The organism is Lacinutrix chionoecetis, from assembly GCF_053604665.1.
Genome location: NZ_JBSHNQ010000086.1, coordinates 461,372 through 519,042, shown reverse-complemented (window position 1 = coordinate 519,042; position 57,671 = coordinate 461,372). Strand labels below are relative to the sequence as shown.

Below are 57,671 nucleotides of genomic sequence, written 5' to 3'. Positions count from 1 at the left end.
GAACATGATGTATGAATCTCTGCTACTGATGTTCCATCTGAAAGCTCAAAGTTCTTCTCTAATTTTGTTCCGTTATTAGAGATCGTATAAGTACCATCACCATTATCTACTACGGTTCCAGAATTTGATGTAAGTATTGCACCAGATCCGCCTGGATATGCTACAGTGATTTCATTTAAACCTCCATTACATTCGCAATCGTCTGTTGGTGGTGCTGAAGGACAGGTATCTATAGTACTTACACTACCTTGACTATCAACATAACCAATAACTTGAATACCTCCTGCAAAGGTTACTCCTAAAATCTCTTGTGAACATGAAGTATGAATTTGGGCAGTTGATGTTCCATCTGAAAGCTCAAAGTTCTTCTCTAATTTTGTTCCGTTATTAGAAATTGTATAAGTACCATCACCGTTATCTACTACTGTACCAGAATTTGATGTAAGTACAGCACCAGAACCTCCTGGATATGCTATGGTAATTTCATTTAAACCACCATTACATTCGCAATCGTCTGTTGGAGGCGGAATAACCTCACATGGATTACATAAAGTATCTTGACTCCATACAATCTCTTTATCGCCTTTCACTTTTTTCGCAATAAACAAACCAGTCATAATTGTAGGATTGTTAGAAGCTCCCTTAACTTCAATGTCATCATCTTTAACATATATGCGAGCTGTTATATCAGAGCCTTTATCAATTTTCACATCATCATCAGCATAAATCACGACCATATTTCCAAGTGCGTTAAATGTTGTGTTTTCATCAAAGTCAATTCCTTTTTGTAAAACTACATTTGTACAGCCACTAAAATTAATAGTTGCATTCTCTTTGGTTTTAATTTTTTTCAAATAAATATTTTCATTTGTAAAAATTAACGTTGCGCCATCTTTAACTTCAACTGTTCCATAAGTATCTCCATTCAAAGTCATCGTTTGTCCATTTTGAACAACGATATCTTGATTAGAATTATAGTTTATTGAATTATTCACGAATACTGGTAGTGTTAGTACCGCTGGTGATAATATTTCTGAACCTACAGAACTGCTATTATCAATAGTTGTCGTTTGAGATTTTACAAACCCAACAACCTGACTAGAATTACGAACTTTCACCTTTCCATTATTAGAAGTAGTTCCAACTGCTCCAGTTGACACTAAATTATCATGGCGTAAATCCACTTCATCTTTAGCTATTATAGTATAGGATGATACTAAACTTTCTACATCGTAATTTGTAACAATGTATTCTTCATATGCTGTACAGCCATCAGAAGTAGTAATAGTTACACCATACGTTCCATTATCTAAAACATCTATAGTTTGAGTCGTTTCATTAGTAGTCCACATATAACTTACCGCTTCAGCACTCTCAGCTGTTAGTGTTAAACTAACACCTTGACATAATTCAGGTAGACTCATTGGGTCTATAACTACTGAAGGAGGTGTTCCAGTAACTTCCCAAGCACAAGTCGTGTCGTTAAACGTTGCTGTTTCATAACATGCTGTGGTTGGTTCTGCTGGTTGTGTTCCGGTTACTTCCCACATACATGTTGTATCATTAAACGTCGCTGTTTCGTAACATGCTGTTGTTGGTTCTGCTGGTTGTGTACCTGAAACTTCCCAAGCACATGTTGTGTCATTAAACGTTGCTGTTTCATAACAAGCTGTGGTTGGTTCTGCTGGTTGTGTTCCGGTTACTTCCCAAGCACAAGTCGTGTCGTTGAACGTTGCTGTTTCGTAACAGGCAGTTGTTGGTTCTGCTGGTTGCGTACCAGAAACGTCCCACATACATGTGGTATCATTAAACGTTGCTGTTTCGTAGCATGCAGTTGTTGGTTCTGCTGGTTGTGTTCCGGTTACTTCCCAAGCACAAGTCGTGTCGTTAAACGTTGCTGTTTCATAACAGGCAGTTGTTGGTTCTGCTGGTTGTGTTCCGGTTACTTCCCAAGCACAAGTCGTGTCGTTAAACGTTGCTGTTTCGTAACATGCTGTGGTTGGTTCGGTTGGTTGTGTTCCGGTTACTTCCCAAGCACAAGTGGTGTCGTTGAACGTTGCTGTTTCATAACAGGCTGTTGTTGGTTCGGTTGGTTGTGTTCCGGTTACTTCCCAAGCACAAGTCGTATCGTTGAACGTTGCTGTTTCATAACATGCTGTGGTTGGTTCTGCTGGTTGTGTTCCGGTTACTTCCCAAGCACAAGTCGTGTCGTTAAATGTTGCTGTTTCATAACAGGCTGTGTTTGGTTCCATTGGTTGATCACCAGTCACTTCCCACATACATGTTGTATCGTTAAATGTTGCTGTTTCGTAACATGCTGTTGTTGGTTCTGCTGGTTGTGTACCAGTGACAATCCAAGTACAGTTTGAATCATCATAAGTTGCCGTTTCCCAGCACTCTGTTGGAGGTGGATTACCTGATGAATTCACAAAAACCGTAATACTCGTACAATTATTAGCAGTTGCCGGACCAGCACTCACATAATAAGTAGTGGTAACTGAAGGCGATATATTATAACTATTCCCTGAAGTAATACCAACGAAAGAGCCACCGCAACTCCCTTTATAAATATACCAAAATGTTTCTCCATTCAAATTTCCATCAATTAAAATTTTTGTCCCTTTACCTTTGCATATATAATTATGAGTTAAGGACAATGAAGGTGGTGGTTGATTTATAGTTGTAATACTAACTTCTGTATCATAAATAGGTAAGATACTTTCTTCGTTAGAGTTTTTTGACTCTATTTCAGATATAAAGCTCGATTTTTCATAAAATTCAGAAGCTTCAATGTTTGATGAAAACATTAATGTTAAAAGCAAAGGAATCCCGAAGATTAAAATTTTATTAAAATACAGAATCGAGTTAAAAAAAAGAGCGAATTTAGCACAAGAGCTTTTGAACAAAAGCTCAATGGAGTTTAAGTTTTTCATGATAATATAATTGATTAATAGCATCTTAAAGTTCGAAAAAACTAAATGATATAACTAACAATCATGTTATAAATCGATAAGGGCAACAAAAAATCTGTTAAAACGAATGGTTTTCAATAATTTACATATAAAAAGTGGGTTTTATACTACGAATAATTGTTTGTAAATCAAGTCCTTGCCACACGAAACCCTCATTTATTAGATAATATCAGCTATCTTAAGCTTTATAACATATTAACAGTTGATGTTTTTATAAAAATTCTGACTAAAACAAGTTTTATTAAAAAAAGAGGCCGAAATAGTAATTTCAGCCTCTTTTAGACAAAATTAGTCCGTATTAAATTACTTCTTTACAAAACGAATAACCTGAGATTTAGATTCTAAATTTAATTTAATAAAGTACAATCCAGAAGCTAATTGCGAAGCATTAATTGTTAAGTCTCTTTGAGATTGAATTTGCTTTCTAATAATTACCTGACCTAAAATACTATATATAGTATAGTTTTCTGGTGTTTGGTTGTCTTTCGTTGTAATACTTAAAACATCCTGTACTGGGTTAGGAAATATCGAGAAGCTTGTAATATGTTCTTCAACAACACTTAAATTAGATGTGTCTTGTGCGAATAAAAATTCGCCGTCAATACCACTAAAAGCACCTGTTAACGTTACAGCATCTCCTAAAGCTCCAACTGTAGCCGGAACAGATTCTGTTCCTCTATATATATACAAATCGTTTCTTGTAGCACTACCTCCAGCAGTTGTTACTGCTGTTTCCCAACCTGCAACTTCTGCTTCAGTAAAATAGAAAGTTATGGTATTATCACCACTATTATTAGCGTTGTCTGCAGCTATAGTATACGCCTTATCCATTGCTAAAATAGGTGCTACAAATGTTTGAAATGCCTGACCACTATTGCCTTCTCTGGTAACTGACACGTTTACACAACCATAATTAAAATCATCATTATTAGTGATGGTAGACATGATATGTCCCGAGGTATCATCAAAAGCACTAATTGTTCCAGATCCAGGTAAATTACTATTTACACCAGAATTAATGGTTGTTTGCGGAAGTGCATTTCCTAAACCTTGAACCGTTAGATTATCGATGGCTAAGCCATACGCCCAATTTCCAAGATCATTATAAAGAATAGATATCATTACACTTGGTTGCCCAGCATAAGCTGAGAGGTCCATACTTAAACTTTCCCATCCTGAAGTGCTTGTTAAAGCGATACCTTCATTTACCCATGTTGTACCATTGTCTGTTGAGATTTGAATATAAGTTTCACTATCATATTGGTTTTCAGAATCTATATGTGTTAAATCGAAATTTAAGTAAGCTTCGTTATATAGCGACAAGTCCACCGCATTTGTAATAGTTATACGTTCCTGGCTCATATCGCAATTACAAGCGTCATCGTTTACAAATACAAAGTTGGTACTGTTACCAGCGGTTGACCAACTCGTTGATGACGATCCGGCAGTATTACTAATTGCAAAGTTTGAAGCACCATTTCCTGTTACAGTAAAAGCACTTAAATCTGTTTCAAAATCATCAGAAAAAAGAATCTGGCTGTTACCTATGTTTGGATCATAATCATTATCTCTTACAATTATATTATAGGAATTTAAAGTACTTAATTGAGCATCGCCTCCATTTGCGTTTAAAGCCAATGAGATGATTATGTTCTCGTCGCCTTCAACAAATGCATCATTAAAGACTCTTAAAGTTGCAGTTTTATTTGAATCGTCTCCTGCAGGAAAAGATACGTTTGTAGTCAGCAACTCGAAATCAATGTTATTAGTTGCAGTGCCTCCATTGACACTTAGTGTTACATCTGCGTTTTGAGAAGCAGGTTGAGCGATTCTAACGGTTAAATCAATATCCTGAAAAGCACAATCTGAAGCCTCATCAATTGGTTGTAAATTACTACTACTGGCCGAAACATAGGGTGCTGATGGATTATTGTCATCTACACCGCAACTTGGCATATTTGCTCCAATAGCAGCAATTAAATGATCACTTCTTCCATTAGACCCATTTGGGCATCCTCCTGTATTATGTATTGCAACTACTAAGTGATCGTTAAATCTAATAACTGGCGAACCCGAACTCCCACCTTCGGTATCTGCTGAGTATTCTACACGATCTCCCGGAGTGCCATTACCTGAATCTGTAACAATGGCGAAACCATTAACATCTCCACCAGTATCTGTTGTTACTGCAATTTCCTTACGTGCTCCACCTGGATGTTGAGGAATGTATATACGCTCATTATTGGTAACAGCTACAGACGACAAGCTTAAATAACCGTAAGTAGCAGTAGGGTTTACTGGTAAAGTTACCAAGGTGAAATCTAAACTAGCATCTGTTGTTACAAATGTTGCTGAAGTTGCTTGCAAATCGGATGTAGCATCAATAGTCTCGGCACAATTATCGTATTGATAATTAAATAAAAAATCGGTATTGTTGGCATCGGCAGCACTACCAATGCAATGATTATTAGTCATTACACTACCATCGCAACCTAATAACCAACCTGTACATAAGCCACCACCACCGATTAGCAATCTACACACGGCTTCGGCTTTACGACTCATTTCCGTACCATCATAGCAAACTATAGGCTCTTTGTCATCTACACTACATATCGATTCATAATTATAACCGTCTAATTTTTCTACAGCGGCATTAATTTTTTCCGGAGTATGACCGTATGCCACTCGATCTATATTAAAACCATAATTTGAAGTGTTATTTGAAATGGCATGCAATTCTATAATTATAGTATCGCTCCAAATGGTACCAGTCCAGAACTCACTAATCATTTCTTTATTAACACCAACAATTTTTCCTTTTTCTGAATAAATATATTCTTCATTTGAAGTAGGACTATATACCTTTAAAAAATCACCAGTTTTTAAATCAAAAGCATTTATATGCAGTTTTATGTAAGCAGAACCTTTATTCTTAAAGGTTTTTTTATAAACAATTCCAGTTTTAGTATTATTAAAATAATTGGTTGAAGACGTTAAGTCAAGCGGAAATTCATCTGCTATTTGTAATGGTTTTCTATCTTGGGCAGATACCGATAAAAAGCTTAAGGTGCATAGCAAAAATAGAATAAGTAATTTAAATTTCATGAAGAGTAGTTTAGGAAAATAGTTAAAAATTTTAACGAATATAAAAAACGTAATTTACTTATTTAATATATAGCGTATCAATTTCTAAAATAGTAATTAAGATCTTGGCTTATTTAAACCTCTATCGTAGAGCACGATGCTTCCTGCTACAGATACATTTAAACTTAATTTGCTTTTAAACTTTACTAAATGATGGGATTTTTTAATAGCTGTTTTGGATAAACCATGATCTTCTGCGCCTAATAAATAAACACAGCGTCTTGGATGATGAAAGGTTTCGAGCGCTTCGGCTTCTTTAGTTAATTCTACACCAACCAATCTGGCACCTTTTGGTAAATGTTTGTAAAATGCTTCGAAATTATCGTAATGAAAATAAGGCATTGCTTTTACTGCATTATGCGTATCGCATGCTTGCTTGGCGTAACGATTTCCTATTGTAAAAATAAAGCTGGCTCCTAAATTTTGAGCCGAACGCCAAAGCACTCCTAAATTCTCTGGTGTCTTACCGTTTTGAATACCTATTCCAAAATATTCATTTTCAAAATTATCTAACATTTAACAAAAATAATAAAGTTAGATAAAGAAACTGATTTTGCTTTTTAGTTTGTTGTATCGGCAAAGAAGTGTCAATAGACTATTAGAAGAAGTTATTATAAAATCGTCTTGATTATTAAATTAGGAAAGTTAAAGGAAAAGGTGTTTCTTAACAATACAAAAACAGAGGTCTTACAAATGCCTTATCAGCTACGGTATAAAGGAAAAATGCTCAAATAATTTTAATATAGATTATAACAAAAGGATTATGGAACTTTTTAAAAAAATAAAACAGATCACACATTTAATGAAAGAAGTCGATTTTAAGGAATTGGCTAAAATTTCTGAAAAAATAGATTTACCTAAAATCATGAAATCTGTTGGTGAGTTAGACGATGCGCAACTTAAAGGACTTATGAAAATGCTTACTGAAAAAGCAAAAAAAGGACAGCACAAATTACCTCCTATTGATGGTGATTTCTACGATTACGACTTAAAACTCACACAAGAGCAGCGTGCCATCCAAATGAAAGTTCGCAACTTTATGGAAACCGAAATAGAGCCAATTGCAAACCGTTATTGGAACAAAGCTGAGTTTCCATTTGAAATTATCCCAAAGATGGCAGCATTAAATATTTGCGGTGTGGCTTACGAAGGCTATGAGTGCCCTTCTTTGCCATTTATTATGGAAGGTATTATTGCAGAAGAAATTGCACGTGTAGACGTCTCTATTTCAACATTTTTTGGCGTGCACAGTGGGCTTGCTATGGGCTCCATTTACCTTTGTGGAAGCGAAGAACAAAAACAAGAATGGTTACCAAAAATGCAAAAAATGGAAGCCATTGGCGCCTTTGGCTTAACCGAACCCAATGTTGGAAGTGCCGTCGCTGGTGGCATGGAAACAACTTGTAAAAAAGTTGGTGATGAATGGGTTTTAAACGGACAAAAAAAATGGATTGGTAATGCTACTTTTGCAGATGTTATTATTATCTGGGCAAGAAATGTTGAAGATAATCAAGCAAAAGGGTTTCTGGTGAGAAAGGGTAACCCAGGCTATAAGGCTGAAAAAATTGAAAATAAAATGGCATTACGAACGGTACAAAATGCCCTTATAACATTAACAGAATGTAAAGTTCCAGAGCATGACCGTTTGCAAAAAGCAAACTCATTTAGAGATACTGCTAAAGTGTTACGAATGACCAGAGCTGGAGTGGCCTGGCAAGCTTTAGGTTGCGCCAGAGGTGCTTATGAGAGTGCTTTAAAATACACCAAAAAGCGTGAGCAATTTGGCAAACCCATTGCAAAGTTTCAGCTTATTCAAAATCATTTGGTAGAAATGCTGGCTAATCTTACAGCTATGAAAGCGATGGTATATCGTTTATCGGAATTGCAAGATCAAGGCCTTTTAACCGATGAGCATGCCTCGCTCGCCAAAGTATTTTGCTCTATGCGAACGCGAGATGTTGTGAGTCGTGCTCGTGAAGTTATGGGTGGCAACGGTATTTTGTTAGAATATGATGTCGCAAGATTTGTTGCAGATGCTGAAGCAATTTATTCTTACGAAGGAACCAAAGAAATTAATACGTTAATTGTTGGCAGAGCCATTACTGGCTATAGTGCTTTTGTATAGAATAGCTAAAAAATGATAAATAAAATGCTTTATTAAAAATGCAATAAAAAAGCCTTTCAATTTCTTGAAAGGCTTTTAACTTAGTAGCGGGAACTGGACTCGAACCAGTGACCTTCGGGTTATGAGCCCGACGAGCTACCTACTGCTCTATCCCGCGATTTAAAATTTAAAATAATTACTTAGCTTTTAACTTTCGGTTCATAATGCCGACCAATTATTTTGGACTGCAAATATACAATCAATTTTACATATTACAAGCATTAATTACAAAAAATTATTGCTCAATATTTACAGCCTGAAAACCAACAAGTTCTGTCGCTTCAAAATGTGGAGATATTTGTATTGGGTTACAGCAAACCTCACAATCTTCTACATAAGTTTGAGTTGTTACACTGCTATCTAAGAGCATAGAAATAGTTTCCCAGCAGTAAGGACATTGAAAAAAATGCTCTATCATAATTAAACTTTTTGTAAAAATAAAAAAGAGCCAACTAAATCGCTGGCTCTTTAAACAATATTTTTAGCTTTAATCTAATCGCGCTCTACAACATAAGTATCGTTAAACGTTAAAAAAGCATTTCTAACACTTGCTCTATCCTCTACCACTGTAGCATATTCTACATCCATGTTGTTATCGCTAACCATTAATGTGTTTAGCTTCACTAATTTGCTGAATTGTAATGGTAAATTGCCAGTTAATTTATTATCTGAAAGGATAAGCTCTTCTAAGTTTTTTAAATCTGTTAACGTTAAAGGGATGCTTCCTTCTAACTTATTATCTATTAAACTTAATTTTTTAAGTTGCATTAAAGTTCCTAATTCTGCAGGAATTTTTCCTGTTAAAAAATTACTTCCTAATTGTAATTCTTTTAAGTTTTTTAAAGAAGCTAATTCTACTGGGATTTCTCCTGTAAACTTGTTACTGTACAGTGCTAACACTTCAAGATTTTTTAATTGTCCTAAAAATGAAGGAATGTTACCTTCTAACTGATTTAAAAACAGTTCCACCTTGGTTAAGGCTTTTAACTTTGAAAAACTAACAGGTAATGTTCCTGATAATTTATTAAAACCAAGATTGATTTCTCTCAAAGCCGTTAGGTTTCCAAGTTCCTTAGGAAGGGTTCCATTTAAATTATTGAAAGGCAGATTAAGTGCTACAATTTTGTTGTTTTCAACAGTAACGCCATACCAGGTATTAACATCTGCTTTTAAATCCCATTTTTTTGTCCACTGCTCTCCGTTGGTTGAAGTATGTAAGGCTATTAAAGCTTCTTTTGCAGTGTTCGAAATATTTGCAAAGCTAAATAGCGTTGCAAAAAGACAGATTAAAGTTAGGCTTAAATGTTTCATGGTTTAGTTTTTGGGGACTAATATGAATCAAATTTAAACCCAATGAAGTTGAAAAACAAATTTTTTCGACGAACAACACTATTGATTCAGGTAAAATCAACAAAAATTTAATTATTTGTCAATTTAATCGATGAAATGCAGTTTAAAATTGTGTGTTTAATAATTCTCCGCTTAATTGAAGTAGTTCTAATTCGGCTAATTTGGCAGAAAATTTAGCTTGATTTCGGCTAACTTCGGTATTTAAAAGGTTTAATTGGGCTTGCCTAAATTCGATAGAGTTTACCTGTCCAACTTTAAATTTTTCCTGAGTACGGTTAAAATTATTTTGCGCTGTTAAAATATTGTTTTCCTGAAGGTTATAAATCTCTAATTTATTTTGATAATTATCCCAAACATTATTAAAATCGCGTGTAATACTAACCAAAAGGTTCTCTTTTTCAAGCTTTTGCGTTTCTAAATTTACCTTTGCGTTTCTAACTCTGGTTAAGGTGTTACCACCATCAAAAATATTCCAGGTTAAATTTAAACCTGCAGATAAACCTGTATTTGTTGACACAGCAACAAACGAAGCGGCATTATTATTGTTTTTACTCCACCCATAAGTTCCAACAAGACCAACCGTTGGTAAATAAGCCGTTTTGCCAGTTTTAATATCTAATTCGCCAATGGCAATATTTTTTTCGGTTTGAAGTAATGCTATATTTCGCGTCTTTGCTTTTTGAAATAAACTATCTCTATGGTATTGCAGAGCAAAAAGCACTTCGGTTTCAACAGTAAAATTACCCTCTAATGCGTCGCTCAACACCACATTTAAATCGCGTTTGGCATTTTTTAAATCTTGCTTTGCGTTAATAATATTAATACTATCGTTAACGATATCAACTTCAGCATTTAAAACGCCTAACTTGGTGTTTTGCCCATAATCGAATTGGTATTGTGCTCGTAACAATCTGTCTTTAGAAATTTTTAATGTTTCTTCTAAAGCTGATAAATTTTCGGACAACTGTGCTACGTTATAATACACTGAAAATAATTGCAGTATGGTGTTTTCTATCGTTTCGCGGGCTTGTAATTCGGAAAGCTGATATTGTTCTTTTAAACTCTTGTAATTGTATCGTCTTCCTAAGCCATCAAATAGCGTGTAATTTAAACTTAATGAAGCATTATAACGATCGCTTTCTGCACCATTTAAAACGGTTGTTGTGCCATTTGAGAACTCTGCTTCAGTATTATCTAAATTATAAGTTGCTCCGGCATTACCTGTTAGCGTTGGTAAATAACCTGAGTTTAAAATACTTGCATTATTCTCTGCAATGGTAGTTGCATTATTTGCTATTTTAATGTCGTAATTATTTTCTAATGCTATTTTAACCGCTTCTTCTGGTGTTAATAAATCTTGTGCAATCAAGTTTGAAACACAAAACAATAATGCAATTATAAGGCTGTTTTTAATGCTCATTTTCTTCTTTCTGTTCTTTAATAGCACGTTCAACTTCTTCTTTTGTAATATCTTTTCCGGTAATTAGCCATTTTCCTTTTTGTTTTATTCTATTGTTAAAAGACAAAAATAATGGTAATACAAGTAATGTTAAAATGGTTGCGTATGCGATACCAAATGATATGGATATAGCCATTGGTTTTAAAAATTGTGCTTGTCTACTCTTCTCTAAAAGTAAAGGTGCTAATCCTGCAACCGTAGTTAAAGAGGTAAGAAAAATAGCTCTGAATCGCGATTTTCCAGCTTCGGAAAGCGCAACATCGAAAGTCATTCCCTCTTTTAAGTTTCCGTTAAATTTACCAATTAATACCAAACCGTCATTCACCATAATACCTATTAACGCAATAATACCTAACAAGGATAGAATATTTACAGGAAAACCTAATAGCCAATGTCCCCAAGCAACTGCTGTTAAACTAAAAGGCACTAATAAAATTAATAATATGGGCTGACTGTAACTTCTAAAGGTAAAAGCTATGGTAATATAGATTAATAGCAAAATGGGTATCCCAGCTTGGGCTAAGGAGCTAACAAGTTTATCTTTTTCTCTGTTTTGCCCTTCGAAAGATGTTGTAATTGTTGGATATTTAGACTGAAGCTTTGGGATAAAGCTGTTTTTAATTTCGTCTAAAATATCTGTGCTGCTTGTGCTTGGATCTTTTAAATCGGCAGAGACTTTAATTTCTCTAAGTCCTTCTAAATGATTGATTGCAACATCTCCTCTTTCGATGGTGTAGTTGGCAATATCTTTTAAGGTAACACGCTCTCCCGATGGTGTTAAGATTCGCATATCATCTAAATCGTTAATGGAGTTTCTATTTGGTCTATCGTAGCGTACCCAAACTCTTATTTCATCTTGTCCGCGCTGAAAGCGTTGCGCTTGTGCTCCAAAGAAACCAGCACGAACCTGGCTCATTACTGTACTTAAATTTAAGCCTAAAAGGTAGGCACTTTCCTTAAGCTCTAATCTTATTTCTTTAATACCTGCTGGATCATTATCCTCAATATCTTTTAATAAAGGATTAGATTCTAAATACTCTTTTAACTCGGTTTTAGATGCTTTAAGTTCTTCAATATTATTACTTAATAATGATACTGAAACAGGGCTACCTCCAAAATTACCACCAGATCCAAATATTAAACGTTCGGTTCCTACAACCGGACCAACTAATTCTCTTAGTCTATTGGCAACCATTGAAGAGGTAATAGCATCCGGACGCTCTTCACCTGGCAACATATTTAGCCGTAATGATGCACTCGAGCTACTATTAAGGCTTAAAATGGTGTTTTCAAAAAGTTCTTTATCTGTGCCCTTTAGATATTGTTCTGTTAATTCTTGATTGACTATAAATGATTTTTTTTCAATCATAGAAATAATGGAATCTGTTACTTTAACATTGGTGCCGTTGGGCATTTCTAATTGAATTGAAACTGTATCACTCGCAATACTTGGAAAGAGGGTAACACCAATAATGCCACCACCAATAGACCCAAAGGTTAGCACTAACAGTGCAACAAAAATTCCCAATGACAATACCTTAAATCTAAGCACAAAGTCTAAAACTGGCGAATACACTTTGTCTCTTAAAAAAGCCATAAACCTGTCTCCCGCTCTGTTTATTCCTCTCATTTTAGAAAAAAACAGTTTCATTTTAGAAGGGTTTTCTTCCTTAACTGGCGGTCTTAACGCTTTAGAATGTGCCAAGTGTGCTGGTAAAATAATTAGTGCTTCGATTAAAGACACAAGTAGCGTAAGTATAACGATTACAGAGACTTCTCCAAAAAACTCACCAATTCTGCTATCTAAGAATAAGAATAGTGAAAAGGCTAATATAGTAGTTATAATCGCTGAAACTACTGGTGGAATTACTTCCATTGTACCATCTATTGCAGCCTGTTTAGGTGTTTTTCCTTTTTCATAATGCTGATATATATTCTCTGCGATAACAATACCATCGTCTACTAAAATCCCGATAACGATGATCATTCCAAATAACGACAAGACATTTATGGTTACATCAAACTGGCCAGCGAAAATAAACATTCCTAAAAAGGAAATAGGCAAGCCAAAAGCCACCCAAAATGCTAAACGTGTGTTTAAGAATAACGATAGGAATACTAAAACCAACAGCATTCCAATAATAGCATTCTCAGTAAGCAATTTAGTACGCTGGTTTAGGGTTATAGAAAGATCTCTAACTACATCTAACCTAACATTATTATACTTTTGATTGTAAGCCTCTATGTATTCTTTAACTTTATCTGCAGAGGTGATTAAATCTTCATTGTTTGTACTTGTAACTGTAATATCTACCGATAGCTGCTCATTAAAATAGGTGGCATTTGGTGTTTCGGAGAAACGATCTCTAAGAATTGCCACATCCTTTAAACGCACTACTTTTCCATCTCCAGAGGCTTTTACAATAATATTAGACAACTCATCGCCATAATATTGCTTGTTGTTGGCTCTAATTAAATACTCCTCGGCATCAGTTTTTATGTTTCCTCCTGTTACTAATATATTAGAAGTGCTCACCGCATTTGCGACGTCACTAAATGTAAGGTTATAGGCTAATAAACTATTTTCGTTTACTGCTATTTCTATTTCTTCTTCCGGGTAACCAGAAACTTCTATTTGCGAAATTCCGTCGATGCCTCGTAAATCGTTCTCTACCTGCCGTCCTAATTGCTTTAATGTGGCTAGCGGAACATCTTTACCGCTTAACGCGAAAGAAATAGTTTGGCGTACTTCTTCATTTTTTGAAACCACCAAGGGCTCCATACCTGTTGGAAAAGTAGGCACTCGATCTACCGCATTTTTCACTTCTAAAAGCATAAAATCTATATTCTCGCCTTTTTCAATTTCAACAGTAATCGTTCCGCTATTCTCTCGAGATACAGAAGTTACACGATCAACACCTTTTAATCCTTTTAAATTTTCTTCTATTTGAAGCACAATACCTTCTTCAATCTCTTGTGGTGAAGCTCCAGGATAGGCAATGCTTACATTTATTATTTTAGAATCTACTAAAGGAAAAAAGGACGATTTAAGCGACATCACACCTAAAATACCAAATGCAAAAAATGCAATAATAAATACGTTTACCGCTACATGGTACTTAATAAAATAACTTATTATTTTTCTCATTATTTCGTATTATCGTTAGTTGCAGATTCTTCAACAAAAGGTGTTACCAACATCCCAGAATACGCACCTGGAACCGGACGCTTTAAGATAACAGTGCCATTTGGCACCTCTTTTAAAACGACTTTAGTATCAGAAAAATGAACAGGCTTTGCTGCAATGACATCTAAAATACTATCTCTTATTACATAAATTTCTTGACTATCTAAAAGTAAGTTTCTATCAATTTCAATGGCATCTTCAATGCTTTTAGCATTTAAGTTGGCTTCTAAATACATACCTTCCTTTAGCTTGTCATCTTTAACTTCTATAAAAACAGTGATTGTTTGCGTAGTAGCATCTATACTACCATTGACGCGAGAAACTGTTCCTGTATAATTTTCTGTTTTATCTAAATTGGTAAGTGTAACGGTTTCGCCTACTTTTAAAATGTTTGCAAACGATTTGCTAATTGCTACTTCCATTTCATAAACAGAGGGATTGATAAACTCGCCTAACTTCTGCCCGTTTCGTATTAGCGAACCTTCTGTTGCCAATGCTTCGGTTAAAATTCCGGAAAAAGGCGCTGTAATAGTATATTTAGATAAACGTTGCTCGAGATTTTTAACGTTGAAATAATTGGTAATAATACTTCGTCCTGTAATAAAGTAATTTTCTTTATCTGATGTAATTTCTGGCAATTTTGGTGTTGTTTTATTTAAATCGAAACCATTTAAATAGGTTTGCCATTTTTGATACACATCTGGAAAATCTAATCGTAAATCTGGCATAATTGCCGAAATAGAATTGTACAAATTACTTTTTGCAGACTGCACACTTGCATAATACTCTGCGGCATCAACACGAATTAAAACTTCTCCTCTTCTATATTCTTGACCTGGTTTAAACAAGTGCTTTCCAGAACGGAATATGCCTTGTACTTCAGAATATAGTTCGACTCTTTGCTTCGCAGTTAAGTTTCCATTTGCAGGAATAACTATAGGAATTGTACTATTTTGAACCGTATCTGTAAATACGGTTTTAATAACTTTTGCCGCTACCGGCTTTGGTTTATTTTTGTTTTCGATAAGGTTTTTAGCAAATAGAAAAGAAAATACAATTAGTAAAACACCAATTATGGATAGTATAATTTTGCGCATTTATTTGGTTTTGATGGTAAGACCACAAAATTAAACTATAGTTTAAAGGATAAACGTTAAAAAAAACCTAAAAGACTTTTAATTGTATTGCTCTAAAGCGATGGTAATTTCTTCCCATTTTGCCATTAAAGCTTCCAAAGTGTCTTTCTTCTTTTGATAGCTTGTAAAAAAATCTTTATCTGAGACCACTTCATCATAATTAGTGGCCAACTCGACATTAATTTCTTTAAGCTCTTTTTCTAACTGATTGATTTTAGCTTCAGTATTACTTAATTTGTTATTAAGTGATTTTATTTTCTTTTGGTCTTCGTAAGACTGTTTATTTTTTTCTTTAGGTGTTTCTTTTGTTACGGTTCTTTTTTCTACTTCACGAAGGTTTTCAACCTGGCGTTTTTCAAGATAATAATCGATATCGCCTAAATACTTCTTTATTTTTTCGTCTTTAAATTCATAAACCGTACTTGTTAATCCTTGTAGAAAATCCCTATCGTGCGACACCAATATTAATGTGCCTTCAAAACGCTGTAGTGCTTCTTTTAATACGTTTTTAGATTTGATATCTAAGTGGTTAGTAGGCTCATCCATTATGAGCACGTTAAAAGGCTGAAGCATTAATTTTGCTAATGCTAACCTATTACGTTCTCCTCCGGACAATACACGCACGTACTTTTCTACCTCGTCGCCTCTAAATAAAAAAGACCCTAAAATATCACGCACTTTACTCCTATTCGTTTCGTTTGCGGCATCAATCATTGTGTCTAAAACGGTTTTGCTACCATCGAGATATTCGGCCTGATTTTGTGCGAAGTAACCAATTTGGACATTGTGTCCTAATTTTAGATATCCTTCGTGCTTTAAATCGCCCACAAGAATTTTAGCTAAGGTAGATTTACCTTGTCCGTTTTGCCCAACAAAAGCTGTTTTTGCATCACGCTCGATCATGATACTTATATGCGATAATACCTGGTTGTCTCCATAGTTTTTTGATACATCCTCGGCTTCAATTACCACTTTTCCAGGTGTTATGGATACTGGAAAATTTAAAGTCATTACACTATTATCGTCTTCATCGACTTCAATTCTGTCTATTTTGTCTAACTTTTTTATTAGAGATTGTGCCATAGTTGCTTTACTGGCTTTGGCTCTAAATTTTTCGATAAGCTTCTCTGTCTGCTCAATTTGCTTTTGCTGATTTTTTTGAGAAGCTATTTGTTGTGTTCTAATTTCCTCACGCAACACCAAATATTTGGTGTAAGGTTTGGGGTAATCGTAAATACGCCCTAAAGATATTTCTATAGTTCGGTTGGTAACATTATCTAAAAACATTTTATCGTGAGAGACTATTGCTACAGCTCCTGTATAATTTTTAAGAAACCCTTCCAACCAAATTATAGATTCAATATCTAAGTGGTTTGTAGGCTCATCGAGTAGTAATACATCGTTGTTTTGAAGTAACAACTTTGCCAGCTCTATTCGCATTCTCCACCCTCCGGAAAAAGTATCTGTTAATTTTTCGAAATCTTCACGCTTAAAACCTAAGCCTTGCAGGATTTTCTCCGTTTCGCCTTGATAATTGTAACCGCCAATAATTTCGTATTGATGTTGTATTTCGTTTAAATCAATCATTAACTGGTTATAGCCTTCACTTTCGTAATCTGTACGCTCGGCTAATTGGTTATTAATCGTTTCAATTTTTGCCTCTAATGCTTTTATTTCTGTGAAGGCTTCATAAGATTCTTCGAGAACGGTTCTTCCAAAAGTAAAATCGATATCTTGTTTTAAGAAACCAATTTTTAATTCTTTATCTGCCGCAATCTGTCCAGAATCCGGTTCTAATTCTTTTGCAAGAATTTTTAACATTGTAGATTTTCCAGCACCATTTTTGCCAATTAACCCAACACGATCGCCATTACCTAATTTAAAGGTAATGTCTTCGAATAAATATTCGCCTTGGAACGAAATTGATAGATTATGAATATTGAGCATTGAATTTAACTATGAGAAATGAATAAAAGAATGAATAGTAAATAGTAACTTTACAGTATTATTTAGCAATTGCAAAAGTACACAAATTATATGTTTAAAAAAGGATCCAAAATTTACGCTATTATTACTGGTGTTTGTCCCAAATGCCATGAAGAATCCATGTACACTAACAAAAACCCTTACGTTGTAACCGAGCTTTTTGGTATGCATGAAAAATGTAGCAACTGCGGTACGCAATATAAAATTGAACCTTCTTTTTTTTATGGATCTATGTATGTTAGTTATGGTGTAGGCATTGCTTTTGCTGTAGCAGCATTTGTTATTAGTTATTTATTTTTAAACTCATCGCTTAATATAGCTATAGTAGCTATTGTAGCATCTCAAATTTTGTTATATCCTGTAATTGTTAGACTTTCCAGAAACATCTGGATTAGCTTATTTATGAGTTACGACAAATCTAAAGCTAAGACTTAGCGTGCAAATCGTGCTATATCGATTTCTTGGTCTAAATCCTGGTTGTTTTCTATAAGATTATAGAGTTTTTTGGCTGCGTAAGGTCCAATCATAACACCTCTGGTTCCTAAGCCATTTAGCACATACATATTTTGTATATCTGAATGCGAACCCACCAAAGGTCTTCTATCGGTTACTGTTGGTCTTATCCCTGCCACTTGATTAACCACTTTAAAATCGCAGTTTATTATTGTTTTAAGCCTGCTTACAAGCTCATCTCTTGCCTGTGAAGTAATACTATTGTCTTGTTGCTCGTGATTATACGTTGAACCTATTCTGTAATAATCATTCCCTAAAGGAATAATAAAAACGCTTGATTTAATTACAACTTCTATTTTTAATGCTGGTGCGTAAATGGTTAATAATTCACCTTTTGTTCCCACTAATGGCAAGAAATTAAAGTAAGGGTTATTTTTAAGTCCGAAACCCTCTGCAAACACAATATTTTTTGATTTGAAATTATTGTAAACAAAACCGGTTTTGGTATTTAAGGATTTATAATCGAACCCTGTTTCTATTAATTGATTACTCTTTTTTAAATAGCGTTTATACTGTTCAATTAATAATTTTGTATCGATACGGCCAGTTTGCAATACTTCCCCAAAACCATAGGCTGCATTTACATTGTTATTGATATTCTTATGTATTTTAGGCAGCATGTAGTTGCTTAATCTTGTTTCATCAGACTTTACAAACCAGTTATTCTGTTCTTCTAAAGAAGAAAAACGCCTGTAAACAGGAATTTTATAATCGAGTTTTATATTTAGACGTTGTTCAATTTTCTCAAAAAATGGGATGGCAAGTTCAAGTTGTTCTTCACTTTTCCAGACTGTTGTAAATCTTTTTAAAATTACTGGATTGTAAAGCCCACCTGCAACTACAGAAGATTGTTGAGAGCTATTATCGAAAATAATAAACGATTTGTTATGCGCTATTAATTGCTCAGAAAAAGCAATACCTGCCAAGCCACAACCCACGATAATGTAATCGATAGTTTCTATACCTTCTTCCATTTTATGCTTAAATTTTTCAATGTGCTAAGATAATAGTTTCTTTTCCACACCATAAGTACAAACGGAATAATAAATTTAACAAACAAAAAACGCTCACTTAAAAGTGAGCGTTTAAAATATATTAATTTTTTAGAGTTAGTATGACCACATATCTAACTCAAAATTTCTAATTTTTTCTTTTATTCTTTCAGATTCTAAAAGTTGCATGAGTGCATTTTCAGCAATATATTCTTCAACTTTACGGTCTCCATACACGTTTTCCTCTTTATATATGATACCATTGAAACGGCGTGCGTTTAAGATGTGATCGAAAGAAAATGGTATGGCACTATTTTTAGCATTAAAAGATTTTGCTTCGTGCAATACTTCTCTTGCATCTGGAAAGAATACCCAAAATAATGGATTCGGTTCTTTATTCGCTTCATCGTCTGAATCTATAAAGTTTACATCTGGAGCTGCAGGTGCAATTCCTAATAAACGATATTTTAATTCGCCTTGACGTTTATCGAAGTACCATAATCCTTTAATAAGGTAAGCACTAATATCGAAAGAAGAAATCTGTCTTTTTGTAATATACTCTGGATCTACACGTCCTTCAGCGTTAAACTGATCGTACCCGTAATCTAAAGTATCGATTTTAGTAGTTATATCTGCTAATTCTTTAGCTGTACGCTTTCCGGTAAAATAAGAATCGTAATACACATTCTCAATATCACCATCTACAATAGCTTTTGTTAACACATCGTATAGCGAACGTCTGTTACTTCCTATATTGTTAGTATCCACAGGATAGTATAATGGAAAGTTTACACGCTCATCTAAAACTACTTTTTCCCAAGTCATTTTAGCGAACATAATATCTCTATCATCAACATAACCATACTCAAGTGGTTTATCGTTATCTAAAGCTTTTTGTTCGTCAGTTCTCACACCAATCTCTTCTGGAGATTTAGCATTTAAAATGTTAGCTTGAGCAAATGCGCTTGAGGTAATTACTACTCCAAATACGACTGCTAATAAAGATTTATAATTCATCTTGTCTTCTTCTTTTAAATATTAATTAATTACAAAGTTGGTTTAGTTAGCTAACTCTATAACTATTGGAGATGCTGGTTTCATTTTTGGACCACTTGATCTTGATGAAATATCAAAAATCTGAATTGCATCGCCTCTTCTTGCTTTGTTTATAGCATTTCTTGCCTGACCATTCATTTTATTACCGCTTACAGTAATACTTGGTTGTCCAGGCACCTTTACTTTGAAGCCAGTAACGGTTAACGGTAAATCGAAATCAAAATCTTCTAATTCTGCTTTAACAGTACCTGCTGCAACATTGGCTCTTGGTAATTTACCTGAAGACAAACCTGCCATTTTTCCTGCTGGCTTAGGAATATCCTTAATTCTAAAGGTCGCTTTATCTGAAGCTCTTGAGCCATCGTCTAAAGTTGCACTTACGCTAATAGTTACTTCTCTTCCAGAAGTTGGTACCATATTGTATTTTCCTGCTTTTCCTGCTTTAGATAAACCAGCTGCAGATGCCGTTACTTTATTATCTGGCACACCAGCAAAAGAAATAGTCATAGGGTTTGTTACACCTCTATAAACAACATTCATTTTATCTGCTGAAATTGTTGCTGAGTTTGGTCTTGGTACTACTACGTAGTTTCCAACAATAGGAATTTCTAAAGGCTTACCATCTTCTAAAAATGTAAATGTTCCTTTAATTTCCTGCTCACCAACATTACCAACGTTAAAGTCTAATTTTGCTGCTCCAGTAGAATCTATAGCTTCTGCTACATTTATTTCTTTACCTTGAACAGTTAATTTTGTTGGTGTAACATTAGCATATTTACCTAACACTACTTTTCCTTGGAATTTTTCTCCTGCGAAAAATGCAGATTTGTCTGCCAATACGATTGCTTGATATTTCTTTAAAGAAACTGCTTCATCTAAACTGTTTCCTAAAAACAAGTTAAACATATTAGCCTCTGTCATTTTTACATCATTTTGCATAGCTGTTAGCTTAGTATATGATGCAATTGCCGGGAATCCTTGGAAGTGATAATTTAACCAACTTTTATCGATACCTTCTTTAGTAGTAACTTTAGCTGTTGAGAATCTTTTTTCCAAACGCTCAATCGCTTTTTTGTACTTTACATCAGTACCAAGAATTTCTTTGATATCATTTTTGTAAGCTTCAATTTTTGCTATAACTTCCTGACCTTTTTTAGTTTCACGATCACCAGTAAACCACATTTCATCAAGAATATCTGTTTTATCCATTGCTTCGAAAGGTAACTTACCTGTTTTAGGATCTACAGAATAGTCTCCTTCTCTTAATAAGTCTGCTTTTAAACTTCCTATGTATGAATAAAATTTATCTGAAACTGCATTTACTTGAGTCGCCTTATTATAAGGTACAGCAAATTCTTCTTTCTTTTCTTCAGCTTTTGTTTCTAAATCTGCTAATAAAGCTCCATTCTTTTCGGTGGCAACTATATTAGATTCTTCAAATTTAGCGTCCATCAGTCCAAATGCCGATAGTACTTCTTTTGACATATTCATAGCCATCATTGCGATAAATACTAAATACATCAAGTTAATCATTTTCTGCCTTGCAGATGCTTTTCCTCCTGCCATGTCTAATTAGTTTTTTAAATTATTAATTTAGTTATACCTAATTACTAATTAGTTTTTGTTCATTGCTGATAGCATACCACCATATACTCCATTTAATGAAGATAAATTAGATGCTAAAGATTGCATTTGCTCTTTTAATTTAGTCGCATTTTCAACTGCTTCTTCATTAATTGCAGCCTGACGGTTAGCAGACTCCATTTGTACTTTGTACAAGCTGTTTAAAGATTCCATTTGCGCAGCAGCAAGAGACATTTCTTCTCCATACTTTTTTGTTGCAGCCATAGAATCTACAGTTGGTGAAATACCTTTGGCAGCGCCTTCGAAATTTCTAATACTGTTTCCTAAACTTGCCATTAATTCACCATCAATTTTAGCATCCTTTAATAAGTTGTCTAATTTTTTAGATAATAAACCTTCTGCGTCCTTAGGCTCTTCTTTCTTTGCTTTTTTAGTGGTCATACCTCCAGCTAATTCTGGATATACTAAAGACCAATCTAAATCTGATGATTGTCTTTCGAATGCTGAATATGTAAATACCAATGCTTCCACAATCATACCAATTGTTAAAATCTCTGAACCATAAGGCCAGTGTTGAATTTTAAATAATGCTCCTACGATTACGATTGCTGCTCCTAATCCGTAGATCATATTAGTAAGTGTGATTTTGCCTTTTTGTGCCATAATTTCTAAGTTTTAATTTTAAGTAGTTAATTTATTTTAGTAGAGTTTTTTAATTTTTTATTATCGTCTTGCATTAGCAGTAACTTCTGTTCCCATGTAATCTTGAACAGTTCTAAAGCCAATGTAACTTCTTGCAGAATCTGCATATTCGTAATCTCTCGAACTTACTTGTAAAAAGTATGCAACATCTTTCCAAGAGCCACCTCTTACCACTTTACGTTGGTTACTTGCTTGATTAACACTTGGGTTAATTGTTGATGCGTATTCGTATGATGCAGGATCGTAAGATGCATTTACCCATTCTGAAACGTTTCCTGCCATGTTATATAGTCCGAAATCATTTTCTTCATAAGCATCTGCTTCTACAGTATATAATGCCTGATCTGCTGCATAATCACCACGTAAAGGCTTGAAGTTGGCCATAAAACAACCTCTGTCGTTTTTAGCATACGGTCCTCCCCAAGGGAAAGTTGCAGCTTGTAAACCTCCTCTCGCCGCATATTCCCATTCTGCTTCAGATGGTAAACGGTAAGAATTTACATAATGTCTTTTCTTTTCTTTTCTGTAAGTGTTATGAACTAATGTTCTCCACTGGCAAAAAGCTTTTGCTTGTTTCCAAGACACACCTACAACTGGGTAATCACCATAGGCATCATGCCAGAAATAATCGTTATGCATAGGTTCGTTATAAGAGTATGCAAAATCTCTAATCCAAGCTGTAGTGTCTGGATAGATTTCTACTTCTTCTTTAATAATAACATCTTTACGACGTAAGTTTTTGTTTTTTGCTGCTTTTTCTATATCCATGTAAGAATATTGAAACTTAAACTTAGTAACATCCCAAGTACGTTGACCATTATAAGATTCTTCAATTGGTAAATACATGGTATCCATAACTTCCACGTAGTATTCGTCTGGATACTCGGCAGTATCGAAAATTAAATCTACTTCGTGATTTAATTTTCTACCCTCATAACCTGTTTCTCCAAGACCACTATAGTTGTCAATCATGTATTTTTCGTAAGGTGTCATATCTTCTTCGTTAGCATCTTTAAATGCAAACTGACCAATACCTGGCTCACCACTATCTCCAGTTTCACCAACTTCATCAGCTAAAATGGCTAATTTGGTTCTAATGGTAGAGTCTCTTACCCATTCTACAAATTGACGATACTCACTATTAGTGATTTCCGTTTCATCCATATAGAAGGCTCTAACTGTTACCGTTTTTGCGGGTGCATCTTGAATACCAGCCAAATCATCATCGGCCTTACCCATAATAAATGCTCCTCCTGGAACTAATGTCATACCATATGGTTTTTCTGGATGCCATTTTTTTCCTTTAACACCAACAAGTTGGCCTCTATCTTTAGATCCACAACTTGCTAAAAGTGCTAAAACTGCTGTAATTAATACAAACTTCTTCATATTCATTGAAAACTCGAGGTTAATTTTATACTCCTAAATTTTTAAGAGCGTAAACATATTTATATATTTTTTAAAAAACAACTTTTTAAAGGAAAAAAATTACATTTCGTCGTTAAAAATTACATTTTAACGATTTAAAAAATGTTAAATCAATTAAAATCCTTTAATCATAAACTATTTTTCTGGTATGCTTTATACCATCTATTAGGCGTTATACCGTTGCATGCATCTATATAATCTTTGTGCGTGCAAGGTAATAACGTATGCTTTTTTAATTTATTATTAACATTTGCTAAAAAAGGTATTTCTATCCACCATCGTCCTGTTTTAGTACTCTTATAGAAAACTAATTCTTCAGAGTCTGCTAAAGTAGTGAATTTTTGATGATTATTATCATTTAAGAAGTCATCATCTTTTACTCTATAATTCACGCCTTCAACAAAATACCAAAGCATCTGAGAAATTAACATAGCTGTCACTTCGTCGTCATAAGAGGGTTTATACTCGAACAAACCGAATGCAGACACTTTATTACTAATTCCAGCATATCTCGCAATGGCACAAACTTCTTTTCCATCTAAACCGTTTGGAGAGAGTCTTTGTTTTAAACTTACTTCTGAAGCTTTAACCACGCCTAAGTCTATACTAACCATATTGGCATCGCGCAAAACAGGTTCTGCTATAGTGATATCTTGGGATACTTCTCCTAACCTGTAAGCTTCAAAATATAAACGCTCCATTAAATCTATTTCTTCCTGCGAATTAAAGTAAGTTTGATACCCTAAAACTGCATAATTAAATAAGTTGTATGGTTGGTCTAAAATAATTTTCCCTACAAAACTATTATTTTTAATTGGTTTTGCTGAATCTCCCAAATCGAAACAAGAATCTACGTTCACGAAATTTACCATGGGCATAATATTATCGTAAGCACGGTATATTGCGTATGATAGATCTTGACTTCCTCCTAATATTACTGGAATAATTCTTTTTTGAATTAAAATAGAAACCGTGGTTTTTAATGCAAAATAAGTGTCTTCTACTGTCTCGCCTCTGTTTATATCACCTAAATCTGCAACAGTTGTATTCCAGCTTCCAGGAAACAATGCGTAGAAGGATTTTCTAACTTCGTCCAGATTAAATTCTTCGCCTATATAATTAACGTCATTTCGGTTTTCTAAAACCCCAAAAATAGCTATAGCGACTCCTTCTAACTCGGGAATACCTTCTCTTGTAGAGTGTATTTTTAATTTTCGTCCTAATGCCTGCATGGACAGTAACTCATTATGCGCTAAAACCGCATCTGAAACAGGAGACAAAAAATTAAAATTCATATATTATTTCTTTTTAGCAGCTGTTTTTTTCTTTGTTGCTGCTTTCTTTTTGGTTGCTTTTTTCTTTGGTGCATTTTTCTCTATAATAGCCTTTACTTCATCTAAAGTTAATGCTGCTGCGTCAACGGTTTTAGGCAGTTCAATCTTTACCTTGCCTTGTAATACATTGTGCCTTCCCCAACGCGCTTTCTCAACACGAATACCTTCATCTTCCCAATTATGGACGACTTTATCTATTTCTTTCTGAATTTTTGCTTCGATTAATTCAATAATATCCGCTTCAGATAAATTATCCCAATCGTATTTCTTGTTCACATTAATAAACATATTGTTCCATTTAATAAATGGTCCAAATCGCCCTTTTCCTTTCTGCACAGGTAAATCCTTATACATATATATTGGAGCGTCTGCTTTCTCTTTTTCTTTAATGAGTTCAATTGCTTCGTCAATTTCCACACTTAAAGGATCTGTTCCTTTAGGCAAAGAAACATAAGCTTTTCCAAATTTCACATAAGGTCCAAATCGACCATTATTTACTTCCACAGGCTCTCCTTTGTATTCACCCAAATTCTTTGGAAGTTTAAACAGATCCATCGCTTCTTCAAAAGTTATACTCCCTAATTGCTGATCTGGACTTAAACTGGCAAAGGTTGGTTTTTCTTCGTCATCAACTGTACCCATTTGTACCATTGGCCCAAATTTGCCTAAACGCACACTAACCCGTTTTCCTGTTTTAGGATCTTCACCCAAGATGCGTTCTCCAGATTCTCTTTCAGCATTTTCCTGTACATCAACTACTTTGGGGTGAAAATCTTTGTAGAAGGTTTTCATTACTTTTTTCCAATCGGCTTTACCATCTGCAATATCATCAAATTGATCTTCCACATTAGCAGTAAAACTATAGTCTAAGATGCTTTCGAAATGGTTAACTAAAAAGTCGGTTACAATTATACCTATGTCTGTAGGAACTAACTTCCCTTTATCTGAGCCAACTTTTTCAGTTAACAGGTTGTCTTTTACATTGCCATCCTTTAAAACCAGTTGTGTATAATTGCGTTCTACACCATCAATTGAGCCTTTTTCTACATAATTTCTATTTTGGATTGTAGAAATTGTAGGTGCATAGGTAGACGGACGACCAATACCAAGTTCCTCTAATTTTTTTACAAGTGATGCTTCAGTAAACCTGTAAGGCGCTCTTGTATAACGCTCTGTAGCAGTAATGCTATTGTTTAAAAGTGTTTCCCCAACTTTCATAGCTGGCAACATCCCTTCTTGTTGCTCTAAATCTTCGTCGTCTGTACCTTCTAAATAGACTTTAAGGAAACCATCAAAAGTAATCACCTCGCCATTTGCTGTAAAGGTTTGTTTATGTGCTTCGGCATTTATTTTAACATTGGTACGTTCTAATTGTGCCTCGCTCATTTGAGAAGCTATAGCTCGTTTCCAAATAAGTTCGTACAACCTTGTTTGATCGTTATCTAAGCCTGCAGTATGTGCAGAAAAATCTGTTGGCCTGATTGCCTCATGAGCCTCTTGAACATTTTTGGATTTTCCTTTATAGTTGCGTTCTTTGGCATATTCTTTTCCGTAAGCATCAATAATTTCTTTTGCTGCGCCTTGCTTAGCTTCTTTAGATAAGTTTACACTATCTGTTCTCATATAAGTAATTAAACCCGCCTCATAAAGACGCTGAGCCATAGTCATGGTTTTACTTACAGAAAAATATAATTTTCTAGACGCTTCCTGCTGCAGTGTAGAAGTAGTAAATGGTGCAGCGGGTGATTTTTTTGCTGGTTTTTTTTCTAAATCTGAAACCTTAAACGTAGTATTTGCGTTTTGCTGTAAAAATTTTAAAGCTTGCTCTTTAGTTTTTAAAGCTTTTGGCAATTTTGCTTTGAATGATTGACCTTCTTCATTTGAAAATTCTGCATCAATTCTGTAAGATGCTTCAGGCTCGAAAGCTTGAATTTCTCTTTCGCGCTCAACAATTAAACGTACCGAAACAGATTGCACGCGTCCTGCCGATAGACCGCCCTTTACCTTTCTCCACAAAACGGGAGACAACTCATAACCTACAATTCTATCTAATACACGACGTGCTTGTTGCGCATCTACTAAATCGTAGTCTATTTGTCTTGGGTTTTCTACTGCTTTTTGAATAGCAGTTTTAGTAATTTCATGAAAAACAATTCGTTTTGTTTTCTTTTTATCTAAGCCTAAAGTTTCTGCTAAGTGCCAGGCAATAGCTTCACCTTCGCGATCCTCATCACTTGCCAGCCAAACCATCTCGGCTTTTTTCGCTAAATCCTTCAGTTTTTTTACAACTGCTTTTTTATCTGAAGATACTTGATATTTTGGATCGAAATCACCTTCTACATCAACGCCTAATTCTTTGGAAGGTAAATCGGAAATGTGTCCATAACTCGACTCTACTTTAAAATCTTTTCCAAGAAATTTTTCGATTGTTTTTGCTTTTGCTGGTGACTCAACTATTACTAAATTCTTAGCCATTCATTAGGTTTTTGAGGTTACAAATGTATATGAAAAAAAATATATGAACCTAATTTAAATTTAAATCAATCATTTTTTTATTGAGATATTCTTTTAAAACAGTAATAAAAAAGCCATTCATTTTTAATCGGTTAATTAAAAAAAACACTCCTTATTATATACTCAACTTTTCAGAATTTAATTCTTATCACAAAATTAACAACTGTCACATTGTCACTAAATAGAAAATAATCTATCTTTGCAATCGCTTTGCTGCGAAAGGCATAAAACTTGACCCCTACTGTTTACAGTAAATTTATGGAAAAAATTATAGACGAAAGCAAACAAGGAAGTTCCCTTGTTTTAGAAAACAACAACACAAACACTAAAAAGCTTTTTATAGAAAGTTATGGGTGTTCTATGAATTTTAGCGACAGTGAAATAGTAGCATCAATTTTAGACAAACAAGGATACAATACTACTAACAAGCTTGAAGATGCCGATTTAGTGTTGGTAAATACCTGCTCTATTCGAGACAAAGCAGAACAAACGGTTAGAAAACGTCTTGAAAAATACAATGCTGTAAAACGTACCAATCCTAAAATGAAAGTTGGTGTCCTAGGCTGTATGGCAGAACGTTTAAAGAGTAAATTTTTAGAAGAAGAGAAAATTGTGGATTTGGTTGTGGGACCAGATGCCTACAAAGATTTACCAAATCTTTTAGCCGAAGTTGAAGATGGGCATAGCGCCATTAATGTCGTACTATCAAAAGACGAAACTTACGGAGACATTTCTCCTGTACGTTTAAACAGCAATGGCGTAACTGCATTTGTTTCCATTACGCGTGGCTGTGATAATATGTGTACCTTTTGTGTAGTGCCTTTTACTCGTGGCCGAGAACGCAGTCGAGACCCGCAAAGTATTATTGAAGAGGTAAACGATCTTTGGAGCAAAGGCTACAAAGAAATCACGTTGCTCGGGCAAAATGTAGATAGCTACTTATGGTATGGTGGTGGTCTTAAAAAAGATTTTGTAAAGGCTTCTGAAATGCAAAAAGCCACTGCAGTAGATTTCTCAAAATTATTACAAATTTGTGCGGAGGCACAGCCTAATATGCGCATTCGGTTTTCGACGTCCAATCCTCAAGATATGAGTTTAGATGTTATAAAAACTATGGCAAAGTATAATAATATCTGTAATCATATTCATTTACCAGTACAAAGCGGAAGCAATCGCATTTTAAAAGCGATGAATCGTTTACATACACGTGAAGAGTATTTTACGTTAATCGATAACATTCGCAAGATTATTCCTAATTGCGCAATAAGTCAAGACATGATTGCAGGTTTCCCAACAGAAACTGAAGAGGATCATCAAGACACACTTAGTTTAATGGACTATGTAAAATATAATTTTGGTTATATGTTTACCTATTCTGAAAGACCTGGAACATTGGCTGAAAGAAAACTGGAAGACGATATACCTGAAGCTACCAAAAGCCGAAGGTTGAGCGAGATTATTGAACTTCAGCTAAAACATAGCGAATTTAGAACACGACAGCACTTAGGCAAAACTATTGAGATTTTAGTAGAAAAAGAGTCTAAAAAATCTAAAGAGCAATGGTCTGGACGCAGTGAGCACAATATCGTAGCTGTTTTCCCTAAAGAGAACTACAAAGTTGGAGACTTTGTAATGGTTAAGATATTAGATTGCACTAAAGCGACACTTATAGGTGAAGCTGTTGGGTTCTCCCAGACAATTAAAATTTAAATTATTTTGAAAGAATAATTTCTGAAGTAGCAGAAAATAATATGGAATCGATACAAGCAACAAAACAACGGTTTGGAATAATTGGCAATAGCGAATCGCTTAATCGTGCTATTGAAAAAGCCATCCAAGTATCGCCAACAGATATCTCTGTTTTGGTAACAGGAGAAAGTGGTGTTGGTAAAGAAAGTATTCCTAAAATTATACACCAACTTTCGCATAGAAAACACAATAAATATATTGCAGTTAACTGTGGCGCAATACCAGAAGGCACTATTGACAGTGAACTCTTCGGTCATGAAAAAGGCGCTTTTACAGGAGCAACAGCTACGCGATCTGGGTATTTTGAAGTAGCAGATGGTGGTACCATTTTTTTAGATGAGGTTGGAGAATTACCACTAACAACTCAAGTGCGTTTATTACGTGTACTCGAAAACGGAGAGTTTTTAAAAGTGGGCTCAAGTAAAGTACAAAAAACCAATGTTCGTATTGTAGCTGCAACTAATGTAAACATGTTAGATGCCATAAAAAAAGGAAAGTTTCGAGAAGATTTATACTACAGGTTGAGTACAGTAGAAATTAACCTCCCACCTTTACGGGATCGCCAAGAAGATATCCATTTACTCTTTAGAAAGTTTGCTAGTGATTTTGCATTGAAGTATAAAATGCCAACTATAAAATTATCAGACGAGGCTGTTCAATATTTATTAAAATACCGTTGGAACGGTAACATTAGACAATTGCGCAACATTGCGGAACAAATTTCGGTTTTAGAACAAACCAGAACCATTTCTGCCAATACGCTAAGAGAGTATTTACCTGCATCGAGCAGTAATTTGCCTGCCGTAATAAAAACTACAAAATCTGAAAGTGATTTTAGTAGCGAACGTGAAATTTTGTACAAAGTATTATTCGACATGAAAGCCGATTTAAATGATTTAAAGAAGCTAACCATGGAATTAATGAAAAACGGAAATGCGAAAGACGTCCAAAAAAACAACGAAGGTTTAATTGAAAAAATATACGGTGAAGATAATAATGATGATTATCAAGAAACCATAGACGATTTGCAGGTTTTACACATTCCGCAACAAGCAGAAACTCCCAAAAACCAACAAACAGACGCTAATGACAAATACCACTTCGCCGAAGAGATTGAGGAGGAAGAGACCTTGTCGCTACATGACAAAGAATTAGAGTTAATAAAAAAATCTTTAGAACGACACAACGGCAAGCGCAAATTAGCAGCCGAAGAATTGGGTATAAGCGAGCGTACACTATATAGAAAGATAAAACAGTTTGATTTGTAATTAAATTACACCTTTACAAAAGATTTAAATTAAATGAAATACATAAAACACGTTGCAGCATTCATTTTAACAATTACGCTTGTTAGTTGCGGAGCCTATTCGTTTACAGGTGTGGGTAAAATTGATGCCAAAACATTTCAGGTTAATTATTTTCAAAATGCAGCAGCGCAAGTAGAACCTGGAGTCGATAGAGATTTCACCCTTGCCTTACAGGATTTAATTCAAAACCAAACCAATTTAGAGCTTGTAAATTCTAACGGCGAACTGGTTTACGAAGGTGAAATTACCGAATACCGTATTTCTCCAACTACAGCAACAGCTAATAATACTGCCGCACAAAACAGGTTAACGGTAGGCGTTCGTGTTCGTTTTTACAATAAAAACAAACCTGATGATGATTTTGAAAAAACTTTTTCTTTTTTCTACGATTATGAAGGAACAGAATTACTTACAGGCAGTCTAAAAGATACTGCCTTAGAAGAAATTTTCGAGCGTATAACTCAAGATATTTTTAATGCATCTTTAGCTAAATGGTAACATGAATAAGGCAGACTTTATTACTGTAATTAAAACACCTCAACACATTACTAAGTCGCAGACCGAAGACTTAAAACATGTTGTAGACACTTTTCCTTATTTCCAATCTGCCAGAGCACTCTATTTAAAGGGGTTAAAAAATACCGAAAGCTACAATTATAATAATGCCCTTAAGACAACTGCTGCCTACACCACAGACAGGAGTATCTTGTTCGATTTTATTACTTCAAAAACATTCGTGCAAAATGAAATCTCACAATTTATAAAACACAATACTGCGCATTTGTTAGACATCGAAGTAGAGGCAGAGGATATCTCAATAAAAAAAAGCGTTACTATAGATGCTGCTTTAAAACAGCAAATTGAGGACACAAAAGACACTCTCAATCCCGAATTATTTCAACCAAAAATAGAAAAACACCAACTTGCGAATTTTAAAACTGAAACTGATGTTGAAACAAACGTAGCGCCTTCAGAAGAAAAATTAAACGCACCCGAACGTATTTTAAATATTGGCAAACCGCTTGAATTCGATAAAAATGAAACCCACTCTTTTAACGAATGGCTAAGCTTAACACGCTTCTCTCCTATCCAACGAGATACCGAGCCCGAAAAAGGGACTACAGCAACCGAACCAGAGCAAGCATTTGAGAACGAATTAACCAAAGCCAAGAAATTTGAACTCATCGAAAAGTTCATAGAAAAAAGTCCAAAATTAGCAGCAAAAAAAGCTGCATCATCAAAACACAACATTGCAAAAGCACAAATGATTCAGCCAGAAGCCTTGATGACAGAGACTTTGGCGCGTATTTATGTAGAACAGAAAAACTATAAAAAAGCAATTCAATCTTATAAAATATTAAGTTTGAAATATCCAGAAAAAAGTGGTTTCTTTGCAGACCAAATTAAAGCAGTAAAAGAATTACAAGAACAAAACAATAAGGAATAATGGGACAGTTTACAATATTTTTAGCGCTAATAGTAGTAGTTGCTTTTTTATTAGTAGTGGTAATTATGGTACAAAACCCTAAAGGTGGTGGATTATCGTCTTCTTTTGGTGGAGGCGGAACACAACAATTAGGCGGTGTTAAAAAAACAACAGACTTTTTAGACAAAAGTACATGGACGTTAGCGACAATATTAATTGCGTTAATATTATTATCCAATATAGCAATTGGAGGCAATACTGGTCCTGTAGATTCTAAAGCTTTAGATCCAGATGCTGTTACGACTCCTGTAGAGCCAGCAACAACAGTTCCAGCTACAGATGATGCTACAAAAGCAATTGATACTACAAACTAATCTATAGACATAGACACTTACTAAAATGCCAGCTTTTAAGCTGGCATTTTTTGTTTTTAGGGTTAGTCTGAAAGTTTGTCAGCTAGAACGTAATGGCACATTTTTGGTTAATCTTAATAGGAATAAAACAATACTTAACCGCTAGTAATTACTACTGGCAAAACAAAAATAAAAATGAGCAAAATAAACATTAAACCATTGGCAGATCGTGTACTGGTAGAAGCACTTCCTGCTGAAACGCAAACTGCTTCTGGATTATATATTCCAGATAGCGCACAAGAGAAACAACACAAAGGCACTGTAGTAGCTATTGGAAATGGAAAGAAAGACGAACCGCTAACAGTAAAAGTAGGAGACACTGTCCTTTATGGAAAGTATTCTGGCTCTGAAATTAAATTAGATGGTACCGATTATTTAATGATGCGCGAAGAAGATATTATGGCAATTATATAAATTGCTTTTAGCCGAGGCCTTACAACCTCTGGTTTTTTAAAAATTAAAACTTATTACTAATCTTTTAGCTAATAGCCAAGTTGCTATTAGCAAAATAATTATAAACAATGGCAAAAGATATAAAATTTAATATTGAAGCACGCGACGGATTAAAACGTGGTGTAGATGCATTAGCAAATGCAGTAAAAGTAACTTTAGGCCCAAGAGGCAGAAACGTAATAATTAGCCGCTCGTTTGGAGCACCAGTTGTTACCAAAGACGGTGTAAGCGTTGCTAAAGAAATAGAATTAGAAAACCCATTAGAAAATATGGGAGCGCAAATGGTTAAGGAAGTCGCTTCTAAAACTAACGATTTGGCTGGAGATGGTACTACAACCGCAACGGTATTGGCACAGGCTATTGTAAAAGAAGGCTTAAAAAATGTTGCTGCAGGTGCGAATCCAATGGATTTAAAACGCGGTATTGATAAAGCAGTTGCTGCAATTGTAGAAGACTTGGGTAGGCAAGCTAAAGAAGTAAAAAATTCTTCTGAAAAAATAAAACAAGTAGCCTCTATTTCGGCAAATAATGATGAACTTATTGGCGATTTAATCGCTAACGCTTTTGGCAAGGTTGGTAGAGAAGGTGTAATTACTGTTGAAGAGGCAAAAGGAACAGATACTTATGTAGATGTTGTAGAAGGCATGCAGTTTGACAGAGGTTATTTATCTCCATACTTTGTTACCGATAGCGAAAAAATGATTACCGATTTAGAAAATCCTTACGTTTTGTTGTACGATAAAAAAGTTTCTACAATGAAAGATTTGTTACCAGTTTTAGAGCCAGTGGCACAAACTGGAAAACCATTATTAATTATTGCAGAAGATGTAGATGGTGAAGCATTAGCAACTTTAGTGGTAAACAAATTACGTGGTTCTTTAAAAATTGCTGCTGTTAAGGCTCCAGGTTTTGGAGACAGACGAAAAGCGATGTTAGAAGATATAGCTATTTTAACTGGAGGTACAGTAATTTCTGAGGAAAGAGGATTTACATTGGAAAACACAACAATCGAGATGCTTGGTACCGCAGAGCGTATTACTATAGATAAGGATAATACTACTGTTGTTAATGGATCTGGAGATAAATCGCTAATAAAGAATAGAGTTAACCAGATTAAATCTCAAATAGAATCTACTACCAGCGACTACGATAAAGAAAAACTACAAGAGCGTTTAGCTAAATTAGCTGGAGGTGTTGCTGTTCTTTATGTGGGCGCTGCCAGCGAAGTAGAAATGAAAGAAAAGAAAGACCGTGTGGACGATGCTTTACATGCAACAAGAGCTGCGGTGGAAGAAGGTATCGTTGCAGGTGGTGGCGTTGCTTTTGTAAGAGCAAAATCGGTTTTAGAAAAAATTACTACAGATAATTTAGATGAAACAACTGGTATTCAAATTGTAGCAAGAGCCATTGAATCGCCATTAAGAACCATTGTAGAAAATGCTGGTGGAGAAGGTAGTGTTGTAATTAATAAGGTTACCGAAGGTAAAAAAGACTTTGGTTACGATGCCAAGTCTGAAACGTATGTAGATATGTTGAAAGCCGGAATTATCGACCCTAAAAAAGTAACACGTATTGCATTAGAAAATGCAGCCTCTGTTGCAGGTATGATTTTAACAACCGAGTGCGCTTTAATAGACATTAAAGAAGATGCACCTGCTGGTGGCGGAATGCCAATGGGTGGAGGCATGCCAGGCATGATGTAATCCTTTTGTAATAAATTTTAAAAGACTCATAGATTGCTCTATGGGTCTTTTTTTGTTATAATATCCGCTGTTAATTATACATTAAATTGATATCATTATTCTTTTCGGTATCCTCCTATTTTAGGAAGCTACTTCAACTTACTATTTAAAATTATTCTATTTTTGCAACAGCATGGCAGATAAGAAAAAAGACATACGAGCATTAACTAAAGTACAACTTCGAGACTTCTTTGTAAAAGAGGGCGACAAAGCCTTTCGTGGTAATCAAGTTTACGAGTGGCTATGGAGTAAAGGTGCGCACACTTTTGAGGATATGACCAATATCTCGAAAGAAACCCGCCAAATGTTAACAGATCATTTTGTTATAAACCATATTGAAGTTGATACCATGCAACGCAGTAGCGATGGCACCGTAAAAAATGCTGTAAAATTACATGATGGTTTAATTGTTGAATCTGTACTCATCCCAACAGATACGCGTACAACAGCTTGTGTTTCTAGCCAAGTTGGTTGTAGTTTAGATTGTAAATTTTGTGCAACTTCACGTTTAAAACGTATGCGTAATCTTAATCCTGACGAAATTTACGATCAGGTAGTTGCTATAGACAGGGAAAGCAAATTATACTTCAACAGGCCATTAAGCAATATTGTATTTATGGGTATGGGAGAACCTCTCATGAATTACAACAATGTCATTAAAGCGATAGATAAAATTACGTCACCCGAAGGTTTAGGCATGTCGCCAAAACGCATTGTAGTCTCTACTTCTGGTGTACCAAAAATGATAAAGAAAATGGCAGACGACGAAGTAAAGTTTAATCTTGCCGTGTCGTTGCACTCTGCTATAGATGCTGTAAGAACAGAGATAATGCCCTTTAATGAAACGTTCCCACTTAAAGATTTAAAAGAAGCTTTAGAGTATTGGTACGAGAAAACACAACGAAAAATAACCTACGAATATGTAGTCTGGGATGGCATTAATGATAGCCAAAAAGATATCGATGCTTTAGTACAATTTTGTAAATATGTGCCTTGTAAAGTTAACATTATAGAATACAATCCCATTGACGATGGCCAATTTCAACAAGCTTCAAATGCTGCAATAGACCACTATATAGAGGAATTGGAGCGTAATCGTATTGTTGTTAACGTACGTAGAAGTCGAGGAAAAGATATTGATGCTGCTTGTGGACAATTAGCTAACAAAACATAAAAAAAGTCTTACTTTAAAAAAGTAAGACTTATCATTAAATAAGTAAATAATTTAGTCTTTAATTATTTTAATAGATTGTGTTTTTCCTTCTGCACTAATATTTAGAAAGTACAACCCATTATTTAAACCACTAACATCTATAGCATTATTTGTTATAGTATTACTATTAAAAACTTTAACAGTTTGTCCTAACATATTTACTACATTAATAGTGTCTATAGTTAAATTTGTTTTAATGTTAACAATGTCACTTACTGGATTTGGATACACAGAAAATGTAGCAATATTTTCAAATTCGTCAACCCCTAATGTTGGGTCTGTTTCTGTAGTAAAACTCCAAGTTGAAGAACCAACAGCATCACCACCAACATTTTTAGCTACAACTTGCCAATAATACAAAGTAGAATATGTCATTCCGGTAACATTTACAGATGTTCCTCCTAAAGTACCTAATAAAGCTAATGTACTTGGCGAATCTCCCAAATAAAGGTCGTATGCAGTAGCTGCATCACCAGTTGCAGCTGGCATCCAAGAAAAGGCAACTGCATTATCTACAGGATCAACAAATATATCTACTGCCATGTCTGCTGGAGTTGGAGTAGTCACTGGATCTGGAGCAGTTGCATTAGCAATCATTTCAATATTATCCAATATCCAACGGTCTCCATCATTGTTTTCCATAACAAAAGCCACATATATGGGTTGGCCAATATATGCTGTTAAATCTACAGTGTGTTGCGCTAGAGGGCCACCAGACCAGACATCGGTTTCAGTTTGAGTATCTACAATTGTAAAATCGGCATGTGTGGTTTGAGATGCAGTGGATACTCGAATGGTATAAGTAGAACCATAATCTGTTGCAAAACTATCAGATTGATCAAAAGATAAAATATAGTTTGTTGCATTGACTGTAAATTGTGGAGAAACGAGCCAATCTTCAGCTGTTGTTGTAACAGCTTCCCAATTTACAAACGCTACATTATTTGTTGCTCCATCATTAATTTGCCAGTTTTGCACTGTTCCTTCTCCATTAGTTCCAATAAATGAAGCCCATCCAGCAGGTATTGCTGTACTTGCTTCAAAATCTTCGGATAACTGAGCATGACCAAATTGGAAAAATACCAATATTGTAAAAAGTAATAAAGTAATTTTTTTCATATTTAAAATGTTTTAATTAATTATATTATAAACTAACAAAAACTTAAAATTTAAGCAACTATTTAATCGATTAACAACCGATTAAATAGTTTACAATGAATTTAAATTTTAACTATTATGATTTACCTTTCAAAAGGAAAAGGTAGGAAAAAGTGTAGGCGTACTAGATAAAAATAGATTTATTTAAGCAATGATAATGCTGTAAACTACAGCGGTAAGCTGATTCAAAGATATTGATGCTACTTGCGGACAACTATCTAACAAAAAAAAAAACGATTTCAAATTAATGAAATCGCTTTTTTAAATTGAGTTAAACCCGTTTAACTTTTAACGAATTTAATCGTTTTAGTACCGTTTTGTGTCGCCACTTTAGCAACATAAACACCTTGTTGAATGGTCTCTAAATTAACTTGTTCTTCATTTAAACTAAGTGTTTTAGATACTACCTTTTTGCCTAAAATATCATAAACGTCGATATTTGTAAATTCAGAATCTGTAGACTCTAATACTAAGGCATTAAGTTGCTTATTGTAATACGTTTTAATAGTTCCTATATCGAACTCTTCAACAGATAATGGCTCATTATTGGTTTTAAAATTATCTACGTAAGCGAAACCTGCAAAATTATCATGAGCGAACCTTACCTGCTCTATATCTGCCGCAGTAGCGACAGTAGCACTATAGATTTCTGTGCCATCAATAAAAAACTTAACTAAAGTTCCAGCGATTTCTATTTTAACATTGTACCAAGTTGTAGCAACCCAATCTACCATAGTGTCTGGCAAAATTACTGTACCTGTTCCATCGTCGACTAATACATGAATGTTTCCTTCGAAAGTAAACCTAAGATAGGTTACAAAACTTCCTCCTGTTGTATTAACCAAACCAAATATAAAATCTGAGCTACTGGCATTTTGTTCGCTAATGTTTATATCTGCTGAAAAAACAGACATAGCATAAGGAATTGCTGTTGTATAATCGTAAAAAGCACCAACTACTGGACTTGATTGTCCTGCGAATGCTGGGTCTTGATCAATCTTTAGTGAATTTGTTCCAACTGATGCATCATCAGCAGTAATAATTTGGTTAGCAACATTACAACCTGCACCGCAAGGTGTTGCTGTCCAGCCATTTTGAGTGTTTATATCTCCGGAATTATAGCCTTCTCCAGTTTCAAAAGATATAGTTTGTTGAGAATACGCACTAAAGCTCAAGGCAATACACGCAATTAATAAAGTAATTTTTTTCATATTTCATTTGTTTTAGGATTAATAACAAAATAAGATATGAAATGAAATATAGTATTAACAATAAAACCGATTAACTACTTTTATTTAAGGTTAATCATAAATACATTTTAAAAATTATACTTGCCTAAGAGACAAAATGTTATAGAAACAAAACAATTATTTCTACTTCTTAATTTCCAGTTTTTCGGCAAAATAATCGCAAAAATCCTTCATTGTTGCCGTCATTTTCTCATCTTGTGTTGCACGATTAAAAGTATTACTCATAGCGACTAATGTTTGGTGGAAGAACACTTTCATCTCATCAACAGGCATATCTTTAGTCCATAAATCTATTCGTAGCGACTCTTGTGCTGCACTATCCCAAACAGAAAGCATCATTGCTTTCGCTTCTGCATTAGTTATACCTCCATCCTGTGCTGTCCAGTTTAATTTCTCTGGAACTCTGTTTTCATCTAATTCTACGTTTAGAGTGATTTTAGATTTTAAATTTGCCATTATCGTCGTGGTTTGTATTTAGAATTTTCAAAAATTTCTTCTGCGCTTTTAGAAAGCATTTGTTTAAAATTAACCGTATTATTTTCCATATAGGCTCTCACAATTTGCCAGCCTATATACTTCCCTATTTCTCCAGGAGATTCATTATCTATTTCTTCTAAATAAAATTTAGAAAAAGGCGCAGGATTTATAAAACGGTTTGGCAATTTTGTATCTGTACTAAACAGTAACTCTTTATCTACAAAATAGCGCCAAATGTATTCTTCGTTATCTTGAGCCCATTCAAATTGGGAGTCTGTGAAGCCTAATTTTTGAGCATCGTTTTTAAATGGAATTACTTTATCTTTAAAATATAACAGCTTCCCTTCGTAAATTAAATCGTCTATGAATGTTTTTCTACGTTGCTGAAACGTAAAATATTTAGCATACTCATTTGCTAAATCTACAACCAGCTGTTCTGGTTTTAATTCTTCTGCAATATATTCCTGGATACCTTCATAAAAATAATGCTTCTCACCTAAGTAATTAGTTAGTGGCAAAACAACAATAGTATCTGTTACCACCACCTTATTTCTATAATCTACATCTGAAGCGACCGCAATAACTCGTGGTGTTTTAAACTGCGGGAAATAGTATTTTAAGTGTTTAAACAGCGATTCTATGTCTGTTTTTTCGGTGTTTAAATCGCTAAACTTTTTTAATACTTCTTCTTGAAGTTCTACCTGCAAGGTATCTTTCATTTTTTGTAACCAAAAGGCATCGTCGTACTTTGCTGGAAACATAAATGGGAAAGCAGATTGTAGTGCCTTTAAATTTTCGGGAGAAGCTGTAGCAAAGGCTTTATCGAATCTTTCAATATAAAAATCGATGTTGATGTTTTCAATTTCAGCTGCAGTTTTGTCTTCTTTTTCACAAGACAAAACGCCTAAAAAAGACAGCAAAATAAAAAATATAGATTTCAAAAGGCTTTTCATTTTTATTCCTAACGTGTTTGCGTTATTTTTGTTTGGCAAAGGTACTATTCTTTGTTTTAAATCCTTTAAAAAATGCAAACAGAAAAAGTAGTAAATTATATTGTTAATTGGTTAAAAGACTATGCTGTAAACGCAAAAGTTAATGGTTTTGTTGTTGGTATTTCTGGCGGAATAGATTCTGCTGTTACCTCAACGCTATGTGCCAAAACTGGCTTAGAGGTATTATGTTTAGAAATGCCCATTCATCAGGCCGAAAGTCACGTTTCGCGTGCGCAGGAACATATAGATTTATTACAAAAAAAGTTTCCCAATGTTAGCGCTATGCGTACAGATTTAACTCCTGTTTTTGAAGAATTTAAAACCGAAGTATCCCTTAAAGGGAAACAAGAAGTGGTAGATATGGCTTTGGCTAACACGCGCGCACGCTTACGCATGACAACGCTATATTATCATGCAGGTTTATTAGGCTTACTGGTTGCAGGAACTGGAAATAAAGTCGAGGACTTTGGTGTTGGTTTTTACACAAAGTATGGTGATGGTGGTGTGGATTTAAGCCCTATTGCAGATTTACTTAAAAGCGAAGTGTATGCTATTGGCGATTATTTAAATGTTTCAGAATCTATTATGAAAGCGGCACCAAGTGATGGCCTTTTTGGAGATGCCAGAAGTGATGAAGACCAGATTGGAGCATCTTACCCAGAATTAGAATGGGCAATGCAAAAAAGTGAGAATGGTATGACAGAAAAAGACTTCGATGGAAGAGAAAAAGAAGTGTTTAAAATCTATAAAAATTATAATAACTCAAACAAACACAAGATGATACCGATTCCCATTTGCGAAATTCCCAAAGAATTTATGTAATCGTTAAAGATATTATAATATTCGCTACCTTTGCATTGCTATTTAATTTATCTATTATCATTTTTTGTTTAAGGCTAACCACTTAAAATAAGAAATACAAAACTTAAAATCATGGTCAAGCTATTAGTGGTTGATCAGCATCCTATTGTAAGCAAAGGTCTTGAGCTTGTATTTAACGCTATGCGTGATATAAAGTTTGTAGGCAGTGTTGATAATGGTGAAGCTATCTTCGAATTTTTAAAAAACACGCCTGTTGATGTCGTGTTAACGGAAATCGATCTTCCAAAACTTAACGGTATTACTGCCATAAGGCGTATTAAAAAAGAATTTCCCGACACCAAAATAATTATGTTTAGCAGCCAGGCCGAAGAGGTCTATGCGGTGAGTTCTATTAAAGCTGGAGCCGATGGCTATATACCTAAAACTATAGACATTATTTCTTTAAAAGAAGCCATTTTAAAAGTAAATAGTGGCAGAATGTATCTTAGTGATGCCATAACTAAGCGCTTAAACCAAAATTCTAAAGGACTTAAAGGCAGCTCTTATTACAAAAAATTATCGACGCGGGAAGTAGAAGTTTTAAAACTACTAGCTTCTGGTAAACGAAATAAGGACATTGCTAAAGAGCTTGGAATAAACGAAAAAACTGTGAGTACTTACAGAGCACGCTTAATGAAAAAATTAAATGTTGACAACCTGGTGGATCTTGTAGAGCAGTCTAAAAATATGGCGCTATAATACACGGTTTAGCTTTCTGGAAAGCAACATTTTTAATCCCGAATAGTCCTTTACTTCTTCTAAAATAGTAGTGTTCACCTCATGTTTATTTTCTAAGGTTTTTTGCTGAAAACCAATTACTTTTTTATCTATTAAATGGCAGCGTAAACTTAAAATCGTTTCGCTTACTAATTGAGCAATACTTTCTGTTTTAGATTTTGGAAAGATATTCTTTCGTTCCCAATCTGAAAGAAAATAACGCTCGTCTTCCATTAAAATAGTAGTAATTTCGTTACCAACTTGTGCATCTACTTTATTTATTAGATGCTCTGATGAAAACTCCGGATTGTGGTTTAGGGTTTCTATAATTTTATAATACAGGTTTTTAAACTGCTCGTTAGAAAATTCCATCTCATCGTCCTGCAAATCTAAAAACACTTTTTCGAATACTTTTGCCTGTTGTATTACAGGCTCTAAAATTAAAGCACCTTTATCGTTTTCCTTTAAAACTAAATCTTCGAAATCCTCGGTTTTATTACCGTAAAGCAACAAGATTTCTATAATTTTTCGTTCTAAAACGTATTGCACATCTACTTTTTCTAAAGGTTTCTGGTGTTTAATCACCTCGAAAGCCTGTTGTGGTTTTTGCTGTTGCTTGCTCTGGTTATCAGCTTCTTTTTTGGTGAGTTGCGCTAACGTGCTAAACAATACTTCTTCGCTAATATCCATAATTCTGGAACATTCCTGAATATACACTTCACGCTTTATACGATCTGGAATTTTAGCAATACTATTTATGATATCTCTTATGGTTTCGGCCTTTTTTATCGGGTCGTTTTTAGACTCTTCAAATAAAACCGAAGCTTTAAATTGAATAAAGTCTTTAGAATTCTCTTTAAGATAATGGGTTAATTCTTCAAGCGTGTTTGTTTTTGCAAAACTGTCTGGATCCTCACCTTCAGGAAAGGTACAAACCTTAACATTCATGCCTTGCTCTAAAATAAGATCGATACCACGAAGTGAAGCACGTAAACCTGCAGCATCACCATCAAAAAGTACCGTAATGTTTTTTGTAAGCCTGTTTATTAGCCTAATCTGGTCGCTGGTTAAAGCCGTACCAGAAGACGACACCACATTGGTTACTCCAGTTTGATGAAACTGAATCACATCTGTATACCCTTCTACTAAATAACAATTGTCTTCTTTTGCAATGCTTTGTTTTGCATGGTAAATACCATACAACACTTTACTTTTATGGTAAATATCGCTTTCTGGTGAATTTAGGTATTTTGCTGCCTTTTTGTCGTTGGTTAAAATTCTGCCTCCAAAACCTAACACGCGACCACTCATGCTTTGTATGGGAAACAACACACGCCCTTTAAAACGGTCGAATTGCTTGTCGCCTTTATCGATAGTTAGGCCTGTTTCGGTTAAAAATTCCAGTTTGTATCCTTTTTTTAAGGCTTCGTCTGTAAAGGCGCTCCATTGGTCTAAGGCGTAACCTAAATCGAACTTTTTTATAGTTTCGGCTGTAAAACCACGTTCTTTAAAATAGCTTAATCCAATAGCCTTACCTTGGTCGGTTTTATGCAAAATGTGCTTAAAATAAGTGTTTGCATATTCACTAACCAAATAAAGACTTTCACGTTTATCCTGTGCTTCCTTTTGCTCATTAGATTGTTCTGTTTCCTCAATCTCGATATTGTACTTTTTGGCCAGATATTTTATAGCCTCAGGATATGTAAAATGTTCGTGTTCCATTAGGAAAGCAACAACGTTTCCTCCTTTTCCGGTAGAAAAATCTTTCCATATTTGTTTTACAGGAGAAACCATAAAACTTGGTGTACGTTCTTCGCTAAACGGACTTAACCCTTTAAAATTACTACCTGCTTTTTTTAACTGAACAAAATCGCCAATAACCTCCTCTAATCGAGCAGTTTCGTATACTTGGTCTATGGAAGATTTTGATATCAATTTTTAGGTTTTTTTTGCTTTGTCTACCGCACAGGCAGGTTTGCAGAATTACACTGTAAATGTAATATAATTCGATTGCTTCTGAAAGTGTCACGATTTATAAACTGAATTTTATATCAATTTTCAGCTAATTTCTATTCATGACAGATATTAAAAAGTTACAACGCTATATTTAATTCAGAAAGATTAGTAAAATAAAAAAGCCTCTTTCATTAAAATAAAGAGGCTTTTAATTGAATAATAAGATTCTAATCGAAATCAAATCTAATTCCAAGTGAAATATTATTTTGTTTTACTGGCTGTTTATCAAAGGTTTCAGACAAATCGTACTTTAAATATAAACTTGAGTTACCAAGACCAACATACGTGCTTACTCCGTAAACAAAACCAGTAGCATTATAATCTCTTTTAATTTTTTCTTTTATACGATCTCCATCCTGGTCGTAACGTATTTTTTGTTGTGTGCCAATATTAAACCCTGCGTAAGCACCAATACCAATTTTAAACTTTCTATCTATATTATAACGAAAGTAGTCTTCCTTTTCTACTTTATTAGATGGGCCAAATTCGAAATGAAGAGGAAAAACTAAATTGGTAATTCTAAACTCTGCTTCTTTTAAGTCTAATGGAAAAGACTCTAAGCTTGTGAGGTTACCATTCTCAACAAAATACTTATTATCTTTTAAATCGTATTTATTCCATTGAAAAGAAAAACCATACTTTAGCCTAACGGCATTAGATTCTTTTAATAATCTTGTATTTAAAGCCAAACCTAATTCTACAAATCCAGACTCGCCAAAATAGTATGGCGATTTTCCAAATTCAACACCATCTATAACGGCATTATTCATTCCTATGGCAAACACCAAATGGCTGTATGTTTTACGGTCGTATTTTCTTTTTACATCTTCTTTTTTAGAAAATGAAACACCAGTAAAACTATCTTCGTCGCCAACTGTAACTCCAAATTTTACTTTTTTTCTATTTATTGGATTATGTATGTTAAAATCTGGATTATTACGCTCGTGTAATTCTATATTATTCTCTAAAATAGCAAGTCTGTTTTCTATATTAAGAGCTCGCTTTTTTGCAGCGGCTTCCTTTAAATCTTCTGCTTGTTCGTACGTGATTTCTTTGTCTAATACACGTTTGTTTATTGCTTCTACTTCAAGTTTTAAAGCCTCGCGTTCTTCGGTTTTAATGCCCTCTTTAAGTGTCTCTACGCTGGCTTCCTTAGATTTTGGAATGCTGTCCTGAGCTGAAACATTATAAACATACAAGCTTAAAAATGTAATAATTAGGTACTTTGTAATGGTCTGCATAATTGTTCGTTTTTAGGTGCTAATGTTGCTACCAGCACATGTTGATAATTGATTTATAATTGATGATTTATTGTTGTTAATCGTTGCGTTCTGCAACAGATTCTTTAAAGCTTTCGTAGCCTTTTCTTGCCATTTTTACCAATTTATCTCTAAAGGTTTCTGCAAGTTCATCTTCCACATCTATAAGTAAACCGTTATAATCTATAGGGATATTTGTTTTTTGTTCCTTTTGCATGGCAATGTCGCGCATGGCCTGATTTAGTAAGATATCTATTTCGTTGTCTGCAATAGTAGTGTTTTCTGTTTTTTCAGAATTATTTTGGACATAAGTTTCTATAACCACTTCGTGTTTTTTGTTTTGCTTTACCAAATCTGTAACACTATTTTCTGTAACAAGAGTCTTATTTTGTTTGTATTCTTTTTCAGTATGACTTGCCAGATGTTGTTGTGTTTTATTTGGCTTATTTACTAAAACTTTCTTTTTGATCGTTGTTTGTTTTTCTTTGGCAGTAACAATTACTTTTTGCTGAGGCACAATAATGGTTTCCTCTTTAATGTTGGTGTTTATGGTGTCTTTTTCAATAGTCTCATCAACTATAATTATTTCAGATTTAATAGTTGTATTTTGCTTAAAGAACATATTAGAAATTAGTATAACACCCACTATACTTGCTGCAATACCAAGCCACCAATATCCTTTTTTATTGCTCTTATTAGCCTCGTTATTTAAACGTTGTGCTAATGTATCCCATGATTTTGCAGAAGGTTCGATGGTTCTTTTTTCGAGCCTTTCTTTCATGTCGTCTTCAAATTTAATTGGTGCCATAACTCGATGTGTTTAATGTTTTAATTTCTTGCTGAAGCATTTTTCGTGCTTTAAATAATTGTGACTTAGAGGTGCCTTCGCTTATATTTAATAAGTCTGCTATTTCGTGGTGTTTATACCCTTCTATGGCATACATAACAAATACCATTTTGTATCCCTCTGGCAACTTATCTATAAGTTTTTGTATGTGTTCCACTTCTATTTCACTATTGATATTATTAGTGTAATCGTTTTTTATCTCGATGTCTTCGACCGCAAATTCTATATTTTTTTGTTGCCTTAAAAACGAAATTGATTCTCGAACCATAATGCGTCTTATCCAGCCTTCAAAACTCCCTTCGTTTCTAAATTTATTTAAGTTTTTAAAAACTTTAAAAAAACCATTTAGCATGGCTTCTTCTGCGTGTTGCACATCTTTTATATAATACCTACAAACGCTTAACATTTTTGGCGCATGCAACTCATACAATACGTGTTGCGCTTCACGATTGTTTTTTTGAGCTTTTTTTATAAGCTTTAATTCATTTTTATAGAGTTGTATAACTTTCAAAAAACACGTTAGTTTAGTGGTTCTATTTATAAAGACGCAAACTTTTTAAAAAAGGTTGCCTGGTACTTAAAAAAAAACTTATTTTTTCCTCTCAATAACGTAATTCACCATTAATTCTAAAGAAGATTTATAGTCCGAATCTGGGAATTCTTGTAGTATTTGTAAGGCTTCGGCTTGAAAAGCTTTCATTTTTGTAACTGCATATTCCAAACCACCATTATTTTTAACAAACGTAATAACCTGGTCTACGCGTTTTTTGTCTTTGTTATGGTTTTTTATGGAATTAATAAGCCAGTTTTTATCCTTTTTACTTACGTTATTAAGCACGTAGATAAGTGGTAAGGTCATTTTTTGTTCCTTAATGTCTATGCCAATAGGTTTACCAATGCTTTTAGAACCATAATCGAACAAATCGTCTTTTATCTGGAAAGCCATACCTATAAGCTCACCAAATTGACGCATGGTTTCTACTTCTGGTGAATCTGGTTTTACAGATGCTGCACCAAGACTACAACAAGCAGCAATAAGCGTGGCTGTTTTTTGTCTTATAATTTCGTAGTAAATGTCTTCTGTTATGTCTAAGCGTCGGGCTTTTTCAATTTGAAGTAATTCGCCTTCGCTCATTTCTCTTACTGCTACCGAAATGATTTTTAGCAAATCGAAATCGTTATTATCTATAGAAAGTAAAAGTCCTTTAGAGAGTAAATAGTCGCCAATAAGTACTGCGATCTTGTTTTTCCAAAGGGCGTTAATACTAAAAAAACCACGACGTTTGTTACTGTCGTCCACCACATCGTCATGCACTAAGGTGGCTGTATGTATTAATTCTATAACCGATGCGCCTCTGTAGGTTCTGTCTAAAACTTCGCCATTAGACACCATTTTAGCGACCAAAAAAACAAACATTGGACGCATTTGTTTGCCCTTACGGTTTACTATGTAGTGTGTAATACGGTTTAATAATGCAACTTTAGAAGACATTGCCAAACGGAACTTTTGCTCAAAAAGATCCATCTCGAATGCGATAGGTTGTTTTATTTGTTCGGTTATTTTCAAAATTCGAATTGAATTACAAAGCTACTAATAAACTTTGTTTTAGTTTACTACCATTCATTAATTCTATTAGAGTCTAATTTAATGAATATAAAAACCAAAATAGTAAATCCCCAAAGTCCAGAGCCACCATAACTAAATAAAGGTAGCGGAATACCAATGGTAGGAATTAAGCCCATAACCATACCAATATTAATTAAAAAATGAAGGAATAATATAGCTGCAACCGAGTAGCCATATACTCTACTAAATTGCGATTTTTGTAATTCGGATAGATGAAGGATTCTTAAAATAAGCAAGACAAAAACGAGTACCACACCAAAACTACCTATAAATCCCCATTCTTCGCCCACTGTGGTAAATATATAATCGGTATGTTGTTCTGGAACAAATTTACCTGTAGTTCTGGTACCTTCCATAAACCCTTTGCCAGTAAAGCCTCCCGAACTTATGGCTTTTTCACTTTCTAAAAGATTATAGGCCGCTTCTTTTTTCATCTTTTCCAGCTTTTCAGCATCTTTTTCAAGACTCAACCAAATGGTAATTCTGTCTTTTTGGTGAAATGGCAACACACTTTCGTACGCATAACGTACTCCAAATGAAATAACCAAGGCTACTAATAAGGTAAAAATAGGTTGAATAAATGATGGTTTCTTTTTACGTGTAAAGTAATAAGCAAATACAATAATTGCTGCAGCGAACATTGTAATAATAATTCCAAATTTTAAAGCACAGATAGCCAATACAATAAATAACGACCCAATAATTAAATAAATTTTAGGAAGTCCCTCGCGATATAAAACAAAAAAGAATGCGCCATAAACCAATGTGCTTCCTGCATCTTTTTGAAGTAGGATAAGAAATGCCGGAACTATAATGATAGCAAATAAACGAAGTTGGTGTTTAAATTGCTTGATGTCTGTTTGCAAATCGCTTACATACTTTGCAACTGCCAAGGCTGTGGCTGCTTTAGCAAATTCACTAGGCTGTAATGTCATGCCTCCTAAATCGTACCACGATGTTGCACCATTAATATTTTTTCCGAAGACGAACAAACCAACTAAGGAGAGCAGCGACGCAAAATAAATAATACTGGAAAAACGCTCGTAAAACTTAGCATCTATAGAAAGAACAAGAATGATTAATACTACCGAAAGTATAATAAAAATTAATTGCTTACCGTAAAACTCTGTAAAACTAAAATAGTCTACAACTTCACCAGAATGCGAAGCCGACAAGATATTTAACCACCCAAAACTTGCCAGTAAAAAAAACAGAAGTATGCTTATCCAATCGAATTTATAGTGTCTATCTGTTTGTCTCATATTAAGGCGCTACTTAGTATTAGATTCGCCTGGATACTCAAGAACCTCTTCCATTGGAATTATTTGGTATTCGGTTTGACGATTAATTTTAAAAGGCTCACCAGAATAGGGCTTTGCATATTCGTTTTCAAGACTATGGGTTAACAGCCACGTTTCTAAGTCTTTACGCGTAATGGTGTTATTAATATATTTCTCAATCATTAAACTAGCAATCTTTCCAGCATATCTACTTCCAAAATAACCATTTTCCACAAAAACGGCCATTGCAATTTTTGGGTTGTCTTTAGGTGCAAAAGCAACAAATATAGAATGGTCTGTTAATTGCGTTCTAACACTATCGATAACAGCAAAATTTTCTACTGTACCTGTTTTTCCGCAGATTTCAATGCCCTTTACTTGTAATGATGCCGCTGTTCCCTTTTCATATACTTTTAACATGCCTTCAATAACAGGGTCGAAATGCTTTTTGTCTATAGTTGTGTATTTTGGAATGGTAAAATTATCTGGTAGTTTTTCGCCTTCAATTTCTTTAATAATATGTGGTGTAAAATAATAACCTCTATTCGCTATTGCTGCTACCATATTTGCTAATTGAATAGGAGTTGTTGCCACCTCACCTTGACCAATAGCATTAGAAATAGTGTAGGTAGAATAGAATTCTCTTGGGTATATTTTACTGTAATAGTTTCTATTAGGAATACGTCCTTTTTGCCCGACCACTAAATCGTTATTTAAAAAATTTCCTAAGCCAAAGCTTTTGGCGTGTTTACTCCAGTTATCAATACCAATAGAGGCATTATCAGGTTTGTCTAAAATACGACGATAAACAGTGGCGAAATACGCGTTACAAGACTCTTGAATCCCATGAATCATATCGTTTCTTGTACCGCTTCTACAGTGGCATTTCATAAAACTATTACCATATCTGTAACCTGTATAGCAAGTTATTTTTTCGTCTGTAGAGATTACGTTTTCTTGGAGTGCAATTAAAGCATTCATTAATTTAAATGGTGAACCAGGCTCGTAAACACCTTGTAAACTTCTGTTAAACAAAGGCTTGGCAATAGAGTCTCTAATTAATTTATTGAAGTTTTTAGAACGTTTTCTACCAACCAAATCATTTGGATTATAGGAAGGTGCTGCAATCATCGCCAAAATTTCACCAGAACTTGGTTCTATAGCAATAATTCCTCCGCGTTTATTTTGCATTAACCACTCACCATAGGCTTGAAGCTCTGCATCAATAGTTATTTTTATGTCTTTACCTTGTTCTGGAACAGTATCGTATTTCCCTTCTTTATATGGCCCAATGTTTCTATTAAACCTGTCTTTTTGTATAAACTGAATCCCTTTTCTGCCACGTAGAATGTCTTCGTAAGATTTCTCCACACCTTGTTTGCCAATAAGGTCACCCATTTTATAATAGCCATCGTTTTTAATGTTGGCATTATTTACTTCACCAATATCGCCCAAGACGTTAGCACCTATGGTTGTTTCGTATTGTCTTAGCGAGCGTTTTTGAATGTGAAACCCTTCATATTTTCTCATTTTTTCCTGAAGTACAGCATAATCTTCCTTAGAAAGGTGCGAAACGAAAGGAGAAGGTAATCGCCATGAGTAATTTTTTGCTTTTTCCAGCTGACTTATAAAACGTTCTTTATCAATTTTAAGTAAAGAGCAAAATTCTAAAGTGTCTAATGGCTGCACTTCTCGAGGAATAACCATAACATCGTAAGAAGGTTGGTTGGCAACTAATAGCTTACCATTTCTATCGTAAACAAAACCTCTTTTAGGGTAATCGTACACTTTTCTAATGGCATTGTCTTCGTAAAGACTATCTGAATTAGATTTATAAATTTGCAAATAAAAGAGTCTGGCAGTAAATATTATGCCAACTAAAATTACAGAAAAGAAAAGTAAAAATTGTCTCATTTTTTATTTGTACCACTAAAAATTATAATAAGTAAAACACTTAAAATTATAGTAAATATACTTGAAAATAACGTGTTTTTAAGTACAAAAAGTATCTTGGAAAAGTTAAAAATTTCAAGAGAAAATAAAATAAAATGATGAATAACGGTTAATATAGTTATATACGTAAAGCGTTGCCCAAAATCGATACTACCAAATTTAATTGTTTGGTGCTCGTAAACCGCGCCAAAACTAAACTTTAAGGCCGCTGGACGAATAAATGCAATAGTTACCGACGCTGCTGCATGCACACCTCCAGAATCTAAAAACATATCTACAAATAAGCCTAATAGAAAACTTAGCAAAATAAATAATAGTCTGTTATTTTTAACCGGATAGAGAATAATAAACAATATATAAATATACGGGTTTATGTAACCCATAAAATTAATATGACTTAACACTAACACTTGCAACACAATCAAGCCAATAAAACGGATGGTATGTATTGAAAATATATTAGTCATTTGTTTGTAAAATAGCTTTTATAGCTTTAACATCTCTGTTTTCGATAATGTATACGTGTTCAATATTTGTCATGTCGTTGAACAGGGTAATTTCAATTTCGTAGTAGTTTTCTGCAGTATCTAATTTAAAATTTGAAATAGTGCCCACTGGAATCCCTTTTGGAAATATGGCCGAACGTCCAGAAGTAATAATAGTATCTCCTTTTGCAACAGGTGCAATTTTAGGGATTTCTGTAAGTTGAATGGTCTGTGGCGAATTGCCGTTCCAGCTTAGCGATCCAAAATGATTGGTTTTTTTAAGTTGTGCACTTATGCTACTTGTAGTATTTAAAATAGATAATACCGTCGCATAGTTAGCACTCGATTTTTCGATGATACCAAGAATCCCTTTGCTGGTAATTACTCCTAAATCTTGCTTTATACTGTCTTTTTTCCCTTTATTAACTAATAAAATATTATTAGTTGCAGCATAACTGTTTTTAATAACCTGAGCTGGTACAAACACATAATGTTTAGAAAAACTTGTACTGTCGATGAAAGCAGCTGCTTCGTTATTTTCTGAATTAAAAAGAATAGATTTTAATTTATTATTCTCTTCCTGTAGTAAAATATTTTGTTCCCTTAACCCAAAGTAATCCGTTATATTATTAGAGGTGGTGTATAAACCACCACTTAAAAAATTTGCCGATGTTATAAAACGACTTCTATGATAGCTATGCGATTGAATTGTTAACAGCAGCGAAATAAACAGCAGCAATGCAAATAGCAGAAACGTTTTGTTTCTTAGTATAAAGTTTACTATTTGTTGCATTTAGAATTGAAGATTATTTAATCAGAATACTTTTAAATTTTGATAAATTTTTAAGTGTAATCCCAGTACCACGTACTACTGCACGTAAAGGATCTTCGGCAATGTAAACTGGTAAATCTGTTTTTTGAGACAGTCGCTTATCTAAGCCACGTAACATCGATCCTCCACCAGCTAAGTAAATACCAGTATTATAAATATCGGCAGCCAATTCGGGAGGTGTTTGCGATAAAGTTTCCATAACCGCATCTTCCACACGTAAAATAGATTTATCTAAAGCTTTAGCAATTTCACGATAAGAAATCTGCACCTGCTTAGGTTTTCCTGTTAATAAATCGCGGCCTTGAACACTCATATCTTCTGGTGGTAAATCTAAATCTTCGGTAGCTGCACCAATTTGTATTTTTATTTTTTCGGCAGTACGTTCACCAACATAAAGGTTATGTTGTGTACGCATGTAATAAATAATATCGTTTGTAAATACATCTCCTGCAATTTTAACAGATTTGTCGCAAACAATCCCTCCTAAAGCAATAACAGCAATTTCGGTAGTACCACCACCAATATCTACAATCATGTTTCCTTTAGGCTGCATAATATCAACACCAATACCAATTGCAGCAGCCATTGGCTCATGTATTAAATATACTTCTTTACCGTTAACTCGCTCTGCACTTTCTTTAACCGCTCGCATTTCTACTTCTGTAATTCCAGAAGGAATACAAATAACCATTCGTAAAGACGGTGTAAACAGCTTCTTTTTAAGCGCAGGAATGTTTTTAATAAACATACTTATCATTTGCTCCGAAGCATCAAAATCTGCAATTACACCATCTTTTAATGGTCTAATGGTTTTAATGTTTTCGTGTGTTTTTCCTTGCATCATATTGGCTTCTTGACCAACAGCTATTATTTTTCCCGAAATACGATCTCTCGCAACAATGGATGGAGCATCTACAACAACCTTGTCGTTGTGAATAATTAATGTGTTTGCAGTTCCTAAATCTATTGCGATTTCTTCGGTTAGGAAGTCAAAAAATCCCATGCGTTAAGTAGTAATTATTGAAGTTATTATTGAGTTGCTGTAAAAGTAATAAAACTAACTAAAAAAACAGCTTTTATTGTATATAGTTCTTATATAAATTTTTAGGGCTGAATGATTTATAAACCAAACAATAAAAGAGATACGTTACTTGCGCAATTTTAGATGTGACTTATAATTTATTTTTTCGGTTTTGTGGAATTGTTAACACGTTAAATGTTAAAAAGAGAATTTAAATTTTAAAATCGTTTATCCAGCTTTCTAAAACATATAATTTTTTTGATGTATCCTGAAATTTATAAAAAAGACCTCACAGGTTTTAAAAATCTGTGAGGTCTGGAAGTATTTATAATAAAATTCCTGCCTTTGCAGGACGTAGTTTAATGTTTAAAATGGCGTGTTCCTGTAAATACCATGGCAACATCGTTATCGTTACAGTAATCTATACTAAGCTGATCCTTAATCGACCCTCCTGGCTGTATTACTGCCGAAACTCCAGCATTTTTAGCAATCTCTACACAATCTGGAAACGGAAAAAAAGCATCACTTGCCATAACACTTCCGTTTAAATTAAATTTAAAAGATTGCGCTTTGTGTATGGCCTGGTTTAAAGCATCTACGCGACTTGTTTGCCCAGTACCACTGGCACACAATTGCTTTCCTTTTACTAAAACAATAGTATTAGATTTTGTGTGCTTACAAATTTTAGAAGCGAAAATTAAATCGTCTAACTCGTTATTTGATGGCGCTTTTGTAGTGGCATTTTTAAGGTCTTCTTTTTGGTCTGTTTTGTTATTTCTATCCTGTACTAAAACACCGTTTAAACATGTTCTTACCGTTGTTTGAGCCAATTCAGCATCTTTTAAAACCAAAAGAATTCTGTTTTTCTTGCCTTTTAAAATCGTTTCGGCTTCAGCAGAAAAGCCTGGAGCAATTACTACTTCACAAAACAGTTTATGAATTTCTTCGGCTGTTGCTTTATCAATTTCAGTATTTGAAATTAAAACACCACCAAAGGCTGACACTGGATCTCCAGCAAGTGCATCGTTATATGCTTCTAATAAAGTGTCACGCTGCGCTAAACCACAGGCATTATTATGTTTTAAAATAGCAAACGTTGGTGCATCGTTTTTAAACTCATCCATTAAGTTTACAGCAGCATCAACGTCTAAGAGGTTGTTATAGCTTAATTCTTTCCCATGTAACTGAGTAAACATCTCGTCAAAATTTCCAAAGAAAAATCCGCGTTGATGTGGGTTTTCACCATAACGTAAAACCTTACCGTTGGTTTCAGACACTTTTAAAGCTGCAATACTGTGGTCTTTATTAAAGTAGTTAAAAATCGCCGAGTCGTAGTGCGAAGACACATTAAAAGCTTTTGCTGCAAATGCTTTTCTGTCTTCTTCAGATAGGTTTCCTTTTTTGTCTGTTATCAATTCTAAAAATTCTGCATAATCATTAACCGAAGACACGCAAATAACATCTGCATAATTTTTTGCTGCAGCTCGAATTAGAGAAATACCTCCAATATCTATTTTCTCGATAATATCTTGATTGCTTGCGCCTGAAGCAACGGTTTTTTCGAAAGGATATAAATCTACAATCACCACATCTATTTGCGGAATGTTAAATTCTTTCATTTCGGTAACATCACCTTCATGGTTTTGGCGATTTAAAATACCACCAAAAACTTTTGGATGCAACGTTTTTACACGACCTCCAAGTATAGATGGATACGAGGTTACATCCTCTACAGGAACGACTTTTATTCCTAAATCGTTAATAAATTTTTCTGTTCCACCAGTAGAATAAATGGTAACTCCTTGTGCGTTTAGTTCTTTAACAATAGGTTCTAAACCTTCCTTGCTAAATACCGAAATTAGTGCAGATTTAATTGTTTTGTTATTGCTCATTAGTAGTTGTGTTAATAAGCAAGCAAATTTAAATAAAAAGTAAAAGAATTATGCCTAAAAAATAATTGGGTTTTCAACTAAAATCTATAGTTGTTAACAACTATAAGATTTTTGCTACTTTTTCGCAAACAAACTCTAAAAAGCGTTCATCTTCTTCTGTAAACGGATCTGGTGTGTTAGAGTCGATATCTATTTGCCCAATATTTTCACCATTTACAAAAATAGGAATTACTATTTCCGCCTTAACCGTTATACTACAGGCAATGTAATTGTCTTGTGCAGCAACATCTGGCACCACAAAATTTTTGTTACTTACAGCAACTTGTCCACAAATGCCTTTTCCAAAAGGAATAATTGTATGGTCTGTAGGTTCACCAACATAAGGTCCTAATTTTAATTCGTTTTTATCGCCATTTTTAAAATAGAAACCAACCCAATTGTAGTGTGCTACATTTGCTTCTAACAGTTCGCAAATTTGTATTAGCCTTGTATCAACAGTATTTCCTGAGTTAGAAAGAATAGCTTGAGTTTGTGGTTTTAAGGTTTCAAAATTCATAAGGCTATATTTTTTTGGTAAAAGTATTTAAAAAGACGTAATTTCAACCTTTAAAAATTCTAAATTTTTCATAATTAAATTGAAAGACCTCGTAGTTAAATATAAATCAGTCATTAAATTTATAGTCACCTTTTTGTTGGTTTATATTGGGTTATCTATAGTCTATAAATTATATTTAAATGCATCAACAGGTTCTTTATATTATCCAGATTATATTACCAATTTAGTGGCTTACCAAAGTGAAGCTTTGTTAAACACCGTTGGTTACAAAGCCGAAGTTATTAAACATCCATTAGAACCTTCAATGAAATTAATAGTTCGCGGAAAATATTTGGCACGAATAATCGAAGGTTGTAATGCTGTGAGTGTTATTATCTTGTTTGTTGCGTTTGTAATAGCGTTTTCTGGCAAATTAAAAACAACATTTTTATTTTTGCTTGCCGGAAGTGTTATTATTTATATTGTAAACTTGGTTAGAATCGTAATTCTATCCGTTGGATTGTACCATTATCCATGGAGGAGTGATATATTACATTCGGTGGTGTTTCCCGCAATAATTTATGGTATTGTATTTTTATTATGGATGCTTTGGGTGAATAGATTTTCTAATATTGGAAAAAATAATGGGTAAGTACAACAAATATATTTGGCTGTTTTTTCTTTTCTTGTTATTGGTTTTAGTACGCGCGTTTGAAAGCGAATTATTCTACGATCCGTATTTAAAATTCTTCCAAAACGATTATTTGTATATAGATTCGCCAAGGCGTGAGGTATTAAAATTAACACTATCTACGACCCTTCGTTTTGTAATAAACACTCTAATTTCGTTAGCTATATTATATATGTTTTTTAAGGATTGGAGTATTATTAAATTTTCAATTTTAATTTACAGTGTTAGCTACCTCTTTTTACTAATTCTCTTTTTATATTTTGTCCTCAACCCAAAGCAGGAGGATTATTTTATGTTTTTTAATATTAGGCGATTTTTAATTCAGCCACTAATATTATTACTGTTATTACCAGCTTTTTATTACCAAAGAAAAGGTGCTTAAAATAGTGTTAAACCGCGTATATACATAATTTCATATTTATATTTTTTGTAACTTTGCATCGTGAAAATTAACATTTTACATAAAACTTTATCTTTTGCTATGGCATTTATAGTGCTGTTTTCAACATTATCTTTCACTGTTGAATCGCATTACTGTGGCAACCGCTTAATAGATACTGCCGTATTTACCAAAGCTAAAAATTGCGGTATGGAAATGGCAGACAAAACACCTATGAAAAAAGGATGTTGTAAAGATGAAGTAGAGGTCATAAAAGGTCAAGACGATTTAAAACTCAACACTTTCGAGGATTTAGAGTTAAGTCAGCAACTGTTTATCACTTCTTTTGTTTACACTTATATTTATCTTTTTGAAAGCTTACCAAAGCAAACTATACCTCATAAAGACTATTCACCACCCAATCTCGTCGTCGACATACAACTTCTGGACGATGTGTTTTTAATTTGATTTTAATAATTCAGTGTATTTCGCTTACGCGGAATTTTTAACCGAATTATTAATTTAAATGATTAAAAATGAAATTGAATACATGGCTTTTAGCCACATTATTTTTCTTTTCAATAGGAAAAATATTAGCACAAGAAACACTTGATTCTCAAAGTGATTCTAATATTAAAGAATACACATTAACAATCGCCAAAGAAAACATTAACATTACAGGTAAATCTGTAATGGGAATGACCGTAAATGGCACCATTCCTGGTCCAGTTTTAGAATTTACCGAAGGTGACGAAGCAGTAATCCATGTAAAAAACACTATGGATGTGGAAACATCTGTCCACTGGCATGGTATTTTACTTCCAAATTTTTACGATGGTGTACCATACTTAACAACACCACCAATAAAATCAGGCACAACATTTACATATAAGTTTAAACTTAAACAAGCTGGAACCTATTGGTACCATTCTCACACTATGTTACAAGAGCAAAGTGGTGTGTATGGTGCTTTTGTTATTCACCCAAAAGAGGAAACCCTTAAATATGATAAAGAATTGGTTTTAATGCTTTCAGACTGGACCAACGAAAAACCAAAAGACGTATTAAGAACCTTAAAAAGAGGAACCGAATGGTATGGCATTAAAAAAGGAACTGCAACACCTTTAAATCAAGTAATTTCCAGAGGTGCTTTTGGCGCTCAGTTAGATTTCTGGCGACAAAGAATGGAAGGCGCAGACATTGCAGATGTATATTATCCAGCCTTTTTAATTAATGGAAAACAGACTATTAACTATCCAGAGTTTAAAAGTGGCGAAAAAGTAAGGTTGCGAATAATTAACGGCGCAGCATCTACAGCATTTTGGATGACCTTTGGTGGTGATTCGTCAACTTTAGTGGCAGCAGATGGTTTAGATGTAGTGCCTGTTACTAGAAACAAAACATTTATAGGTAATGCCGAAACGTACGATTTTATAGTAACGATTCCAGAAGATAAAAAGTTAGAATTCAAAATTTCTGCTCAAGATGGTTCTGGCACTGCTTCAGCATATTTAGGTGAAGGTGAAATTTTAAAGGCTATGGAGGTTCCAAGACCTGATAAAATTGAAATGA

The 57,671-nt window shown here is 34.2% G+C and carries 48 protein-coding genes and 1 tRNA gene (2 of these 49 running past the window's edge); 16 read left to right on the top strand and 33 right to left on the bottom strand.

What is annotated here, in order from left to right; translation table 11 throughout:
- The 3 genes from ACVC43_RS14505 to ACVC43_RS14495 all read right to left on the bottom strand — a co-directional run.
- Window positions 1-2,807, bottom strand: partial view of a T9SS type A sorting domain-containing protein gene (locus ACVC43_RS14505; protein WP_452225251.1) — the 5' portion only. 700 nt of this gene lie to the left of the window's left edge; 2,807 of the gene's 3,507 nt are visible here — the first part of the coding sequence; its start codon is at window positions 2,805-2,807; its stop codon lies off the left edge, out of view.
- A 468-nt stretch (window positions 2,808-3,275) separates the two neighbouring features.
- Window positions 3,276-6,080, bottom strand: coding sequence for a trypsin-like peptidase domain-containing protein (locus ACVC43_RS14500; RefSeq protein ID WP_452225250.1), 2,805 nt, complete (start codon window positions 6,078-6,080; stop codon window positions 3,276-3,278).
- 96 nt (window positions 6,081-6,176) lie between these two features.
- Window positions 6,177-6,635: an RNA methyltransferase gene (locus tag ACVC43_RS14495; protein ID WP_452225249.1), complete on the bottom strand. Its 459-nt coding sequence runs from the start codon at window positions 6,633-6,635 to the stop codon at window positions 6,177-6,179.
- A gap of 247 nt (window positions 6,636-6,882) precedes the next feature.
- Here ACVC43_RS14495 and ACVC43_RS14490 point away from each other — a divergent pair, with 247 nt between their 5' ends.
- Window positions 6,883-8,244, top strand: a complete 1,362-nt coding sequence (locus ACVC43_RS14490) for an acyl-CoA dehydrogenase family protein (RefSeq protein ID WP_452225248.1) — start codon at window positions 6,883-6,885, stop codon at window positions 8,242-8,244.
- An 84-nt stretch (window positions 8,245-8,328) separates the two neighbouring features.
- Here ACVC43_RS14490 and ACVC43_RS14485 read toward each other — a convergent pair.
- From ACVC43_RS14485 to ACVC43_RS14455, 7 genes are all read right to left on the bottom strand, one after another.
- Window positions 8,329-8,401 (bottom strand) — tRNA-Met (locus tag ACVC43_RS14485).
- 117 nt (window positions 8,402-8,518) lie between these two features.
- The gene (locus ACVC43_RS14480; protein WP_452225247.1) at window positions 8,519-8,701 is read right to left on the bottom strand and encodes a CPXCG motif-containing cysteine-rich protein; all 183 of its coding nucleotides are present in this window, start codon (window positions 8,699-8,701) and stop codon (window positions 8,519-8,521) included.
- A gap of 74 nt (window positions 8,702-8,775) precedes the next feature.
- The gene (locus ACVC43_RS14475; RefSeq protein ID WP_452225246.1) at window positions 8,776-9,594 is read right to left on the bottom strand and encodes a Two component regulator three Y domain protein; all 819 of its coding nucleotides are present in this window, start codon (window positions 9,592-9,594) and stop codon (window positions 8,776-8,778) included.
- A 142-nt stretch (window positions 9,595-9,736) separates the two neighbouring features.
- Window positions 9,737-11,053, bottom strand: a complete 1,317-nt coding sequence (locus ACVC43_RS14470; protein ID WP_452225245.1) for a TolC family protein — start codon at window positions 11,051-11,053, stop codon at window positions 9,737-9,739.
- Window positions 11,043-14,240 carry an efflux RND transporter permease subunit gene (locus ACVC43_RS14465; RefSeq protein WP_452225244.1) on the bottom strand — a complete coding sequence of 1,066 codons (3,198 nt, stop codon included), beginning with the start codon at window positions 14,238-14,240 and terminating at the stop codon, window positions 11,043-11,045. The genes ACVC43_RS14470 and ACVC43_RS14465 overlap by 11 nt, the downstream gene beginning before the upstream one ends.
- Window positions 14,240-15,376 (bottom strand): efflux RND transporter periplasmic adaptor subunit, encoded by a 1,137-nt coding sequence (locus ACVC43_RS14460; protein ID WP_452225243.1) that lies wholly within the window; start codon window positions 15,374-15,376, stop codon window positions 14,240-14,242. Before ACVC43_RS14460 ends, ACVC43_RS14465 begins: the two co-directional genes overlap by 1 nt.
- Before the next feature lie 78 nt (window positions 15,377-15,454).
- On the bottom strand, window positions 15,455-17,362 hold the full coding sequence (locus ACVC43_RS14455) for an ABC-F family ATP-binding cassette domain-containing protein (RefSeq protein ID WP_452225242.1): 1,908 nt from the start codon (window positions 17,360-17,362) through the stop codon (window positions 15,455-15,457).
- A gap of 90 nt (window positions 17,363-17,452) precedes the next feature.
- Between ACVC43_RS14455 and ACVC43_RS14450 the strand changes: the two genes are divergently transcribed.
- Window positions 17,453-17,836, top strand: a complete 384-nt coding sequence (locus ACVC43_RS14450; RefSeq protein ID WP_452225241.1) for a DUF983 domain-containing protein — start codon at window positions 17,453-17,455, stop codon at window positions 17,834-17,836.
- Here ACVC43_RS14450 and ACVC43_RS14445 read toward each other — a convergent pair.
- The 7 genes from ACVC43_RS14445 to topA form a co-directional block, all read right to left on the bottom strand.
- Window positions 17,833-18,888, bottom strand: coding sequence for an NAD(P)/FAD-dependent oxidoreductase (locus ACVC43_RS14445; RefSeq protein ID WP_452225240.1), 1,056 nt, complete (start codon window positions 18,886-18,888; stop codon window positions 17,833-17,835). The genes ACVC43_RS14450 and ACVC43_RS14445 overlap by 4 nt on opposite strands.
- A 135-nt stretch (window positions 18,889-19,023) precedes the next feature.
- Window positions 19,024-19,923, bottom strand: a complete 900-nt coding sequence (gene porN, locus ACVC43_RS14440) for a type IX secretion system ring subunit PorN/GldN (RefSeq protein ID WP_452225239.1) — start codon at window positions 19,921-19,923, stop codon at window positions 19,024-19,026.
- A gap of 42 nt (window positions 19,924-19,965) precedes the next feature.
- Window positions 19,966-21,528 (bottom strand): type IX secretion system motor protein PorM/GldM, encoded by a 1,563-nt coding sequence (gene porM / locus ACVC43_RS14435; RefSeq protein WP_452225238.1) that lies wholly within the window; start codon window positions 21,526-21,528, stop codon window positions 19,966-19,968.
- A 48-nt stretch (window positions 21,529-21,576) separates the two neighbouring features.
- On the bottom strand, window positions 21,577-22,209 hold the full coding sequence (gene porL / locus ACVC43_RS14430) for a type IX secretion system motor protein PorL/GldL (protein WP_452225237.1): 633 nt from the start codon (window positions 22,207-22,209) through the stop codon (window positions 21,577-21,579).
- A 60-nt stretch (window positions 22,210-22,269) separates the two neighbouring features.
- Entirely contained in the window at window positions 22,270-23,637 is a 1,368-nt protein-coding gene (gene porK, locus ACVC43_RS14425) for a T9SS ring complex lipoprotein PorK/GldK (RefSeq protein WP_452225331.1), read from the bottom strand.
- Window positions 23,638-23,804: 167 nt separating this feature from the next.
- Window positions 23,805-24,971, bottom strand: coding sequence for a formimidoylglutamase (locus tag ACVC43_RS14420; RefSeq protein ID WP_452225236.1), 1,167 nt, complete (start codon window positions 24,969-24,971; stop codon window positions 23,805-23,807).
- Between the two features lie 3 nt (window positions 24,972-24,974).
- The gene (gene topA / locus ACVC43_RS14415; protein WP_452225235.1) at window positions 24,975-27,485 is read right to left on the bottom strand and encodes a type I DNA topoisomerase; all 2,511 of its coding nucleotides are present in this window, start codon (window positions 27,483-27,485) and stop codon (window positions 24,975-24,977) included.
- Between the two features lie 297 nt (window positions 27,486-27,782).
- Here topA and miaB point away from each other — a divergent pair, with 297 nt between their 5' ends.
- The 8 genes from miaB (at window position 27,783) to rlmN (ending at window position 35,788) form a co-directional block, all read left to right on the top strand.
- Window positions 27,783-29,234, top strand: a complete 1,452-nt coding sequence (miaB, locus tag ACVC43_RS14410; protein ID WP_452225234.1) for a tRNA (N6-isopentenyl adenosine(37)-C2)-methylthiotransferase MiaB — start codon at window positions 27,783-27,785, stop codon at window positions 29,232-29,234.
- A gap of 41 nt (window positions 29,235-29,275) precedes the next feature.
- Window positions 29,276-30,541: a sigma-54 interaction domain-containing protein gene (locus ACVC43_RS14405; RefSeq protein WP_452225233.1), complete on the top strand. Its 1,266-nt coding sequence runs from the start codon at window positions 29,276-29,278 to the stop codon at window positions 30,539-30,541.
- 33 nt (window positions 30,542-30,574) lie between these two features.
- Complete coding sequence (locus tag ACVC43_RS14400; RefSeq protein ID WP_452225232.1) at window positions 30,575-31,078, top strand: LptE family protein; 504 nt, start codon at window positions 30,575-30,577, stop codon at window positions 31,076-31,078.
- Window position 31,079: 1 nt separating this feature from the next.
- Complete coding sequence (locus tag ACVC43_RS14395) at window positions 31,080-32,027, top strand: hypothetical protein (RefSeq protein WP_452225231.1); 948 nt, start codon at window positions 31,080-31,082, stop codon at window positions 32,025-32,027.
- A complete protein-coding gene (gene secG / locus ACVC43_RS14390) occupies window positions 32,027-32,380 on the top strand; it encodes a preprotein translocase subunit SecG (protein WP_452225230.1) in 354 nt (117 codons plus the stop codon). Before ACVC43_RS14395 ends, secG begins: the two co-directional genes overlap by 1 nt.
- A gap of 174 nt (window positions 32,381-32,554) precedes the next feature.
- Window positions 32,555-32,833: a co-chaperone GroES gene (locus tag ACVC43_RS14385; protein ID WP_452225229.1), complete on the top strand. Its 279-nt coding sequence runs from the start codon at window positions 32,555-32,557 to the stop codon at window positions 32,831-32,833.
- Window positions 32,834-32,940: 107 nt separating this feature from the next.
- Window positions 32,941-34,575, top strand: coding sequence for a chaperonin GroEL (gene groL / locus ACVC43_RS14380; RefSeq protein WP_452225228.1), 1,635 nt, complete (start codon window positions 32,941-32,943; stop codon window positions 34,573-34,575).
- Between the two features lie 172 nt (window positions 34,576-34,747).
- Entirely contained in the window at window positions 34,748-35,788 is a 1,041-nt protein-coding gene (rlmN, locus tag ACVC43_RS14375) for a 23S rRNA (adenine(2503)-C(2))-methyltransferase RlmN (protein ID WP_452225227.1), read from the top strand.
- A 51-nt stretch (window positions 35,789-35,839) separates the two neighbouring features.
- On the opposite strand, the gene ACVC43_RS14370 is transcribed toward rlmN, so the two are convergent.
- The 4 genes from ACVC43_RS14370 to gldB all read right to left on the bottom strand — a co-directional run bounded on the left by ACVC43_RS14370 (window position 35,840) and on the right by gldB (window position 39,653).
- On the bottom strand, window positions 35,840-36,946 hold the full coding sequence (locus ACVC43_RS14370; protein ID WP_452225226.1) for a choice-of-anchor J domain-containing protein: 1,107 nt from the start codon (window positions 36,944-36,946) through the stop codon (window positions 35,840-35,842).
- A 320-nt stretch (window positions 36,947-37,266) separates the two neighbouring features.
- Entirely contained in the window at window positions 37,267-38,196 is a 930-nt protein-coding gene (locus ACVC43_RS14365) for a T9SS type A sorting domain-containing protein (RefSeq protein WP_452225225.1), read from the bottom strand.
- A gap of 162 nt (window positions 38,197-38,358) precedes the next feature.
- The gene (gene gldC, locus ACVC43_RS14360) at window positions 38,359-38,691 is read right to left on the bottom strand and encodes a gliding motility protein GldC (protein WP_452225224.1); all 333 of its coding nucleotides are present in this window, start codon (window positions 38,689-38,691) and stop codon (window positions 38,359-38,361) included.
- Window positions 38,691-39,653, bottom strand: coding sequence for a gliding motility lipoprotein GldB (gene gldB, locus ACVC43_RS14355; RefSeq protein WP_452225223.1), 963 nt, complete (start codon window positions 39,651-39,653; stop codon window positions 38,691-38,693). The genes gldC and gldB overlap by 1 nt, the downstream gene beginning before the upstream one ends.
- An 84-nt stretch (window positions 39,654-39,737) precedes the next feature.
- On the opposite strand from gldB, the gene nadE reads away from it, so the two are divergent.
- A complete protein-coding gene (gene nadE, locus ACVC43_RS14350) occupies window positions 39,738-40,526 on the top strand; it encodes an NAD(+) synthase (RefSeq protein WP_452225222.1) in 789 nt (262 codons plus the stop codon).
- A gap of 111 nt (window positions 40,527-40,637) precedes the next feature.
- Window positions 40,638-41,264 carry a response regulator gene (locus ACVC43_RS14345; RefSeq protein WP_452225221.1) on the top strand — a complete coding sequence of 209 codons (627 nt, stop codon included), beginning with the start codon at window positions 40,638-40,640 and terminating at the stop codon, window positions 41,262-41,264.
- Here ACVC43_RS14345 and dnaG read toward each other — a convergent pair.
- The 12 genes from dnaG to ACVC43_RS14285 all read right to left on the bottom strand — a co-directional run bounded on the left by dnaG (window position 41,259) and on the right by ACVC43_RS14285 (window position 55,050).
- Window positions 41,259-43,217 (bottom strand): DNA primase, encoded by a 1,959-nt coding sequence (gene dnaG, locus ACVC43_RS14340; protein WP_452225220.1) that lies wholly within the window; start codon window positions 43,215-43,217, stop codon window positions 41,259-41,261. The genes ACVC43_RS14345 and dnaG overlap by 6 nt on opposite strands.
- Window positions 43,218-43,465: 248 nt before the next feature.
- Window positions 43,466-44,539, bottom strand: coding sequence for a hypothetical protein (locus ACVC43_RS14335; protein ID WP_452225219.1), 1,074 nt, complete (start codon window positions 44,537-44,539; stop codon window positions 43,466-43,468).
- Window positions 44,540-44,615: 76 nt separating this feature from the next.
- Window positions 44,616-45,365: a hypothetical protein gene (locus ACVC43_RS14330; protein ID WP_452225218.1), complete on the bottom strand. Its 750-nt coding sequence runs from the start codon at window positions 45,363-45,365 to the stop codon at window positions 44,616-44,618.
- The gene (locus ACVC43_RS14325) at window positions 45,352-45,915 is read right to left on the bottom strand and encodes an RNA polymerase sigma factor (RefSeq protein ID WP_452225217.1); all 564 of its coding nucleotides are present in this window, start codon (window positions 45,913-45,915) and stop codon (window positions 45,352-45,354) included. The genes ACVC43_RS14330 and ACVC43_RS14325 overlap by 14 nt, the downstream gene beginning before the upstream one ends.
- A gap of 78 nt (window positions 45,916-45,993) precedes the next feature.
- Window positions 45,994-46,971, bottom strand: a complete 978-nt coding sequence (locus tag ACVC43_RS14320; RefSeq protein ID WP_452225216.1) for a polyprenyl synthetase family protein — start codon at window positions 46,969-46,971, stop codon at window positions 45,994-45,996.
- A gap of 47 nt (window positions 46,972-47,018) precedes the next feature.
- Window positions 47,019-48,293 (bottom strand): rod shape-determining protein RodA, encoded by a 1,275-nt coding sequence (gene rodA / locus ACVC43_RS14315; protein WP_452225215.1) that lies wholly within the window; start codon window positions 48,291-48,293, stop codon window positions 47,019-47,021.
- A 9-nt stretch (window positions 48,294-48,302) separates the two neighbouring features.
- Window positions 48,303-50,225: a penicillin-binding protein 2 gene (gene mrdA, locus ACVC43_RS14310; RefSeq protein ID WP_452225214.1), complete on the bottom strand. Its 1,923-nt coding sequence runs from the start codon at window positions 50,223-50,225 to the stop codon at window positions 48,303-48,305.
- The gene (mreD, locus tag ACVC43_RS14305; RefSeq protein WP_452225213.1) at window positions 50,222-50,731 is read right to left on the bottom strand and encodes a rod shape-determining protein MreD; all 510 of its coding nucleotides are present in this window, start codon (window positions 50,729-50,731) and stop codon (window positions 50,222-50,224) included. The genes mrdA and mreD overlap by 4 nt, the downstream gene beginning before the upstream one ends.
- A complete protein-coding gene (mreC, locus tag ACVC43_RS14300; RefSeq protein ID WP_452225212.1) occupies window positions 50,724-51,542 on the bottom strand; it encodes a rod shape-determining protein MreC in 819 nt (272 codons plus the stop codon). Before mreC ends, mreD begins: the two co-directional genes overlap by 8 nt.
- Window positions 51,543-51,555: 13 nt before the next feature.
- Window positions 51,556-52,584, bottom strand: coding sequence for a rod shape-determining protein (locus ACVC43_RS14295; protein ID WP_452225211.1), 1,029 nt, complete (start codon window positions 52,582-52,584; stop codon window positions 51,556-51,558).
- Window positions 52,585-52,961: 377 nt separating this feature from the next.
- Window positions 52,962-54,494, bottom strand: a complete 1,533-nt coding sequence (gene purH / locus ACVC43_RS14290; protein ID WP_452225210.1) for a bifunctional phosphoribosylaminoimidazolecarboxamide formyltransferase/IMP cyclohydrolase — start codon at window positions 54,492-54,494, stop codon at window positions 52,962-52,964.
- A 100-nt stretch (window positions 54,495-54,594) separates the two neighbouring features.
- Window positions 54,595-55,050 (bottom strand): GAF domain-containing protein, encoded by a 456-nt coding sequence (locus ACVC43_RS14285; protein ID WP_452225209.1) that lies wholly within the window; start codon window positions 55,048-55,050, stop codon window positions 54,595-54,597.
- A 79-nt stretch (window positions 55,051-55,129) separates the two neighbouring features.
- Here ACVC43_RS14285 and xrtF point away from each other — a divergent pair, with 79 nt between their 5' ends.
- From xrtF to ACVC43_RS14265, 4 genes are all read left to right on the top strand, one after another.
- Window positions 55,130-55,681 carry an exosortase family protein XrtF gene (gene xrtF, locus ACVC43_RS14280; RefSeq protein ID WP_452225208.1) on the top strand — a complete coding sequence of 184 codons (552 nt, stop codon included), beginning with the start codon at window positions 55,130-55,132 and terminating at the stop codon, window positions 55,679-55,681.
- On the top strand, window positions 55,674-56,102 hold the full coding sequence (locus ACVC43_RS14275; RefSeq protein ID WP_452225207.1) for an exosortase F system-associated membrane protein: 429 nt from the start codon (window positions 55,674-55,676) through the stop codon (window positions 56,100-56,102). Before xrtF ends, ACVC43_RS14275 begins: the two co-directional genes overlap by 8 nt.
- A 66-nt stretch (window positions 56,103-56,168) precedes the next feature.
- On the top strand, window positions 56,169-56,567 hold the full coding sequence (locus tag ACVC43_RS14270; RefSeq protein ID WP_452225330.1) for an HYC_CC_PP family protein: 399 nt from the start codon (window positions 56,169-56,171) through the stop codon (window positions 56,565-56,567).
- A gap of 68 nt (window positions 56,568-56,635) precedes the next feature.
- Window positions 56,636-57,671, top strand: the start of a protein-coding gene (locus ACVC43_RS14265; protein WP_452225206.1) for a multicopper oxidase domain-containing protein. 1,343 nt of this gene lie beyond the right edge of the window; only the first 1,036 of its 2,379 coding nucleotides appear in the window; it begins with the start codon at window positions 56,636-56,638; its stop codon lies off the right edge, out of view.

Coding starts and splice junctions, on each gene's coding strand:
- ACVC43_RS14500 (WP_452225250.1), bottom strand. CDS start 6,080: ATGAAATTTAAATTACTTATTCTATTTTTGCTATGCACCTTAAGCTTT.
- ACVC43_RS14495 (WP_452225249.1), bottom strand. CDS start 6,635: ATGTTAGATAATTTTGAAAATGAATATTTTGGAATAGGTATTCAAAAC.
- ACVC43_RS14490 (WP_452225248.1), top strand. CDS start 6,883: ATGGAACTTTTTAAAAAAATAAAACAGATCACACATTTAATGAAAGAA.
- ACVC43_RS14480 (WP_452225247.1), bottom strand. CDS start 8,701: ATGATAGAGCATTTTTTTCAATGTCCTTACTGCTGGGAAACTATTTCT.
- ACVC43_RS14475 (WP_452225246.1), bottom strand. CDS start 9,594: ATGAAACATTTAAGCCTAACTTTAATCTGTCTTTTTGCAACGCTATTT.
- ACVC43_RS14470 (WP_452225245.1), bottom strand. CDS start 11,053: ATGAGCATTAAAAACAGCCTTATAATTGCATTATTGTTTTGTGTTTCA.
- ACVC43_RS14465 (WP_452225244.1), bottom strand. CDS start 14,240: ATGAGAAAAATAATAAGTTATTTTATTAAGTACCATGTAGCGGTAAAC.
- ACVC43_RS14460 (WP_452225243.1), bottom strand. CDS start 15,376: ATGCGCAAAATTATACTATCCATAATTGGTGTTTTACTAATTGTATTT.
- ACVC43_RS14455 (WP_452225242.1), bottom strand. CDS start 17,362: ATGCTCAATATTCATAATCTATCAATTTCGTTCCAAGGCGAATATTTA.
- ACVC43_RS14450 (WP_452225241.1), top strand. CDS start 17,453: ATGTTTAAAAAAGGATCCAAAATTTACGCTATTATTACTGGTGTTTGT.
- ACVC43_RS14445 (WP_452225240.1), bottom strand. CDS start 18,888: ATGGAAGAAGGTATAGAAACTATCGATTACATTATCGTGGGTTGTGGC.
- porN (WP_452225239.1), bottom strand. CDS start 19,923: ATGAATTATAAATCTTTATTAGCAGTCGTATTTGGAGTAGTAATTACC.
- porM (WP_452225238.1), bottom strand. CDS start 21,528: ATGGCAGGAGGAAAAGCATCTGCAAGGCAGAAAATGATTAACTTGATG.
- porL (WP_452225237.1), bottom strand. CDS start 22,209: ATGGCACAAAAAGGCAAAATCACACTTACTAATATGATCTACGGATTA.
- porK (WP_452225331.1), bottom strand. CDS start 23,637: ATGAAGAAGTTTGTATTAATTACAGCAGTTTTAGCACTTTTAGCAAGT.
- ACVC43_RS14420 (WP_452225236.1), bottom strand. CDS start 24,971: ATGAATTTTAATTTTTTGTCTCCTGTTTCAGATGCGGTTTTAGCGCAT.
- topA (WP_452225235.1), bottom strand. CDS start 27,485: ATGGCTAAGAATTTAGTAATAGTTGAGTCACCAGCAAAAGCAAAAACA.
- miaB (WP_452225234.1), top strand. CDS start 27,783: ATGGAAAAAATTATAGACGAAAGCAAACAAGGAAGTTCCCTTGTTTTA.
- ACVC43_RS14405 (WP_452225233.1), top strand. CDS start 29,276: ATGGAATCGATACAAGCAACAAAACAACGGTTTGGAATAATTGGCAAT.
- ACVC43_RS14400 (WP_452225232.1), top strand. CDS start 30,575: ATGAAATACATAAAACACGTTGCAGCATTCATTTTAACAATTACGCTT.
- ACVC43_RS14395 (WP_452225231.1), top strand. CDS start 31,080: ATGAATAAGGCAGACTTTATTACTGTAATTAAAACACCTCAACACATT.
- secG (WP_452225230.1), top strand. CDS start 32,027: ATGGGACAGTTTACAATATTTTTAGCGCTAATAGTAGTAGTTGCTTTT.
- ACVC43_RS14385 (WP_452225229.1), top strand. CDS start 32,555: ATGAGCAAAATAAACATTAAACCATTGGCAGATCGTGTACTGGTAGAA.
- groL (WP_452225228.1), top strand. CDS start 32,941: ATGGCAAAAGATATAAAATTTAATATTGAAGCACGCGACGGATTAAAA.
- rlmN (WP_452225227.1), top strand. CDS start 34,748: ATGGCAGATAAGAAAAAAGACATACGAGCATTAACTAAAGTACAACTT.
- ACVC43_RS14370 (WP_452225226.1), bottom strand. CDS start 36,946: ATGAAAAAAATTACTTTATTACTTTTTACAATATTGGTATTTTTCCAA.
- ACVC43_RS14365 (WP_452225225.1), bottom strand. CDS start 38,196: ATGAAAAAAATTACTTTATTAATTGCGTGTATTGCCTTGAGCTTTAGT.
- gldC (WP_452225224.1), bottom strand. CDS start 38,691: ATGGCAAATTTAAAATCTAAAATCACTCTAAACGTAGAATTAGATGAA.
- nadE (WP_452225222.1), top strand. CDS start 39,738: ATGCAAACAGAAAAAGTAGTAAATTATATTGTTAATTGGTTAAAAGAC.
- ACVC43_RS14345 (WP_452225221.1), top strand. CDS start 40,638: ATGGTCAAGCTATTAGTGGTTGATCAGCATCCTATTGTAAGCAAAGGT.
- ACVC43_RS14335 (WP_452225219.1), bottom strand. CDS start 44,539: ATGCAGACCATTACAAAGTACCTAATTATTACATTTTTAAGCTTGTAT.
- ACVC43_RS14330 (WP_452225218.1), bottom strand. CDS start 45,365: ATGGCACCAATTAAATTTGAAGACGACATGAAAGAAAGGCTCGAAAAA.
- rodA (WP_452225215.1), bottom strand. CDS start 48,293: ATGAGACAAACAGATAGACACTATAAATTCGATTGGATAAGCATACTT.
- mrdA (WP_452225214.1), bottom strand. CDS start 50,225: ATGAGACAATTTTTACTTTTCTTTTCTGTAATTTTAGTTGGCATAATA.
- mreD (WP_452225213.1), bottom strand. CDS start 50,731: ATGACTAATATATTTTCAATACATACCATCCGTTTTATTGGCTTGATT.
- mreC (WP_452225212.1), bottom strand. CDS start 51,542: ATGCAACAAATAGTAAACTTTATACTAAGAAACAAAACGTTTCTGCTA.
- ACVC43_RS14295 (WP_452225211.1), bottom strand. CDS start 52,584: ATGGGATTTTTTGACTTCCTAACCGAAGAAATCGCAATAGATTTAGGA.
- purH (WP_452225210.1), bottom strand. CDS start 54,494: ATGAGCAATAACAAAACAATTAAATCTGCACTAATTTCGGTATTTAGC.
- ACVC43_RS14285 (WP_452225209.1), bottom strand. CDS start 55,050: ATGAATTTTGAAACCTTAAAACCACAAACTCAAGCTATTCTTTCTAAC.
- ACVC43_RS14275 (WP_452225207.1), top strand. CDS start 55,674: ATGGGTAAGTACAACAAATATATTTGGCTGTTTTTTCTTTTCTTGTTA.